At 46.3% G+C, this 56152-nt stretch carries 71 protein-coding genes and 1 other annotated feature (1 of these 72 cut by a window edge); of the genes, 3 read left to right on the plus strand and 68 right to left on the minus strand.

Annotated features, from left to right (window positions below; genetic code table 11):
- Positions 1-370: 370 nt before the first annotated feature.
- The gene (locus ACQ5BJ_RS25120; protein ID WP_005544487.1) at positions 371-595 is read right to left on the minus strand and encodes a hypothetical protein; all 225 of its coding nucleotides are present in this window, start codon (positions 593-595) and stop codon (positions 371-373) included.
- 201 nt (positions 596-796) lie between these two features.
- Entirely contained in the window at positions 797-1402 is a 606-nt protein-coding gene (locus ACQ5BJ_RS25125) for a stage II sporulation protein M (RefSeq protein WP_268621578.1), read from the minus strand.
- Positions 1403-1566: 164 nt separating this feature from the next.
- Between ACQ5BJ_RS25125 and pdaB the strand changes: the two genes are divergently transcribed.
- A complete protein-coding gene (pdaB, locus tag ACQ5BJ_RS25130; protein WP_163979329.1) occupies positions 1567-2373 on the plus strand; it encodes a polysaccharide deacetylase family sporulation protein PdaB in 807 nt (268 codons plus the stop codon).
- Positions 2374-2404: 31 nt separating this feature from the next.
- On the opposite strand, the gene ACQ5BJ_RS25135 is transcribed toward pdaB, so the two are convergent.
- Positions 2405-3007: a KinB-signaling pathway activation protein gene (locus ACQ5BJ_RS25135; protein ID WP_163979328.1), complete on the minus strand. Its 603-nt coding sequence runs from the start codon at positions 3005-3007 to the stop codon at positions 2405-2407.
- 130 nt (positions 3008-3137) lie between these two features.
- On the opposite strand from ACQ5BJ_RS25135, the gene gerD reads away from it, so the two are divergent.
- On the plus strand, positions 3138-3812 hold the full coding sequence (gene gerD / locus ACQ5BJ_RS25140; protein WP_005544494.1) for a spore germination lipoprotein GerD: 675 nt from the start codon (positions 3138-3140) through the stop codon (positions 3810-3812).
- Between the two features lie 74 nt (positions 3813-3886).
- On the opposite strand, the gene ACQ5BJ_RS25145 is transcribed toward gerD, so the two are convergent.
- The 64 genes from ACQ5BJ_RS25145 to ACQ5BJ_RS25460 form a co-directional block, all read right to left on the minus strand.
- Positions 3887-5032, minus strand: a complete 1146-nt coding sequence (locus tag ACQ5BJ_RS25145) for an Mrp/NBP35 family ATP-binding protein (protein ID WP_430112884.1) — start codon at positions 5030-5032, stop codon at positions 3887-3889.
- A gap of 70 nt (positions 5033-5102) precedes the next feature.
- Complete coding sequence (cwlD, locus tag ACQ5BJ_RS25150) at positions 5103-5861, minus strand: N-acetylmuramoyl-L-alanine amidase CwlD (RefSeq protein ID WP_430112933.1); 759 nt, start codon at positions 5859-5861, stop codon at positions 5103-5105.
- A 115-nt stretch (positions 5862-5976) separates the two neighbouring features.
- Entirely contained in the window at positions 5977-7155 is a 1179-nt protein-coding gene (gene sat, locus ACQ5BJ_RS25155; protein WP_430112886.1) for a sulfate adenylyltransferase, read from the minus strand.
- A gap of 122 nt (positions 7156-7277) precedes the next feature.
- Positions 7278-7970 (minus strand): phosphoadenylyl-sulfate reductase, encoded by a 693-nt coding sequence (locus ACQ5BJ_RS25160; protein ID WP_005544498.1) that lies wholly within the window; start codon positions 7968-7970, stop codon positions 7278-7280.
- Positions 7971-8249: 279 nt separating this feature from the next.
- A complete protein-coding gene (rpsI, locus tag ACQ5BJ_RS25165; protein WP_005544499.1) occupies positions 8250-8642 on the minus strand; it encodes a 30S ribosomal protein S9 in 393 nt (130 codons plus the stop codon).
- 22 nt (positions 8643-8664) lie between these two features.
- On the minus strand, positions 8665-9102 hold the full coding sequence (rplM, locus tag ACQ5BJ_RS25170) for a 50S ribosomal protein L13 (RefSeq protein WP_005544500.1): 438 nt from the start codon (positions 9100-9102) through the stop codon (positions 8665-8667).
- A 181-nt stretch (positions 9103-9283) separates the two neighbouring features.
- Positions 9284-10084, minus strand: coding sequence for a tRNA pseudouridine(38-40) synthase TruA (gene truA, locus ACQ5BJ_RS25175; protein ID WP_163979323.1), 801 nt, complete (start codon positions 10082-10084; stop codon positions 9284-9286).
- Between the two features lie 272 nt (positions 10085-10356).
- Positions 10357-10722, minus strand: coding sequence for a 50S ribosomal protein L17 (rplQ, locus tag ACQ5BJ_RS25180; protein WP_005544503.1), 366 nt, complete (start codon positions 10720-10722; stop codon positions 10357-10359).
- A 33-nt stretch (positions 10723-10755) separates the two neighbouring features.
- Complete coding sequence (locus ACQ5BJ_RS25185) at positions 10756-11700, minus strand: DNA-directed RNA polymerase subunit alpha (protein WP_005544505.1); 945 nt, start codon at positions 11698-11700, stop codon at positions 10756-10758.
- Positions 11701-11838: 138 nt separating this feature from the next.
- A complete protein-coding gene (gene rpsK / locus ACQ5BJ_RS25190) occupies positions 11839-12234 on the minus strand; it encodes a 30S ribosomal protein S11 (RefSeq protein ID WP_021252440.1) in 396 nt (131 codons plus the stop codon).
- A 19-nt stretch (positions 12235-12253) separates the two neighbouring features.
- The gene (gene rpsM / locus ACQ5BJ_RS25195) at positions 12254-12622 is read right to left on the minus strand and encodes a 30S ribosomal protein S13 (RefSeq protein WP_005544507.1); all 369 of its coding nucleotides are present in this window, start codon (positions 12620-12622) and stop codon (positions 12254-12256) included.
- A gap of 20 nt (positions 12623-12642) precedes the next feature.
- Complete coding sequence (rpmJ, locus tag ACQ5BJ_RS25200; protein WP_003333770.1) at positions 12643-12756, minus strand: 50S ribosomal protein L36; 114 nt, start codon at positions 12754-12756, stop codon at positions 12643-12645.
- Between the two features lie 101 nt (positions 12757-12857).
- A complete protein-coding gene (gene infA / locus ACQ5BJ_RS25205; RefSeq protein ID WP_005544522.1) occupies positions 12858-13073 on the minus strand; it encodes a translation initiation factor IF-1 in 216 nt (71 codons plus the stop codon).
- Between the two features lie 2 nt (positions 13074-13075).
- A complete protein-coding gene (locus ACQ5BJ_RS25210; protein ID WP_005544523.1) occupies positions 13076-13387 on the minus strand; it encodes a KOW domain-containing RNA-binding protein in 312 nt (103 codons plus the stop codon).
- Positions 13388-13396: 9 nt separating this feature from the next.
- A complete protein-coding gene (gene map, locus ACQ5BJ_RS25215) occupies positions 13397-14149 on the minus strand; it encodes a type I methionyl aminopeptidase (RefSeq protein ID WP_040735556.1) in 753 nt (250 codons plus the stop codon).
- Positions 14150-14152: 3 nt separating this feature from the next.
- Positions 14153-14797, minus strand: a complete 645-nt coding sequence (locus ACQ5BJ_RS25220) for an adenylate kinase (RefSeq protein WP_005544525.1) — start codon at positions 14795-14797, stop codon at positions 14153-14155.
- A gap of 142 nt (positions 14798-14939) precedes the next feature.
- Positions 14940-16238 (minus strand): preprotein translocase subunit SecY, encoded by a 1299-nt coding sequence (gene secY, locus ACQ5BJ_RS25225; protein WP_163979322.1) that lies wholly within the window; start codon positions 16236-16238, stop codon positions 14940-14942.
- Entirely contained in the window at positions 16238-16678 is a 441-nt protein-coding gene (gene rplO / locus ACQ5BJ_RS25230) for a 50S ribosomal protein L15 (RefSeq protein ID WP_005544528.1), read from the minus strand. Before rplO ends, secY begins: the two co-directional genes overlap by 1 nt.
- 94 nt (positions 16679-16772) lie before the next feature.
- On the minus strand, positions 16773-16958 hold the full coding sequence (gene rpmD / locus ACQ5BJ_RS25235; protein ID WP_005544529.1) for a 50S ribosomal protein L30: 186 nt from the start codon (positions 16956-16958) through the stop codon (positions 16773-16775).
- A gap of 13 nt (positions 16959-16971) precedes the next feature.
- Positions 16972-17469, minus strand: a complete 498-nt coding sequence (gene rpsE / locus ACQ5BJ_RS25240) for a 30S ribosomal protein S5 (protein WP_005544531.1) — start codon at positions 17467-17469, stop codon at positions 16972-16974.
- Between the two features lie 25 nt (positions 17470-17494).
- Positions 17495-17863 carry a 50S ribosomal protein L18 gene (gene rplR / locus ACQ5BJ_RS25245; protein WP_163979321.1) on the minus strand — a complete coding sequence of 123 codons (369 nt, stop codon included), beginning with the start codon at positions 17861-17863 and terminating at the stop codon, positions 17495-17497.
- A 64-nt stretch (positions 17864-17927) separates the two neighbouring features.
- Positions 17928-18470: a 50S ribosomal protein L6 gene (gene rplF / locus ACQ5BJ_RS25250; RefSeq protein ID WP_005544533.1), complete on the minus strand. Its 543-nt coding sequence runs from the start codon at positions 18468-18470 to the stop codon at positions 17928-17930.
- Positions 18471-18501: 31 nt separating this feature from the next.
- A complete protein-coding gene (gene rpsH, locus ACQ5BJ_RS25255; protein ID WP_005544534.1) occupies positions 18502-18900 on the minus strand; it encodes a 30S ribosomal protein S8 in 399 nt (132 codons plus the stop codon).
- Between the two features lie 32 nt (positions 18901-18932).
- Complete coding sequence (locus ACQ5BJ_RS25260; RefSeq protein WP_005544535.1) at positions 18933-19118, minus strand: type Z 30S ribosomal protein S14; 186 nt, start codon at positions 19116-19118, stop codon at positions 18933-18935.
- Between the two features lie 89 nt (positions 19119-19207).
- Positions 19208-19750 (minus strand): 50S ribosomal protein L5, encoded by a 543-nt coding sequence (gene rplE / locus ACQ5BJ_RS25265; protein WP_005544536.1) that lies wholly within the window; start codon positions 19748-19750, stop codon positions 19208-19210.
- A 27-nt stretch (positions 19751-19777) separates the two neighbouring features.
- Entirely contained in the window at positions 19778-20128 is a 351-nt protein-coding gene (rplX, locus tag ACQ5BJ_RS25270) for a 50S ribosomal protein L24 (RefSeq protein WP_005544537.1), read from the minus strand.
- Between the two features lie 39 nt (positions 20129-20167).
- Positions 20168-20536 carry a 50S ribosomal protein L14 gene (gene rplN, locus ACQ5BJ_RS25275; protein ID WP_005544538.1) on the minus strand — a complete coding sequence of 123 codons (369 nt, stop codon included), beginning with the start codon at positions 20534-20536 and terminating at the stop codon, positions 20168-20170.
- A gap of 35 nt (positions 20537-20571) precedes the next feature.
- Entirely contained in the window at positions 20572-20838 is a 267-nt protein-coding gene (gene rpsQ, locus ACQ5BJ_RS25280; protein ID WP_005544539.1) for a 30S ribosomal protein S17, read from the minus strand.
- Between the two features lie 63 nt (positions 20839-20901).
- Entirely contained in the window at positions 20902-21102 is a 201-nt protein-coding gene (gene rpmC / locus ACQ5BJ_RS25285) for a 50S ribosomal protein L29 (protein WP_005544540.1), read from the minus strand.
- Positions 21092-21526, minus strand: a complete 435-nt coding sequence (gene rplP, locus ACQ5BJ_RS25290) for a 50S ribosomal protein L16 (RefSeq protein WP_005544541.1) — start codon at positions 21524-21526, stop codon at positions 21092-21094. Before rplP ends, rpmC begins: the two co-directional genes overlap by 11 nt.
- A 2-nt stretch (positions 21527-21528) precedes the next feature.
- The gene (gene rpsC / locus ACQ5BJ_RS25295) at positions 21529-22194 is read right to left on the minus strand and encodes a 30S ribosomal protein S3 (protein WP_005544543.1); all 666 of its coding nucleotides are present in this window, start codon (positions 22192-22194) and stop codon (positions 21529-21531) included.
- Between the two features lie 13 nt (positions 22195-22207).
- Positions 22208-22540, minus strand: a complete 333-nt coding sequence (rplV, locus tag ACQ5BJ_RS25300) for a 50S ribosomal protein L22 (RefSeq protein WP_005544545.1) — start codon at positions 22538-22540, stop codon at positions 22208-22210.
- 36 nt (positions 22541-22576) lie between these two features.
- Positions 22577-22855: a 30S ribosomal protein S19 gene (rpsS, locus tag ACQ5BJ_RS25305; RefSeq protein ID WP_163979320.1), complete on the minus strand. Its 279-nt coding sequence runs from the start codon at positions 22853-22855 to the stop codon at positions 22577-22579.
- A gap of 70 nt (positions 22856-22925) precedes the next feature.
- Positions 22926-23756, minus strand: coding sequence for a 50S ribosomal protein L2 (gene rplB / locus ACQ5BJ_RS25310; protein WP_005544548.1), 831 nt, complete (start codon positions 23754-23756; stop codon positions 22926-22928).
- Positions 23757-23787: 31 nt separating this feature from the next.
- Entirely contained in the window at positions 23788-24078 is a 291-nt protein-coding gene (gene rplW / locus ACQ5BJ_RS25315; RefSeq protein ID WP_005544549.1) for a 50S ribosomal protein L23, read from the minus strand.
- Positions 24078-24701, minus strand: a complete 624-nt coding sequence (gene rplD / locus ACQ5BJ_RS25320; protein ID WP_005544550.1) for a 50S ribosomal protein L4 — start codon at positions 24699-24701, stop codon at positions 24078-24080. The genes rplW and rplD overlap by 1 nt, the downstream gene beginning before the upstream one ends.
- 25 nt (positions 24702-24726) lie before the next feature.
- The gene (gene rplC, locus ACQ5BJ_RS25325; RefSeq protein WP_005544551.1) at positions 24727-25350 is read right to left on the minus strand and encodes a 50S ribosomal protein L3; all 624 of its coding nucleotides are present in this window, start codon (positions 25348-25350) and stop codon (positions 24727-24729) included.
- 87 nt (positions 25351-25437) lie between these two features.
- Positions 25438-25746, minus strand: a complete 309-nt coding sequence (gene rpsJ, locus ACQ5BJ_RS25330) for a 30S ribosomal protein S10 (RefSeq protein WP_005544556.1) — start codon at positions 25744-25746, stop codon at positions 25438-25440.
- 323 nt (positions 25747-26069) lie between these two features.
- On the minus strand, positions 26070-27305 hold the full coding sequence (locus tag ACQ5BJ_RS25335) for a hypothetical protein (protein WP_430112902.1): 1236 nt from the start codon (positions 27303-27305) through the stop codon (positions 26070-26072).
- 1006 nt (positions 27306-28311) lie between these two features.
- On the minus strand, positions 28312-29505 hold the full coding sequence (tuf, locus tag ACQ5BJ_RS25340; protein ID WP_005544560.1) for an elongation factor Tu: 1194 nt from the start codon (positions 29503-29505) through the stop codon (positions 28312-28314).
- 105 nt (positions 29506-29610) lie between these two features.
- The gene (gene fusA, locus ACQ5BJ_RS25345) at positions 29611-31686 is read right to left on the minus strand and encodes an elongation factor G (protein ID WP_005544561.1); all 2076 of its coding nucleotides are present in this window, start codon (positions 31684-31686) and stop codon (positions 29611-29613) included.
- Positions 31687-31748: 62 nt separating this feature from the next.
- Complete coding sequence (gene rpsG, locus ACQ5BJ_RS25350) at positions 31749-32219, minus strand: 30S ribosomal protein S7 (protein ID WP_005544562.1); 471 nt, start codon at positions 32217-32219, stop codon at positions 31749-31751.
- Between the two features lie 32 nt (positions 32220-32251).
- A complete protein-coding gene (gene rpsL / locus ACQ5BJ_RS25355; RefSeq protein WP_005544563.1) occupies positions 32252-32671 on the minus strand; it encodes a 30S ribosomal protein S12 in 420 nt (139 codons plus the stop codon).
- Between the two features lie 136 nt (positions 32672-32807).
- Entirely contained in the window at positions 32808-33062 is a 255-nt protein-coding gene (locus ACQ5BJ_RS25360; RefSeq protein WP_005544564.1) for a ribosomal L7Ae/L30e/S12e/Gadd45 family protein, read from the minus strand.
- 185 nt (positions 33063-33247) lie between these two features.
- A complete protein-coding gene (gene rpoC, locus ACQ5BJ_RS25365) occupies positions 33248-36871 on the minus strand; it encodes a DNA-directed RNA polymerase subunit beta' (RefSeq protein ID WP_040735562.1) in 3624 nt (1207 codons plus the stop codon).
- Positions 36872-37022: 151 nt separating this feature from the next.
- Positions 37023-40565, minus strand: coding sequence for a DNA-directed RNA polymerase subunit beta (gene rpoB / locus ACQ5BJ_RS25370; protein WP_268594477.1), 3543 nt, complete (start codon positions 40563-40565; stop codon positions 37023-37025).
- Positions 40566-40931: 366 nt separating this feature from the next.
- The gene (locus ACQ5BJ_RS25375) at positions 40932-41546 is read right to left on the minus strand and encodes a class I SAM-dependent methyltransferase (protein WP_430112909.1); all 615 of its coding nucleotides are present in this window, start codon (positions 41544-41546) and stop codon (positions 40932-40934) included.
- A gap of 181 nt (positions 41547-41727) precedes the next feature.
- Positions 41728-42093: a 50S ribosomal protein L7/L12 gene (rplL, locus tag ACQ5BJ_RS25380; RefSeq protein ID WP_005544568.1), complete on the minus strand. Its 366-nt coding sequence runs from the start codon at positions 42091-42093 to the stop codon at positions 41728-41730.
- A 46-nt stretch (positions 42094-42139) separates the two neighbouring features.
- On the minus strand, positions 42140-42643 hold the full coding sequence (gene rplJ, locus ACQ5BJ_RS25385) for a 50S ribosomal protein L10 (protein WP_005544571.1): 504 nt from the start codon (positions 42641-42643) through the stop codon (positions 42140-42142).
- 60 nt (positions 42644-42703) lie between these two features.
- Positions 42704-42869: a sequence feature (ribosomal protein L10 leader region), on the minus strand.
- 108 nt (positions 42870-42977) lie between these two features.
- Positions 42978-43670: a 50S ribosomal protein L1 gene (gene rplA / locus ACQ5BJ_RS25390; RefSeq protein ID WP_005544572.1), complete on the minus strand. Its 693-nt coding sequence runs from the start codon at positions 43668-43670 to the stop codon at positions 42978-42980.
- A gap of 61 nt (positions 43671-43731) precedes the next feature.
- A complete protein-coding gene (gene rplK, locus ACQ5BJ_RS25395) occupies positions 43732-44157 on the minus strand; it encodes a 50S ribosomal protein L11 (protein WP_005544573.1) in 426 nt (141 codons plus the stop codon).
- A 76-nt stretch (positions 44158-44233) separates the two neighbouring features.
- Positions 44234-44767: a transcription termination/antitermination protein NusG gene (nusG, locus tag ACQ5BJ_RS25400; RefSeq protein WP_005544574.1), complete on the minus strand. Its 534-nt coding sequence runs from the start codon at positions 44765-44767 to the stop codon at positions 44234-44236.
- A gap of 23 nt (positions 44768-44790) precedes the next feature.
- Complete coding sequence (secE, locus tag ACQ5BJ_RS25405; RefSeq protein ID WP_040735664.1) at positions 44791-44982, minus strand: preprotein translocase subunit SecE; 192 nt, start codon at positions 44980-44982, stop codon at positions 44791-44793.
- Positions 44983-45020: 38 nt separating this feature from the next.
- Positions 45021-45170 (minus strand): 50S ribosomal protein L33, encoded by a 150-nt coding sequence (gene rpmG / locus ACQ5BJ_RS25410; RefSeq protein WP_019420680.1) that lies wholly within the window; start codon positions 45168-45170, stop codon positions 45021-45023.
- Between the two features lie 475 nt (positions 45171-45645).
- On the minus strand, positions 45646-46305 hold the full coding sequence (gene sigH, locus ACQ5BJ_RS25415; protein WP_005544576.1) for an RNA polymerase sporulation sigma factor SigH: 660 nt from the start codon (positions 46303-46305) through the stop codon (positions 45646-45648).
- A 207-nt stretch (positions 46306-46512) separates the two neighbouring features.
- Positions 46513-47052, minus strand: a complete 540-nt coding sequence (locus tag ACQ5BJ_RS25420) for an NYN domain-containing protein (RefSeq protein ID WP_005544577.1) — start codon at positions 47050-47052, stop codon at positions 46513-46515.
- Between the two features lie 11 nt (positions 47053-47063).
- On the minus strand, positions 47064-47804 hold the full coding sequence (rlmB, locus tag ACQ5BJ_RS25425) for a 23S rRNA (guanosine(2251)-2'-O)-methyltransferase RlmB (protein WP_005544578.1): 741 nt from the start codon (positions 47802-47804) through the stop codon (positions 47064-47066).
- 34 nt (positions 47805-47838) lie between these two features.
- Positions 47839-48321 (minus strand): Mini-ribonuclease 3, encoded by a 483-nt coding sequence (locus tag ACQ5BJ_RS25430; protein WP_430112915.1) that lies wholly within the window; start codon positions 48319-48321, stop codon positions 47839-47841.
- Between the two features lie 43 nt (positions 48322-48364).
- On the minus strand, positions 48365-49780 hold the full coding sequence (gene cysS, locus ACQ5BJ_RS25435) for a cysteine--tRNA ligase (RefSeq protein WP_289356544.1): 1416 nt from the start codon (positions 49778-49780) through the stop codon (positions 48365-48367).
- A 30-nt stretch (positions 49781-49810) separates the two neighbouring features.
- A complete protein-coding gene (gene cysE, locus ACQ5BJ_RS25440) occupies positions 49811-50584 on the minus strand; it encodes a serine O-acetyltransferase (RefSeq protein ID WP_412071057.1) in 774 nt (257 codons plus the stop codon).
- 604 nt (positions 50585-51188) lie between these two features.
- A complete protein-coding gene (gltX, locus tag ACQ5BJ_RS25445; RefSeq protein WP_216633905.1) occupies positions 51189-52637 on the minus strand; it encodes a glutamate--tRNA ligase in 1449 nt (482 codons plus the stop codon).
- Between the two features lie 43 nt (positions 52638-52680).
- A complete protein-coding gene (ispF, locus tag ACQ5BJ_RS25450; protein WP_005544587.1) occupies positions 52681-53163 on the minus strand; it encodes a 2-C-methyl-D-erythritol 2,4-cyclodiphosphate synthase in 483 nt (160 codons plus the stop codon).
- Between the two features lie 32 nt (positions 53164-53195).
- Positions 53196-53903 (minus strand): 2-C-methyl-D-erythritol 4-phosphate cytidylyltransferase, encoded by a 708-nt coding sequence (gene ispD / locus ACQ5BJ_RS25455; RefSeq protein WP_430112919.1) that lies wholly within the window; start codon positions 53901-53903, stop codon positions 53196-53198.
- Between the two features lie 42 nt (positions 53904-53945).
- Complete coding sequence (locus ACQ5BJ_RS25460; protein ID WP_005544592.1) at positions 53946-55031, minus strand: PIN/TRAM domain-containing protein; 1086 nt, start codon at positions 55029-55031, stop codon at positions 53946-53948.
- Between the two features lie 229 nt (positions 55032-55260).
- Here ACQ5BJ_RS25460 and ACQ5BJ_RS25465 point away from each other — a divergent pair, with 229 nt between their 5' ends.
- On the plus strand, positions 55261-55656 hold the full coding sequence (locus tag ACQ5BJ_RS25465; protein WP_005544593.1) for a hypothetical protein: 396 nt from the start codon (positions 55261-55263) through the stop codon (positions 55654-55656).
- A gap of 96 nt (positions 55657-55752) precedes the next feature.
- Here ACQ5BJ_RS25465 and pssA read toward each other — a convergent pair whose 3' ends face one another.
- Positions 55753-56152: the 3' portion of a CDP-diacylglycerol--serine O-phosphatidyltransferase gene (gene pssA / locus ACQ5BJ_RS25470; RefSeq protein WP_171417954.1), read on the minus strand. The gene runs 329 nt beyond the window's last position; 400 of the gene's 729 nt are visible here — the last part of the coding sequence; its start codon lies off the right edge, out of view; the stop codon is at positions 55753-55755.

A 56152-nucleotide genomic window follows, 5' to 3' on the forward strand; every position in this document is an offset into this window, starting at 1 on the left:
GCACGCCGCCAGCGTTCGTCCTGAGCCAGGATCAAACTCTCCGTTAAAGTTAAGTTTGAACTGCTCATATCTTTTGACGAGGTATTGCTACCTCATTCACAAACGTTGCTCGTTGTTCAGTTTTCAAAGAACAATCTCAGTCAGTAACCAATCTCTTAGTTACTTTCTTTTCCTCACCGCTTTGTCAGCGGCGACTTTTATATCTTATCATTTCGTTCAGTTGATGTCAACACTTTTTTTCAAATGTTTTTTTCAACCGTTCTTTATGATGTTATTCCCACTCGCTTCATGTCGAAGTCGTTCAGAAGGGAACGAAAAATAATTTATCATATATTCGTAAACACGTCAACACTTTTTTAAAACTTTTTTATTACATAGTAACATTGCGATGATTCCTTGCATACTTAGACAGTTCTTTAGGTGAAGCTATCCGTGCATACATGCGGAATACCGTGCGATATCGCTTGGATATGGCATCCCGAATTTCTACTTCTAAACGTTTATCGCTTAAGTCGAACAGCATCTCATCTAATTCTTTACGAAGCATATAACTTAACTCTTTACATTCTCTCTCATTGAACAGAAATCCTAGCATAACTGACCGCATCCTCCCTTGAGACAATACCCCATTGAACATAATGTCTTGCTTCCATAAAACGCTTTACAGCCATAAGGCGAGCTTCAGGCTGACAGCTTACACCCGCTTCTGTGATTTTACAGAAAGAATGGTGCCGCTTTACTGTTATGCTCATTTTTAAGACGTTTTATCACAGGGAGGTGCGTATTCTTCATCTAGTTAACTATGCATGAGCCAAAATGTGACTGTACTCTCAATAATAGCAGCTACTAGCAGCATTGCGGTTATCCATACAGCCCCTACTCCGGTATGCTTCACCCATTCTATAATTGTAGGCACTTCGGTTCGTTTCCGTTTGCTAAAGCATCGCTGCAAAATAAGCATTCCAAATCTCATACCGTAGGCTCCTGCGATAAGAATGGCCGGAATTTCAAGTATCCCGTGCGGCAGTAAGCCCTTGACGATTGTACTTGCTAAATCAATGCCTTGTGACTCCATCATCCGAAGCAGCAGCCCGATCACCATGCCATTGATAACAAGGAATGCTGCTGGAACAATTCCTAATACGATCCCAGCAAACATAATTAAAACGGCTTTAATCGCATTGTTATAGAAAATGAACACAAAGAACGACAACTCTTGATTTTCGGATTGCATCAACTGATCCCGAATGCCCTGAATCCCTTTGAGCTGCTCCATAATAAACCCTTCAAACCCGCTCCACTGGTTCCCTAGTATGTAACCTCCAGCAAAAAGCACGACAGCGGCTAGGAGATACAAGCGAATCTGCTTTAACGTATTCCACCATGATGGAAATCGAAGCATATGAACCCTCCTTTCAGACTGACCTGCAGACATAATTCTATATACTCAGCATACAGTGTAGTAAACAAGCATGACAAGCTGCAGCTTGTCGACGGGCAGCAATATATTGGATTACTTCCTGTTAAGAAGCCCCATTCCAACGGTACGAGAGGAGCAGCCCTGCTATGAATTACTTTTATGTATTTAGCGGCAAAAAAATAAAACGCGTATTCTTCCTCGCTATTGCGATGTTATTCGCCGCTGGTGTCGTTTACGTGGAGAGCGACAACATCACTGTATTTTCAGAAGGCAGCAGTCCTTCTGCGATTTACAGCGTTCCTACTGACAAAAAAATGCTCGCACTAACGTTCGATATCAGTTGGGGCGATAGCCGCATCGAGCCTATTTTACAGGTTTTGCAGGAGAAGGGTGTCAAGAAAGCAACGTTTTTTCTCTCCTCTCCTTGGAGCAAAACGCACAGTGATCTAGTGAAAAAGATCGTAAGCGCAGGCTATGAAATTGGAAGCCATGGTCACAAGCATGACAATTACAGCAGTATGAGTGATGAGGATATTCGCAAGCAAATACAAGCAGCCCATCATATTTTGACCGAAGTTACGGGGAAATCTCCGAATTTAATCCGCATGCCCAATGGGGATTTTGACAAACGTGTTCTCCAAATCGCGAATAGCCTAAATTATAAAGTTATTCAATGGGATACGGATTCATTGGATTGGAAAAATCCCGGGGTCGATACGATTGTAAACCGTGTTGTTAGCAAAGCACATCCTGGGGACATTATTCTCATGCACGCCAGTGATTCATGCAAGCAAACCCACCTCGCTCTGCCGACCATTCTGGATCAGCTGTCTGCCAAGGGATTTGAGTTCGTCACGGTCTCGGAACTAATACAACAAACAGAAATGAAGAGCAAAGCAATTCAAGATCAAGCGACCATGATGGAGCATTTGCAAAATGCAGTTGGCATGTAAGGAGATAAACAAGAAAGCTGACGGATTTCCGTCAGCTTTTTGCTGTGCCCAGCAGTCGATGCAGCATCAAAATTTGATATGCATTGCAGATTGCGAGCGGTATGTATACGAACCAAGTAGCCATATTTCCAATATTAAGTGCTGACAATGTTTCAACTGTGGTGATGGCAATCATAAAGAATAAGGTTGGAATGAGAGCTGTTGCATTTGTCGCTTTGACTTTCCAATAGGAAACAACGACAGCGAATACAAGGACGACTACGCCTAATAAGATATCCTCATATCCTCCTCTTGCTGCACCTTCTGGCCTGTCAACTAACAACATCCGTAAAAACATTAGATCCAGCAGAGCAATTACAGTCAATACGACCTGAACATACGGCCATCCTTTCTTAAACAGACCTATGGCAATATAATTCAATGTCAAGTATGCGAAAAAGCCCATCTGAGAATAGACGCTTATCATACATCCGCTCAAAATCAGTTGAAGCACATTAAGCATAATGTCCACTGGCCCTCTAAAATTGCCCATTTCCCCTTGAAATACTTGTAATGCGAGGCCAATGACGAGACTAATCGCCCCACCAATACATGTAGTCGTCCAAAATAAATAAGACCATTTTTTCAAATTCATGGTGCTCCACCTCCGCAATGTTCATTATTTTACCAATGTTCTCAGCAAAAAACTATCATTGTCAAACATAATTCATAATTTCCTCCACATACTACGCGTGAGGACATGGACAGAAGGGAGCGAAGCTGTTATGAAGGCACCACTGGGCAAGCTTGCGATTGTCAGTCTTATCGTAATCGTGCTGTTGACCTCTTGCGGCATGGAGCAGCCCACACAAAGCAGTAATCTCGATTATAAAGAAGTCAAAACGATGGTTGTCGATATTTTAAAGACTGAGGAAGCTCAAAAGGCGATCCAATCAGGGCCATCAGGCGGTGGCGGCGGCGGTATGCAAGCCCAATCGCTTACCATGCAGCAGCAGGAGCAATTACGTACAGCTGTTAAGGATACACTTGTATCACCTGAATATGAAAAAGTGCTGGATAAGGTGATGAAGGATCCGAAATTTGCCGGGGAATTCGCTAAGGCTGTCAGCAAAGAAAATAAACAGATCCTGAAAGCATTAATGAAGGATCCAGAATATCAGAAGGATTTTGGGGATATTGTAAAATCACCGGATATGATGAAATCCTATTTGGATATGGTGAAAACACCGGAGTATCGCAAACAGCTTCAAACTGTAATGAAAGACGCAATGAATAGCCCTTTATTTAAGCTTGAAGTTATGGACTTATTAGGAAAGGTCGTTAAGGAAGAGCTACAGCCGAAGGAAAAAGGTAAGGAAGGACAGAAAAAAGGCGGAGAAAAGCAAGGCGGCGGCGAGAGTGGAGGATCTGAAGAAGAGGGCGGAAGTAGCGAAGGCTAATAGTTACGCTATCCCCTTTTGAAATCAAAATGGAGAGGAGCTCCTGATTTGGGCCCTCTCCAATCTTGATCTTGTTATATCGAACCGGCTTGTATCTTTGCATCAACAGCCGTTGCCAGTTCATCGAACAGCTTCCCAATTGGGGAATCAGCCTTATATATAGAAGGTGCATAATCTGGCTCAGCAGGATGGTTGTCAGGAGCACCAAGCGGGAGCTGTGCAAGCAAATCAACATGAAGCTCATCTGCAAGCTTCGCACCGCCACCGCGTCCAAATACATACTGCTTCTCGCCACACGAGCCGCATTCCAAGTAGGACATATTTTCAACGATCCCAATAATGTCATGCTTCGTATGAACGGCCATCGTTCCTGCGCGCGCTGCAACGAAAGCAGCTGTCGCATGCGGTGTTGTAACGATGATTTCTTGGCTTTGCGGAATCATCTGATGGATATCGAGAGCGACATCCCCCGTACCCGGCGGCAAGTCGAGAAGCATGTAGTCTAGATCTCCCCATTGTACTTCTTGGAAGAAATTACGCAACATCTTGCCAAGCATCGGACCACGCCATACGACCGGACTATTGTCTTCCACAAAGAATCCCATGGACATTACCTTCACTCCAAAGCGCTCTTGCGGAATGATATAGTTGTCCACCACTACTGGGCGATCTTCTATTCCCATCATATCAGGTACACTAAACCCATAAATATCTGCATCAATAAGACCAACACGCTTACCGAGACGAGCAAGCGCAACCGCAAGATTCACGGTAACCGTTGATTTTCCAACCCCGCCCTTGCCGCTCGCAATTGCAATGAACTTGACTCCAGATTCCGGATCCAAGATAGGATGCTGCTCTAATCCCGTACCATGTCCGCGAGGAGCAGTGCCTCCTTGAGCGTTACGGCTCGCATTCGCTTGCTCCGGAGATTGCCCTTGCATCGCTATCCCTGCAGCATTACATTCAGCTTCAGAAGCAATCCGAGTACGCACATATACATTGTGCTGTCCAATTCTAGCCAAACGTTCCTTAATCTGTTCGGCCAGCGATTCGCGTGCGGCTGCATCTGCTGCCTGCGGCGCTACGATAGCCGTCAGCTTCACTTCATCTTGCTTAATCATCATATCGCGAATCCAATGAAGGCTTGTCATGTCTTGTCCGGACACCGGCTCTTGCAAGCCCTGCAGCGCTTGCAGCACTTCTTCTTTCGTCGTCATGATGGCACCTCGTCTCCTATGAAGTTCATATCGGTCACTATGTAACCGCTTCTATTATAGCATAAGGTCCTCATTTCCCAGTCTTTTCCCCTGCAATATATCGCAAAATTCCCTTGTAAATGGATGCAGCTAACTTACGCTGATATTCTTCATTAGCCAACATTCGCGATTCTTCCGGATTTGATAGGAATCCAGACTCCACCAATACAGAAGGGATTGAGATATGATCCATAAAGTAAAGCTTTCGATCCGTCGGTTTGGCTTCCCGATCGGTATTGCCCAAATTCGTTCGAATTTCAGCTTGAATCCACTTCGCTAAACGCTCATTATCGGGATGGCGATTCGTATAAAAGGCCTGTGCCCCACTCCAGCGCGAAGAAGGAACACTGTTCATATGGAGACTAATGACGACGTCCACTTTCTTTTCCTCGATATAGTCTACACGCTTCTTCAAGTCCTCAGCTTTCCTTCGAGAATAACCTTTCGTATTCTTATCTGCCAAATCATAGTCTCCTTCACGTGTCATGACAACAATAGCACCTGCTTGCTGCAAATAATCCCGTAACAAAAGCGCAATCGTTAAATTGATATCCTTTTCGAGCAGTCCTTCACGACCTACAGCTCCCCCATCCACGCCTCCATGCCCCGCATCGATTGCAATCACTTTGCCTGATAACGGAATCGACCAATACGTCCACGTTTTCGATACCGGCATCTCCATTGTCATTACCGTGATGACGGCAAGCACCAGGCATAGGCTTATCACCCATTGGCGGACATTACGCAACGGTATCCATAAGATTGACGTTTGTCTTCGTTTTTGTTTCATTTGTCCCCATCTCACATTTTTCACAAAAAAGTCCACCTCCGCTCCATAAAGACTCCTAATCATCTATATGGGACGAGGTGGACAAATATACGTTATCTGCCGAAGGTTCCTCTATTCAATTCGTACGAGCAGTTGTGGAATGTGCCATTCCTTCGATTAAGATACGGGCTACCTCCGGTCTCGAGAACTCTGGCGGAGGACATGTTCCCTCACGCAATAAGGCACGTACCTTCGTCCCCGACAAGGTCAAATGATGGGTCGCACTGTGAGGGCAGGTTTTGTTGGAGGCCATACCGCCACATGTCCTGCAATAGAAGCTATGCTCAAAGAACAAAGGCTGTATTCCTAGTTCTCCTGGTTCGAAGGAGCTGAATATATGCTGAGCATCATAGGTGCCGTAATAATCGCCTACTCCTGCATGATCGCGGCCAACAATGAAATGTGTACAGCCGTAGTTTTTCCGTACGATGGCATGGAATATGGCTTCTCTTGGCCCCGCATAACGCATTGCAGCTGGGAATACTCCAAGAAATACTCGATTCTCTGGATAATAATTCGCTAGTAATGCTTCATAACTGCGCATGCGCACATCAGCAGGGACATCATCAGATTTGGTTTCCCCAACGAGCGGATTTAAAAATAATGCATCTACAATTTCCATTGCACTCTTCTGAATATACTCGTGTGCACGATGAACCGGATTTCGCGTTTGGAAGCCTACAATCGTTCTCCAGCCTTTGTCCGCAAATAATCGACGAGTCTCCGCCGGATCAAAATAATATTGGGTAAACTGATCCGGCTGCTTTCGCTCCAATACGGACACCTTGCCTCCTACATATGTAGAAGGTCGCTTCAGAAGCTTCTCGACCCCAGGATGCGCCGTATCCATCGTTCTGTAGACTTGTTCTGCTTCATGCAGTAAGTCCGCCTGATAGATGCTTTCGATGTCAATAGTGCCATACAGTTTTCCATCCTCTTCCCCAACTAATGCTGCCGTTTCTCCAATCGAGAGTTCCTTTGCAACTTCATCAGTCACTGCCAACGTAATAGGCAAGCTCCATATGATGTCATTTGCCAGCCTCATCCAAGCTACTACACTCTTATAATCGTCCTCATTCATAAAGCCTTCTAGTGGAGAAAAAGCCCCTACCCCGATCATTTCTAAATCTGATAATGTCCGACCGTCTATTTGGATATGCGGCAAAGCTGCCGCCTCATTGCGTTTATGTTCCTTATCACCTTCCAGTACTAGTCGATTGACTAGTATCCCCCCGTGAGGTTCGATTGTTGGCATAGTGGTTTCCACCTCTCCTCTCGCAGCAACAATACTCCTATTATTCGATGAAAGATAAGTTCAGATTATGAACTCCACATTTACACTTGTGCAATGCCTTTTAACTTTTAATGGCTATAAAATTACTTATGAAGTCCGCATTCAACTTTCTCTGTGCCTGACCAACGACCAGAACGAGGGTCTTCACCAGCTTGAACAGTTCGTGTGCAATATGAGCAACCTATACTGGGATATCCATGATCGTGAAGCGGGTTATAAATGACACCATTAACACGGATATAATTCCATACATCTTCTGATGTCCATGCAGCTAGTGGATTGAATTTAATAAGGCCAAATTTAGAATCGTATTCAACTTTTCGTGCATTGGCTCTTGTTGGTGCTTGATCTCGGCGAATCCCTGTTATCCAAGCATCATATTTACTAAGAATACGTGTGAGTGGTTCTACCTTCCGCAAATTACAGCATTGATTGGGATCTCGGAGCCATAGTTCATCACCGAACTGTTCAGCTTGCTTCTGAGGGGAGAGTTGTGGGGTGACACGAACAAAATCCAAACCATATTGTTCAGAAATTCGATCTCTCGTGTCATAAGTCTCATTAAAATGGAAATCGGTATCTAAGTAAAATATATCGGTTGAAGGACTGATTCGCTGCAGCATATCTACCAATACAACGTCTTCGGCGCCAAAACTGCAGGCAAATGTAATATTCGGAAAGGTCTCTACCGCCCAGGCAACGACTTCTTCCGGCTTCGAGTGCTCGAATTGCTCAGCCATCTCGTGAATGAGGGCCTCTTTCTCCAACAAATTCATTTTCGCATCCTCCAAATACTCGCCTTATTATTCCTAGTATTTTGATATGTTTTATATAATAAATAATTATAGATCGTTTCCACGCTTTGTCAATTCGAAAATTAGAAATTAAAGAAACACGTACGATAACAGCCTATTCCAGGCGGATGTTTAAGGTGATTGTAAAGTTGGAGAGATTGATGCTTTGCGTTGAGGAGAAATGAATGACATTATTGGACAAACAAAAAAGCCCTTCTTGGCCATAGACCAAGAAAGGGCTGTATGTTCGGTAATCCAATCTTAACGTTTGGAGAACTGAGGTGCGCGACGAGCTGCTTTAAGACCGTATTTCTTACGTTCTTTCATACGAGGGTCGCGAGTCAAGAATCCTGCTTTTTTCAAAGCTGGACGAAGCTCAGGGTCAGCCTTGAGCAATGCACGGGAAATGCCGTGACGAATTGCGCCAGCTTGACCGGAGATGCCGCCACCATGAGCCAATACCAACACATCGTATTTGCCGAGTGTTTCTGTAAGGTTCAATGGTTGCTTCACGATAAGCTTCAAAGTTTCCAAACCAAAGTATTCATTAAGGTCACGTTTGTTGATCACGATGCGGCCTTCGCCTGGTACAAGGCGAACACGCGCTACGGAATGCTTACGACGACCTGTCCCATAGTATTGTACTTGTGCCATGAAACTGTCCTCCCTTTATTTATTATCCGCGAAGTTCGTAAACTTCAGGTTGTTGTGCTTGATGTGGATGCTCAGCGCCTGCATATGCTTTAACGCGAAGCTTCATTTTGTTACCCATGCGAGTCTTAGGCAACATCCCTTGAACAGCAAGTTCGATCATACGCTCTGGCTTGTTGTTCAACATTTCTTGAGCCGATGTCACTTTCAAACCGCCTGGATAGTGGGAGTGACGATAGTATTTCTTGTCAGTCAATTTCTTACCTGTCAACACGATTTTCTCAGCGTTGATGATAACAACGAAATCACCGCCGTCAACATGTGGCGTGAAAGTTGGTTTGTGTTTGCCGCGAATAAGTGCAGCTGCTTCGCTCGCCAAGCGGCCAAGTGTCTTACCTTCAGCGTCGATAATGAACCATTTGCGCTCAACGTCAGCTGGCTTCGCCATGTAAGTGGTACGCATGAAATATCCTCCTTAATAACATTCGTTCCTGTCTAGCTTGTGTATATTCATTCAATCGTTAATTTCCATTCAAGAACTGCAATCTGCAGTGTGATTTCTTTGGGGGGCTGTGGGAAAGCCTAAAGAAACACAAAAGTTATTTTACAACAGATTAGTGCATAATGCAAGGAATTCTTTCGAATCACTCGGATACGTTGTTTATGAGGTCAAGACGCTCTTCGCCGCCATATTCCACGCTCCACAGCATCAGTCCTTGAGGAACAGCCAAGGGACCTGCCACCTGGCGATTCTTCGCTTCAAGAATGCGTGGGATATCATGAGGTGCGAGCTTGCCTTGTCCCACCCGTATCATCGTACCTGCAATGATGCGAACCATATTGTATAAGAAGCCATTGCCTGTCACGACGATATGGATCCTCCCGCGGCCTTCTTCCCCCGTTACGCTTGGTTCATATTCGATGTGGGCATCATAAATGGTGCGAACATTGCTCACCTTCGTCGACTTCGGAGAAGTAAACGAGGTAAAGTCATGCTCCCCTATTATATGTGTAATGGCTTCTTGCATTGCACGGACATTTAGAGGCTTCGGATAAAAGAACTCGGTCAACCTCCGGAATACATCCGGTTTCCGCTCTGCAATGATGGAGTAACGGTATGTCTTCCGCTTCGACGAGTAACGAGAATGGAATGACAATGGCGCCTCCCACGTCTCACGGATGACAATGTCATCTGGCAAACGCGAATTGATCGCAATCGTCCACCGGTCAATCGGAATCGCCGATTCGGTCATGAAGTTGAATACTTGGCCGTAAGCATGCACTCCTGCATCTGTCCGACCTGAAGCATGAATGCTTATAGATTCATTCGTCAGCATTTTAATAGCTTGCTCAATCCGACCCTGTACCGTGTCTTCATTCGGCTGTATCTGAAAACCGCTGTAAGCTGTTCCATCGTAGCTTACAAGCATTCCTATGTTACGCATGAAGACTCCTTTCATTCACTGCTCTGCGTGGCAGGGCAGTCGCTGCCATCTCTATTTGCATAAAGATAGCCGCTGCATTGCGTAAGTTCTTGCATTCATTCACCACATGAGATATAGCATATAAGGTTCATAAGTGAATCATTGCAAGAGTCATGACTGGAGACCAACAGGAGTTGGCTCCAATCCGACACAGTTAAAAAGAAAAGCTCCTCATGGGAGCCTTCTTTCACATCGCTGTTACACGACGTATTGAACGTATTCTGTAACCGCAATTACGCGCGGTCAACCAGTTCCAAATAAACCATAGGCGCGGAGTCGCCACGGCGTGGTCCCAGTTTCATGATACGTGTGTAGCCACCTGGACGCTCTGCGTAACGTGGTGCAAGCTCCGAGAACAGCTTTTGGATTGCATCTTGTTCACCGTTCAACGTTTCGCGACGAACGAATGCTGCCACTTGACGGCGAGCATGCAAGTCACCGCGCTTCGCCAACGTGATCAACTTTTCAGCGATGGAACGAACTTCTTTCGCTTTCGCTTCAGTTGTTTGGATGCGCTCATATAAGAACAAGTCAGTAACCAAGTCGCGGAACAAAGCTTTACGCGCGCTAGAGTCACGACCCAACTTTTGGTATGCCATTGCTATTTCCCCTCCTTCTATGCCAAGTCCCGTTTAGTCTTCCATGCGTAAGCCCAATCCGAGTTCTTCGAGCTTCTCTTGAACTTCTTCCAAAGATTTGCGGCCCAAGTTGCGAACCTTCATCATATCTTCTTCCGTTTTCGTAATCAGCTCTTGAACCGTATTGATGCCGGCACGTTTCAAGCAGTTATAGGAACGAACGGAGAGATCCAGCTCTTCGATAGTCATCTCAAGAACTTTCTCTTTCTTATCTTCCTCTTTTTCAACCATGATTTCTGCGTCTTTCGCTTCATCAGTCAGACCAACGAAGAGCATCAGATGCTCTGTGAGGATCTTCGCGCCGAGGCTAACCGCTTCTTCTGGTCGAATGCTTCCGTCACTCCATACTTCAAGCATCAGCTTGTCGTAGTTGGTTACTTGACCAACACGAGTGTTCTCTACTGTGTAGTTCACACGCGAGATTGGTGTGTAGATCGAATCAACTGGAATGACGCCGATTGGCTGATCTTCCCGTTTGTTGCGATCTGCTTGTACGTAACCACGTCCACGATTCGCATAAATGCGCATATGGAGTCTCGAACCTTGTGATAATGTCGCAATGCGGAGATCCGGGTTCAAAATTTCCACATCACTATCCGCTCGAATATCGCCAGCCGTTACTACCCCTTCGCCTTCCGCATCGATTTCGAGAATTTTCTCTTCATCGGAGTGAATTTTCAGCGATAGGGCCTTCAAGTTCAAGATAATCTCAGTAACGTCTTCATAGACGCCTGGGACTGTCGAGAACTCGTGCAAGACACCGTCGATTTGAACGGACGTCACTGCTGCACCGGGCAACGAGGAGAGGAGAATACGGCGCAGGGAGTTACCCAGCGTCGTACCGTATCCACGCTCTAATGGTTCTACGACAAATTTGCCGTATGTGCCTTCCTCATTGACTTCCACGGTTTCAATCTTCGGCTTTTCGATCTCAATCACTATATAACCCTCCTTAAAACGTCGCTGGCGTTCATTAACGTCAAACACCTACGGTCGGTCGATTCATGCAGTATGCCTAAACAACCATTCTTCCCAACAGGCGCTAGCTTAATACTACACGCATCGGTGTTGCCGTCATTATACGCGACGACGTTTTGGTGGGCGGCAGCCGTTGTGCGGGATTGGCGTTACGTCTTTGATCATGCTAACTTCCAAACCTGCAGCTTGCAGAGAACGGATGGCAGCTTCACGACCTGCGCCTGGGCCTTTAACCATAACTTCTACCGTCTTCATGCCATGTTCCATAGCAGCTTTAGCTGCGGATTCAGCAGCCATTTGAGCCGCGAATGGCGTAGATTTACGGGAGCCTTTATAGCCCAAACCGCCGGAGCTAGCCCAAGAAATTGCGTTGCCGTGTGGATCCGTGATAGTCACGATCGTGTTGTTGAACGTGGAACGGATATGAGCCACACCAGTCTCAATATTTTTACGGTCACGACGTTTTGTACGTACGACTTTTTTTGGTTTTGCCATTGCTACTTATCCCCCCTTATTACTTCTTCTTGTTCGCTACAGTACGACGAGGGCCTTTACGTGTACGAGCATTTGTTTTCGTGCGTTGTCCACGAACAGGCAATCCACGGCGATGACGGATACCACGATAGCATCCGATTTCAACCAAACGCTTCAAGTTCAGAGAAATCTCACGACGAAGGTCACCTTCAACCTTAACCGTTTTGTCAATCAGCTCACGAATTTTGTTTACCTCATCTTCCGTCAAATCGCGAACGCGAGTATCAGGGTTAACGCCAGCCTCAGCAATTACCTTTTTAGAAGTTGTTTTACCAATACCAAAAATGTATGTCAAGGCGATCTCAACGCGTTTATCCCGTGGCAAGTCTACACCAGCTATACGAGCCATTTACGCTACACCCCCTTCTATTATCCTTGTTTTTGTTTGTGTTTCGGATTTTCACAGATTACCATAACGTTGCCTTTGCGACGAATGACTTTGCATTTCTCGCAAATGGGCTTAACAGAAGGTCTTACCTTCATGCTGAATACCTCCCAGTTTCTCAAGTAGCACGTCAAACCGTCTTCCTGACGTGTGAACGGCCTGCAAGTTCATGCAAGCGCGACTCGGAACGATCCGAGCACTACTTCCGATATGTGATGCGACCTTTACTCAAATCGTATGGCGACAGTTGAACGACCACTTTGTCCCCCGTCAGGATACGGATGAAATGCATCCGCAGCTTTCCGGAAACGTGGGCAAGAATTTGGTGACCATTCTCCAGCTCAACACGGAACGTTGCATTCGGCAACGGTTCAATTACAACACCTTCAACTTCAATTACATCTTCTTTGGCCAACGTCATTCTCCTTTCTCATCAGCATGTGCAGCGGCTTGTTGTTCAGCATGCTTCGCTATGACATAACGTAGCTTGCTGTTCGTTACCCGTCCGCTTTCGTGTAAACTATGGACAACTTCATGGCTAATTGCAGGTTGCAATTCGAGATGAAGCAAGTTTTTACGCTTTGGTTGATCAAACTTTCGTTTGTCTCCGTCCGCTATCTTGACGTAGCGCGACTCTTCAATGCCGACAATAACCGCATATTTGCTTTCATCACGACCTTGAAGAACCTTGACGAATTGGCCGAGACGCGGAGTCGAATATTCATTCATGCCTCTCACCTACTCAACCAGCTTCGTCAAAATTTCGCATCCGTCCGGCGTTACAGCTACCGTATGCTCGAAATGAGCACACCATGAACTGTCCACCGTCACGACCGTCCAGTTGTCTGCGAGCGTTTTGACGTGACGCCCACCGGCAATGACCATCGGCTCAATCGCGAGCGCCATGCCCGGCTTTAAGCGTGGTCCGCGGTCCGGAATGCCGTAGTTCGGAATTTGCGGCTCTTCATGAAGCTCCGCACCGATTCCGTGTCCGACATATTCCCGTACAACGGAAAAACCTGCATCCTCGATCACGCGTTGAATCGCGTGCGATATCGTGTACAACCGAACATCCGGCTTAACCAGCGCTAAGCCAGCATAAAGTGATTGTTCCGTTACGTCAAGCAACTGCTGAGCTGCATCCGTAATCTTACCAACACCGTATGTCCAGGCAGAGTCGCCATGATATCCGCGGTATTCCGCACCGATGTCGATGCTGATGATGTCGCCTTCGTTTAACTTGCGCTTTCCGGGAATGCCGTGAACCAGTTCTTCGTTCACTGATGCGCAAATGCTGCCGGAAAAACCGTTGTAGCCCTTGAAAGAAGGTGTTGCTTCTTGGCTGCGAATAAACGAATCCGCGATCGAATCAAGCTCGAGAGTGGTAATCCCCGGCTCAATCGATTTCGCTAAAAGACGATGCGTTTCCGCAACAATTCGCCCAGCTTCCCTCATGAAGCCTAATTCCACTTCGGACTTACAAATGATCATGGTTTAACCCCGCAGTAAAGATACGATTTCTGACGTGACCGTATCAATTTCCTTCTCCCCGTCAACCTGACGCAACAAGCCTTTGTCCTCATAGTATGCGAGCAAAGGTGCCGTTTTGTTGATGTACTCATCAAGACGTGTGCCAACTTTCTCTTCGGAATCATCCGAACGTTGGTACAGCTCGCCTTGGCACTTATCACAAACGCCCTCTTGTTTAGGCGGGTTATAGATGACATGGTACGTCGCGCCGCAAGACTTGCAAATGCGTCGTCCTGTAAGACGCGCCAGCAGTAAATCGCGGTCAACGCTCAGGTTGATGACGTGATCAAGACTGCGACTCAGTTCCACCAAGATGCTATCCAGCGCTTCAGCTTGCGCCAATGTGCGTGGGAAACCATCGAGAAGGAAACCTTTCTCGCAATCAGGTTGTGCAAGGCGCTCTCGCACGATGCCTACCGTCACGTCATCCGGAACGAGCAGACCCTGATCAATGTATTCTTTAGCCTTCAATCCGATAGGAGTGCCTTCACCAATTGCCTTGCGGAATGCGTCTCCTGTCGAGATATGAGGAACGCCGAATTGTTCAACGATACGCTCGGCCTGTGTTCCTTTTCCTGCCCCAGGAGGCCCCATGAATAGAATGTTCATCGAATGTCACTCCCTTTATGGTAAGCACAGGCTTAACTTCGTCGGAAGTGGGGTGCTTCGATGCCATTCGTTAAGCCTCTGCTCTACAAGAACAGCACAATAGGTGCCAATGAGCCTAAATGGTCTCATCAGAACCTATTGCCTATTTATTAATGAAACCTTTGTAATGGCGTTTGATCAATTGGCTTTCGATCTGCTTCATGGTGTCTAGCGCAACGCCGACAACGATGAGAATCGAAGTACCACCAATTTGAACAGATTGCGGCAATCCAGCTAGTGCCCCGAAGAACACTGGCAAGATGGATACGCCAGCAAGGAAGATAGCTCCAGCAAGTGTAATGCGAGACATTACACGCGTCAAGTACGTAGCTGTTGCTTTCCCCGGACGAATTCCTGGAATATAACCGCCATTCTTTTTCATTTGATCAGCCATTTGCTGTGGATTCAACTGTACAAATGTATAGAAGAACGTAAACCCGATAATCAAGAGAACGTATAAGAACATGCCAAGCGGCTTGTTCAATCCCATATGTTCAATGATCCAACGAGCCCACGGCTTATCCGCCCAGAATTGAGCAATTGTAGCCGGGAACATCAAAAGCGAAGATGCAAAGATGACCGGAATAACGCCTGCACCATTTACTTTAAGCGGAATGTGCGTGTTCTGTCCACCATACATTTTGTTACCCACAACACGTTTAGCGTATTGTACCGGGATTTTACGGTTCCCTTGCTGAATGTAGATAACACCGACCACAATCAGCACGATAACCAATACGATAACGATCATTTTGACGATGTTGAGGAACATTTGTCCGCTTGCATCGGCAAATTGACTACGATAAATCTCCCCGATATGAATCGGGATAGCTGCGACGATACCTGCGAAAATCAGAATCGAGATACCGTTGCCGATACCCTTTTCCGTGATTTGCTCACCGATCCACATCAAGAACGCCGTACCAGCAGTCAAGACAATCGCGATTAGGACATAATCCGCAAATGTCGCACCTGGAACCAGCTGCGCACCGTACATGCGATTAAACCCAATCGCCGTACCGAAAGCTTGAATCAATCCCAATATTACGGTACCGTAGCGCGTGATTTGGGAAAGCTTACGTTTGCCGACTTCTCCTTCTTTCGCCCATTGAGTAAACTTCGGAATGACGTCCATCGACAGAAGCTGTACGATGATCGATGCCGTAATGTACGGCATAATTCCTAGAGCAAAGATAGAGAATTTAAACAGCGCACCACCAGAGAATGTGTTCAGCATGCTGAACAAATCCGTGTTTTGGTTTGCTGTAGCAAAGACCGACGTATCGACGCCGGGAACCGTTATAAAGGACCCGACGCGATAAACGATCAGAACCATGAGCGTAAACAAAATCTTACGTCTCAAGTCCTCGACTCGCCATATATTCGATACGGTCTTGAACATTAGATCACCTCGGATTTACCGCCGGCAGCCTCGATCTTCTCTACCGCAGATTGAGAGAACTTATTAGCTTTGACCGTCAATTTAACGGACAGCTCGCCATTGCCCAATACTTTGATTCCGCTCATTGGGTTGTTCACGATGCCTTGTTCCATCAACAATTCCGGAGTTACTTCCGTACCAGCCTCAAAGCGGTTCAAATCCGTTACGTTAACTACCGCATACTCTTTACGAGTAGGATTTACAAAGCCGCGTTTTGGCAGACGACGGTAAAGTGGGTTTTGTCCACCTTCGAAGCCCGGACGAACACCACCGCCAGAACGGGAATTTTGACCTTTGTGACCACGGCCAGATGTTTTACCGTTTCCTGTCGCGATACCACGGCCTACACGATTACGTGTTTGGCGGGAACCAGGTGCCGGAGAAAGTTCATTCAACTTCATCGTTCGTCGCACCTCCTTTAATATTTATGACTCTAATCTTTTGTATTGTACCATGTAATCTATATCCGATTACAGAAGTCGTATGGTGTTACCCTTACGCTTCGATCTCTTTGACTTCAACCAAGTGTTTAACTTGGTTTACCATTCCGCGGATCGCAACGTTGTCGTTATGAACAACCGTCTGATTCAACTTGCGCAAACCCAAAGTGTTCACCGTTTGGCGATGAGTTTCCGGGCGACCGATCAGACTGCGAACGAGGGTAATTTGCAATTTCGCCATCTTCGTCCCCTCCTTAACCTAACAGTTCTTCAACGGATTTACCGCGCAATTTTGCTACTTGTTCAGCTGTCTTCAAACGAGACAAGCCTTCCAATGTAGCGTTAACCATGTTCATGGAGTTAGAGGAACCAAGCGATTTCGTCAAGATATCGCCTACACCAGCCAACTCAAGAACGGCACGTACTGGACCGCCTGCGATAACCCCAGTACCTTCGGATGCTGGCTTCAAGAGAACTTTACCAGCGCCGAACTGACCAATTACTTGGTGAGGGATTGTCGTGTTAACAAACGGAACATGAATCAGGTTTTTCTTAGCGTCTTCGATACCTTTGCGGATTGCGTCTGGTACTTCGGATGCTTTACCGATTCCAGCGCCAACCCAGCCCTTGCCATCGCCGACAACCACGAGAGCGCTAAAGCTAAAGCGACGTCCGCCTTTAACAACTTTAGCAACGCGGTTAATTTGAACAACTTTTTCAGAAAGTTCTAACGTGTTTGGATCAACTCGCAAGTCGTTTACCTCCTTCGATTAAAAATTAGAATTCAAGACCAGCTTCGCGTGCTGCGTCAGCCAAAGCTTGAATACGTCCATGGTACAAGTAACCACCGCGATCGAATACGATTGTCTCATATCCTTGCTCTTTCGCACGTTTTGCGATCAATTCGCCAACTTTGCGAGCGGATTCTACGTTACCACCATTTTTGATATCTCCACGAAGCTCTTTATCCATAGTCGAAGCGGAAGCGACTGTTACGCCTTTCACGTCATCGATAAGTTGAGCGTAAATATGTTTGGAAGAACGGAATACGTTCAAACGAGGACGTTCCGTTGTACCTTCGATTTTTTTACGGACACGCAGGTGTCTTTTCAAACGAGCTTTGTTCTTATCGCCTTTGGTAATCATCGGATTGTTTCACTCCCTTCAGTTTAACCATTAAGCTGCTAAGGTAAGTGAGCTAGGCAAGATCTTACTTCTTCTTGCCTGCTTTACCTTCTTTACGAATGATGCGTTCGCCTTCGTACTTGATACCTTTACCTTTGTAAGGTTCTGGCTCGCGTACTGCACGAATGTTCGCTGCATATGCACCAACGCGCTCTTTATCAATGCCTTTAACGATGATTTTCGTTTGAGCAGGCACTTCGAATTCAATACCAGCTTCCGGTGTAATTTCAACCGGATGGGAGTATCCTACGTTCAAGACAAGCTTGTCGCCGGATTTGTTAGCACGGTAACCTACACCGACCAACTCAAGGGTTTTGGAGAAACCTTCAGTTACTCCGCTAACCATGTTGTTGATTACGCTGCGTGTTGTACCGTGCAACGAACGATGAAGTTTATTTTCAGAAGGACGTTCTACGGAAATGACGTTCTCTTCTACAGACACTTTCATGTCTTTATGAAGTTCACGAGTCAAAGTTCCTTTCGGTCCTTTTACTGTAATAACGTGGTTTTCCAAAGTGACAGTTACGCCACCTGGTACCTCAATTGGTTTGCGACCAATACGGGACATGTTGTTGCACCTCCAATCTTATGCGAATGGTTTACCAAACGTAGCAGATTACCTCGCCGCCGGATTTGGACTGGCGAGCTTCTTTGTCAGTCATGACGCCCTTGGACGTCGAGATGATTGCGATACCGAGACCGCCCAGTACACGAGGAACCTCATTAGCTTTCGTGTACACGCGCAGTCCTGGTTTACTGATGCGCTTCAAGCCTGTGATAACACGCTCGTTGTTTGCACCGTACTTCAGGAACACGCGAATGATCCCTTGTTTGTTGTCATCGATATATTCAGCGTCACGGATAAAGCCTTCACGCTTCAAGATTTCTGCGATTTGCTTCTTCATAGTAGAAGCAGGCATTTCCACCGTTTCATGACGCACTGTATTAGCATTGCGAATGCGTGTAAGCATATCTGCAATCGGATCGGACATAACCATTAGTGTAAACCTCCTTCCCGCAACAGGGTTGATTACCAGCTTGCTTTTTTAACGCCAGGAATCTGGCCTTTGTATGCCAATTCGCGGAAACAAATCCGGCAAATTTTGAACTTACGTAATACGGAATGCGGACGTCCGCAGCGCTCACAGCGCGTATATGCCCGTACTTCAAACTTCGGTTTGCGTTGTTGCTTGATTTTCATCGAAGTTTTTGCCACGTGAGTTGACACCTCCTAGAGATTTGTGTCGATGGATTCAAAACTGATTGCTCAGTTTGTATCTCAAACGTAACCGACCTTTTTACGAATTACTTCGCGAAAGGCATGCCGAGTTGCGTCAACAATTCGCGGGACTCTTCGTCCGTCTTCGCCGTCGTAACGATGACGATATCCATACCACGAACCTTGTCAACTTTATCGTACTCGATTTCAGGGAAGATGATTTGCTCCTTCAAACCGAGTGTGTAGTTGCCGCGGCCGTCAAACGCTTTGTTCGAGATACCGCGGAAGTCGCGTACACGAGGAAGCGTGACATTGAACAATTTGTCCAAGAAGTGATACATGCGCTCGCCGCGCAATGTAACTTTCACACCAATCGGCATTCCCTCACGAAGCTTAAAGCCTGCGATAGACTTCTTCGCGCGAGTGATTACTGGCTTTTGACCAGCGATTTGTTGCAATTCAGCTACTGCAGTATCCAAAACTTTGGAGTTTTGAACAGCCTCACCCATACCGATGTTGATGACGACTTTCTCCACTTTTGGAGCTTGCATAACTGATGTATAGTTGAACTTCTGCACTAGCGCAGGAGTAATTTCGTTCAAATAACGTTCTTTCAAACGAGCTGCCATCTAGAATGGACCTCCTTTCCGAAGCGATTAGTCGATAATTTCGCCGGAGCGTTTAGCTACGCGCACTTTTTTACCGTTTTCCACTTTGTAACCGATGCGCGTTACTTTACCCGACTTTGGATCCACGTGCATAACGTTAGATGCATGAATTGCTGCTTCTTGCTCAACGATACCGCCTTGTGGGTTCTTAGCGTTAGGCTTCTGATGCTTCTTCACCATGTTTACGCCTTCCACAATAACGCGGTTTTCACGAGGGAATGCTGCAATAACACGGCCTTTTTTGCCTTTATCTTTACCCGTGATCACGATGACAGTGTCATCTTTTTTCACGTGCAATTTGTTGTTATGCGACTCGAGAATTTTTTTCAATCGTGGCATGTGTCACACCTCCTGAGTCTTGCCTGGCGGGCAAGTTGATTAGATAACTTCCGGTGCCAGGGAAACGATTTTCATGAAGTCTTTTTCGCGAAGTTCGCGAGCGACAGGTCCGAAAATACGAGTCCCACGTGGGCCCTTATCTTCTTTCACGATAACCGCTGCGTTTTCGTCAAATGCGATGTAAGAACCGTCTTTACGGCGAACAGCACGCTTCGTACGAACGATAACCGCTTTGACTACGTCACCCTTTTTGACAACGCCGCCTGGTGTTGCTTGTTTGACAGAGCATACGATCAAGTCACCGATGTGAGCTGATTTACGGCCAGTACCGCCCAACACGCGAATACACATCAGTTCTTTCGCACCAGAGTTGTCTGCTACATTTAAACGTGAAAATGCTTGAATCATTCGAATGTCCTCCTTTCGGTGAAACTATCCGTTCATTAAACGATAACTGCTTTCTCAACGATTTCAACGAGTCTCCAGCGCTTGTCTTTCGACAACGGACGCGTCTCCATGATTTTCACAGTATCGCCAATTTTGGCTTCGTTATTTTCGTCATGCGCTTTGAACTTCTTCGTGTATTTGATGCGTTTGTGATACAAATCATGCTTCTTGTATGTCTCAACCGCTACTACGATTGTTTTGTCCATTTTGTCGCTGACAACTTTACCAATTTGCACTTTACGAGCGTTACGTACTTCACTCATTAGTGTTCTGCCTCCTTCCTGGATACAGGATGTCTATTTTTCCGAAACTGACATCTTGGTGAATTAGCTAGTAATACCAAGTTCTCTTTCACGCAGAATCGTATGTGCACGAGCAATCGCTTTACGCACGTCACGAATGCGAGTTGGGTTGTCAAGCTGTCCGGTAGCCAATTGGAAACGGAGGTTGAAAAGTTCTTCCTTGAATCCGGCAATCTTTTGTTCAATTTCAGCAGTGGTCAAGTTGCGGAATTCACTAGCTTTCATTTGCTTCACCACCCATTTCTTCACGTTTCACAAACTTAGTCTTGACAGGCAGTTTGTGAGCAGCAAGGCGCATAGCTTCGCGAGCTACCTCTTCAGGTACACCGGAAAGTTCGAACATTACTTTACCAGGCTTAACTACAGCAACCCACTTCTCAACGTTACCTTTACCGCTACCCATACGAACCTCAAGCGGCTTAGCCGTAATTGGTTTGTCTGGGAAAATTTTAATCCATACTTTACCGCCACGTTTGATGTAACGAGTCATCGCAATACGAGCAGCCTCGATTTGACGGTTCGTAATCCATGTAGGCTCCAATGCTTGCAACCCGTATTCACCGAAGTGAACTGTCGTGCCACCTTTAGCTTGACCCTTCATGCGTCCTTTTTGCTGCTTCCGGTGCTTTACACGTTTAGGTACCAACATGATTAGTTGCCTCCTTCCTCAACAGCCTTTTTCTTAGCCGTAGGAAGTACCTCTCCACGATAGATCCATACTTTTACGCCGATACGGCCGTAAGTTGTATGAGCTTCAGCTGTGCCGTAGTCGATGTCGGCGCGAAGCGTATGAAGTGGCACTGTCCCTTCGCTGTATCCTTCTGTACGAGCGATTTCAGCACCGCCCAAACGACCGCTTACTGCAGTCTTGATCCCTTTCGCACCAGCGCGCATGGAACGTTGAATTGATTGTTTCAAAGCGCGGCGGAAAGAAACGCGGCGTTCCAGTTGTTGTGCAATGCTCTCTGCAACGAGAGTTGCGTCCAAATCTGGAGTTTTGATTTCCGAGATGTTGATGTGTACTTTTTTGCCGTTAGCAATTTTCGTTACTTCACGACGAAGTGCTTCAACTTCGGAACCGCCTTTACCGATTACCATACCCGGTTTCGCAGTGTGGATTGTAACGTTCACGCGGTTAGCTGCACGTTCAATCTCAATGCGGGATACGGCGGATTCTTTCAATTTATTTTTAAGGAATTCACGAATCTTCACGTCTTCGATGAGCAATGTACCGAAATCTTTCTCGGCATACCACTTGGATTCCCAATCGCGGATAACGCCCACTCGAAGTCCGACTGGATTTACCTTTTGACCCACACGTTGTCCCTCCTTATTTTTCAGATACTACAAGCGTGATGTGGCTTGTTCTTTTGTTAATTCGGCTCGCACGTCCCATAGCGCGTGGACGGAAACGTTTCATCGTTGGACCTTGGTTCACGAAGACTTCCGAAATAACGAGATTATTAACGTCCATTTGATGGTTGTGTTCTGCATTGGCAATTGCAGAGTTCAACAATTTTTCAACCACTGGCGAAGCTGACTTCGGCGTGTGGCGCAAAATTGCGATTGCTTCGCCCACTTGTTTGCCGCGGATCAAGTCAATAACGAGCTTAACTTTGCGCGGGGCGATGCGAATGTTATTCGCATGTGCTTTTGCTTGCATGGAAGTACCTCCCCTCGAATGCTCTCTAATCAATAATTAGCGTTTGCCTGTTTTTCTGTCATCGTCATGACCTTTGTACGTACGCGTTGGCGCGAATTCGCCAAGCTTATGGCCGACCATATCTTCCGTTACGTACACTGGCACATGTTTACGTCCGTCATATACCCCGAACGTGTGACCGATGAATTGAGGGAAAATTGTAGAACGACGGGACCAAGTCTTGATAACAACTTTTTTGCTTGTATCGTTCAATTCTTCAACTTTCTTCATCAGGTGACCATCAACAAATGGTCCTTTTTTCAAACTGCGACCCATGTATGAATCCTCCCTTCGACAGAACTGATTCGCTTGCGATTACGCTGCTGCGCAATGAAACGGAAACATATTATTTCGTGCGACGACGAACGATATATTTATCGGAATGTTTGCCTTTTTTACGCGTTTTGTAACCAAGTGTCGGTTTGCCCCATGGAGACATAGGAGACTTACGACCGATTGGAGCTTTACCTTCACCACCACCGTGAGGGTGATCAACCGGGTTCATTACCACACCACGAACGACTGGACGTTTGCCCAACCAGCGGTTACGGCCTGCTTTACCGATTTTGATAAGCTCATGGTCTCCGTTACCTACGGAACCGATTGTAGCACGGCACACTTTCAACAATTTACGAACTTCGCCAGAAGACAAGCGTACTGTTACGTACTTTTCTTCTTTACCAAGCAATTGAGCTTCCGTACCAGCGGCGCGAACCAACTGACCACCCTTACCTGGTTGCAATTCGATATTGTGGATAACTGTACCTACTGGAATGTTTTCCAATGGCAATGCGTTACCGATTTTGATGTCTGCGCCGGAACCGGATTCGATTACGTCGCCTACTTTCAACCCTTTAGGAGCGATGATATAACGCTTTTCACCATCAGCATAGTTGATCAATGCGATATTGGAAGTACGGTTTGGATCGTACTCGATTGTAGCAACGCGGCCTGGAATGCCATCCTTGTTACGTTTGAAATCGATGATACGGTATTTACGCTTGTGTCCACCACCGTGGTGACGAACCGTAATTTTACCTTGGTTGTTGCGGCCCGCAGTTTTGCTCAAAGGAGCCAACAACGATTTCTCCGGTACATTCGTTGTAATTTCTTCGAACGTGGACACGCTCATATTACGACGAGCCGGGGATGTCGGTTTGTACTTTTTGATAGGCACTTGTTTTCCCTCCTTACTTTAGAAATCTATATTAAACCGTCTCGAAGAACTCGAGTGGCTTGCTGTCTTTTGCCAAAGTGACGAACGCTTTTTTCCATTCGGAAGTGTAGCCGGAGTGACGGCCATAGCGTTTTGGCTTAGCAGGCATACGAAGCGTGTTCACGTTCGCAACCTTCACTTTGAAGATTTGTTCTACAGCCAATTTGATTTCAGTCTTGTTAGCACGCATATCAACTTCGAATACGTATTTCAAGTCATTCATCATGTCTGCTGTACGCTCAGTAATAACCGGACGCTTAATGATATCGCGAGGGTCTTTCATTATGCGAACACCTCCTCTACCTTCTGAACCGCATCCTTCGTAATGATGAGCTTCTCATGGCGAAGAACATCATATACGTTGACACCGTCAGCTGCAACAAGCTTTACAGAAGGAATGTTGCGAGCGGAAAGTGCTACGTTGTCGTTGTACTCAGGAAGCACGACAAGCGCTTTGCGATCCACTTTCAGGTTGTTCAATACTGCCGCGAATTCCTTCGTTTTTGGCGTGTTCAAAGCAAGGCTATCGATTACGATAATTTGCTCTGCCAACACTTTCGAAGACAATGCGGATTTAATCGCCAAACGACGAACTTTCTTAGGAAGCTTGTAAGCATAGCTACGTGGTGTCGGTCCAAATACTGTACCGCCGCCAACCCATTGTGGCGAACGAATGGAACCTTGACGCGCACGACCTGTGCCTTTTTGTTTCCATGGTTTACGACCGCCGCCGCTAACTTCGGAACGGTTCTTAACTTTGTGAGTACCTTGACGCATAGATGCAAGCTGCATCACGACTGCATCATGAAGTACATGTTTGTTTGGTTCAATGCCGAATACGCTGTCGGACAATTCGATCTCGCCAACTTGCGCACCGCTCATGTTGTAAACTGCTACTTTAGGCATTATGTGCTCCTCCTTTCCTCACCAATTACTTTTTAATTGCAGATTTAATGTTAACGAAGCTGTTTTTAGGGCCTGGAATAGAACCTTTAACGAGGATAACATTGCGTTCTGCATCCACTTTAACAACTTCAAGGTTTTGAATTGTTACTGTGTCAGTACCCATGTGACCTGGAAGGCGTTTGCCTTTTGGTACGCGGTTCGCTTGAATGGAACCCATGGAACCTGGACCACGATGGTAACGGGAACCGTGAGACATAGGGCCCGTGCTTTGTCCCCAACGCTTAATTACGCCGGCAAAGCCTTTACCTTTCGAAATACCTGTAACGTCAACGTATTCTCCCTCAGCGAACAAATCAGCCTTCAATTCTTGGCCAACTTCATATTGAGAAAGATCCACACCACGAAGTTCTTTAACGTAGCGCTTAGGTGTTGCGTTAGCTTTTTTCGCGTGACCGATTTCTGGTTTCGTAGCACGCTTTTCTTTCTTATCAGCGTAGCCGATTTGGATTGCTTCGTAGCCATCGTTCTCAACGTCTTTCTTTTGCAGAACGACGCAAGGACCAGCTTCGATAACAGTTACCGGCAGTACATTACCTTCAGCGGTAAATACTTGAGTCATGCCGAGCTTTTTACCTAAGATACCTTTCATGTTGACACCTCTTTTCTTTCCTTAGTCCGTTCATAGTGAAGTAGAAACGGCTTTGCTATCCACATGTGGATAACCGTTTCAACTAACTTACAATTTGATTTCGATATCTACACCGGACGGCAAGTCCAAGCGCATCAGCGCGTCCACCGTTTGCGGCGTTGGATTCACGATGTCGATAAGGCGCTTATGAGTGCGCATTTCGAACTGCTCGCGGGAATCCTTATACTTGTGCACCGCACGAAGAATCGTAATGATTTGCTTCTCCGTTGGCAACGGGATTGGACCGGATACTCCAGCACCGGAACGTTTTGCCGTTTCAACGATTTTCTCAGCGGATTGGTCAAGAATTCTGTGATCGTATGCTTTCAAGCGAATACGAATTTTTTGCTTTGCCATTTTAGTCCCTCCTTTTATCGCCCAATTTTGCATCGGACATACTCCGTGAAAATTTTCCTAACACATCGCCATGGCAAAGGGGCCGGGTGTGTCGGTAACCTCTCACTTCATCGCAACGTCGACGAACAACATTCACTATTATATATAAATGTCCTGACTATTGCAAGTTTTTTTCGTAACTCTTTTCAGACGATTGCTTGCGGGCAGCCAGGACATAACATAACTCAATTCTATTAGGCACTTGTTAGAGTCTATCACAGTTTATATAAATATTGAAAGATGAAGGTTCTGGATGCTGTTCCAGCCTCCGTAAGCTGTCCGATTTACTTTGCTCTCCATACGGTACCGTCGGAGAACTTAACCGATGTTACCTTCACACTTGCCTTGACCATATTGTCATGGAAATGCATCTTCCAGGTGTATACTCCTCTACTTCCCATTCCTATCACCTCGGAAAGATTTTGTGCAATTCCCTTTAATGATGATTCCTTTGTTATGGTATTACGGACGACTCGATTGTAACTGTCATATCCCGTCACAATAACTTCGAATGCGACTACTCGCTTCTCCGATAAATTTATGATGTCAACATTTACTTCAGGAGTACCTATAGAGTCATAACTTACTTCTGTATCTAGCACTTTTAGTGGTTGGTTATTATTTCTCTTCAACTCTTGCTTCAAATACGCTTTGACTTCTTTTTCGAATATCTTATACTCCTGATCTAATTGGTACTTTGCGTCTTCAAGTCTTGTCTTACTTTTGTAAAAATCGATTTCCTCTATAGCTCTTAAGTTTGCTACTTTTTCCCCCTCGACGGTAACCACATTAAATAAAACCGTTCCTAAGTATCCCATCACTATTCGTTTTGCATTATCCTCTTGCTTGTTACCTTTTACTGCAGCGACAGTTTCAACATTACGTAGGGTTTCAAACTTCTCTTGTATTTGACCATCTTGCAAGTAGAAATGCTTAATTTGAATTTGACTCATCGTTTGTCCAGTGCGATTATAAACTTTATCGTCTGTGACCCAAATATTCAATTCATTGTTATAGGTTGAAGAATTGAGCTTCAATTGTATCGTTTTACTTTTTGCTTCCCATGTCATATCACCAAACATTTTTAGATCGCTTAAACGAATTACGTTTGTATTATCAATTTGATATGCTGTCAGCTTAAGGTTCCCCACGTAGATTTCTTTGTCTGTATAATGAACCGTAATTTCCTTTTTTGAAGGAGCTGTATTTCCTTGTTTTACTCCTTTTATTTCCTTATTAAGGTTACGAGAAATACGTATAGGATCCGTTTTTCCACCAACTGCTACATCGAATCCGTATTCGATTAGCTGTTTAACCGGTATCCAGAAAGAATTACGAAATGTATAGCCTGATATCGAAATCCCGTTAATTTTTCCTTTCATTTGCTCAGATGAGATCTTCCCTATAGCAGCACTTTCTTGTAAATAATTCGATTTTGCTGATGCTATACCCGACATCGAGGTCAGTAGTAATACACTTACAAGCATCAATACAACCGCCTGACTCATCCACTTTCTCATTTGTCTCCCCCTGTTATAAATAAAGTAAATACGAAAGCAAGCATAACACGCAAAACATCCATAACATAGAAAAAGACTAGTCATTAAACCAGTCTTTTCCACTGTATGCTGGATTTCTATCGACAAAGAAATCAACGTGACTATAAATGCTTCATTTAGGATTCAATTGCTCAGCTGAAAATGCAACCTCTACTTTCACCTCATGTATATAGCTGATCATCCTTAAAAGGTGAATCATCATCTTGAATAAGCTCCAATGCGATGTACTATGCTTTACATGCTCCACGATTTGCTGAAATGCACCTTCTTATTAGCGGCCAACTTGTTCCCTCTTTAGCTACAATGGCCAACTTGCGCCATGCTCACCTGCTCGGTCGTTCTAGTCGATCCCGTTCTTCATATGTTTGTACAAGCTGGTGCTCAAGACATTTCATCGGTATGCTGTTCCAATGTCAGTTGCAAACATTCTATTGGACAGTGTTTTAGAATCAGCTGTTTTAATTGATCCATACTTAGAATGATTGTTAACTTGTTAAAACTTCTCTGTCATACCTTTCATCTGTGGCAATAAATATAGCCTAAGCTGACATAGCAAGGTAAGTTTGTCCCACGTCAAACCGAGGACATCGATGTATGGGATGAGTTGTGGATAAAAGAATCATAGCTTGTTCTAATGGTTGGCTTTCTGTAGATATTATAACTTCTTTATCCACAGTACGTTCCTTGGTTTACTTGGCACCCCATTCCCAGCAGCTTGTTGCTCCTTCTTATTGCTTCCCTCCTGTGTCTCACTACTTCCACAAATATTCTATTTTCTCTAGCTCTACGTACCTATACCTTTTGAATTTTATTACATATTATAGCGCTATAATGGAATATTCGTGTAAAGCATTCTGGTCAGCACTTCTTAAAAGAATGATGAACATTAGCTGTTCTTTATATAAAGCAAAAGCCCCTTATCACAAGGATAAGGGGCTTTTATTACCGACTATTGTCGGTACTATCATTATTTGATGATAGTTGCAACCGCACCAGCACCTACTGTACGGCCACCTTCGCGGATCGCGAAGCGAGTACCTTCTTCAATCGCGATTGGAGCGATCAATTGTACAGTAACTGTGATGTTGTCACCAGGCATAACCATTTCAGTACCTTCTGGCAAGTTGATGATACCAGTTACGTCCGTTGTACGGAAGTAGAACTGTGGACGGTAGCCTGTGAAGAATGGCTTATGACGGCCACCTTCTTCTTTAGTCAAAACGTAAACTTGAGCAGTGAACTCAGTGTGTGGTTTAACCGAACCTGGCTTAACCAATACTTGGCCACGCTCGATGTTGTTGCGGTCTACACCACGAAGCAACGCACCGATGTTGTCACCAGCTTGAGCGGAATCCAAAAGTTTACGGAACATTTCAACGCCTGTTACTACGGACTTACGAGTCTCTTCTTGGATACCAACGATTTCGATCTCGTCGCCGACTTTAACAGTACCACGCTCTACGCGGCCAGTAGCAACTGTACCACGACCAGTGATGGAGAATACGTCCTCGACTGGCATCAAGAATGGCTTGTCAGTGTCACGTTCTGGAGTTGGGATGTACTCGTCGATTTGTGCGAACAATTCAACGATTTTGTCAGCCCATTCTCCGTCTGGGTTTTGAAGAGCTTCACGAGCGGAACCGCGGATAACTGGAGTGTCATCGCCAGGGAATTCGTATTCGCTAAGCAAATCGCGAATTTCCATTTCAACCAATTCCAACAACTCTTCGTCTTCAACCATGTCGCATTTGTTCATGAATACGACGATGTAAGGTACGCCTACTTGGCGAGACAACAAGATGTGCTCACGTGTTTGTGGCATTGGGCCGTCAGCTGCGGATACTACGAGAATCGCGCCATCCATTTGAGCAGCACCAGTGATCATGTTTTTAACATAGTCGGCGTGACCTGGGCAGTCAACGTGTGCATAGTGACGGTTAGCGGACTCATACTCTACGTGGGACGTGGAGATTGTGATACCGCGCTCGCGCTCTTCTGGAGCTTTATCGATTTGATCGAATGCTACAGCTGCACCGCTACCATATTTTTTAGACAGAACTGTTGTGATAGCAGCTGTCAAAGTTGTTTTACCATGGTCAACGTGACCAATTGTACCGATATTAACGTGCGGTTTCGTACGTTCAAACTTAGCCTTTGCCATTTGAACTAGTCCTCCTTCAATGAGTGGAATAGATATATGTTATAAGCAGCTGAGACACACAACAAGTCATGTGCTCAGCCGATTGCAAATGAATCAGAAGCGAAATTATTCGCCTTTGTTCTTCGCGATAATCTCTTCGGAGATATTCTTAGGAACTTCTTCATAGTGAGAGAGTTCCATGGAGAACACACCGCGTCCTTGAGTACCGGAACGCAAAGTTGTGGAGTAACCAAACATCTCGGAGAGAGGTACCTTAGCACGGATAATTTGTGCACCAGCACGAGCATCCATACCTTCGATACGACCACGACGGGAGTTCAACATACCCATAACATCGCCCATGTACTCTTCTGGCACTGTAACTTCTACTTTCATGATTGGCTCAAGCAATACTGGCTTACACTTGTCCTTAGCAGCTTTAAGCGCCATGGAACCAGCGATCTTAAACGCCATTTCACTGGAGTCAACATCATGGTAGGAACCGTCGAAGATAGTAGCCTTGATATCAACAAGCGGGAAGCCTGCCAAGACACCGTTCTTCATCGATTCTTCAATACCAGCTTGAACCGCAGGCACGTATTCACGAGGGACTACGCCACCAACGATTTTGTTCTCGAACTGGAATCCTGTTCCTGGCTCGAGAGGTTCGAAGTCGATCCATACGTGACCGTATTGACCACGACCACCGGACTGACGTACGAATTTACCTTCAACTTTAGCTGGTTGACGGAATGTCTCACGATAAGCAACCTGTGGGCTACCTACGTTCGTATCAACCTTGAACTCACGACGCATACGGTCGATGATGATATCAAGGTGAAGCTCACCCATACCAGACAAGATCGTTTGACCTGTCTCTTCATCAGTGTAAGCACGAAGTGTTGGGTCTTCTTCTGTCAACTTCGCCAAAGCAGTACCCATTTTATCTTGGTCTGCTTTAGTCTTCGGCTCAACTGCGATACTGATAACCGGATCTGGGAAATTCATGGATTCCAAGATGATCGGAGATTTTTCATCGCAGAGCGTGTCGCCTGTACCTGTATCTTTCAAACCAACGGCAGCAGCGATATCACCAGCATAAACTGTAGCGATTTCCTCACGGCTGTTCGCATGCATTTGAAGGATACGGCCAATACGTTCACGTTTGCCTTTTGTCGCGTTCAAGACGTAAGAACCGGAGTTCAATACACCAGAGTAAACGCGGAAGAACGTCAACTTACCAACATAAGGGTCAGTCATGATCTTGAACGCAAGTGCCGAGAACGGCTCTTCATCCGAAGAATGACGAACTTCTTCTTCACCATCTTCAAGATGACCTTTAATGTCAGGTACATCAAGTGGGGATGGCAAGTAGTCAACGACAGCATCAATCATGAGCTGTACGCCTTTGTTGCGGTAGGAAGAACCACATACTACTGGGAAGATTTGAACGCTACATACCCCTTTGCGAAGAGCTGCTTTCAGTTCAGGAACTGTAATTTCTTCGCCTTCAAGGTATTTCATCATCAGATCTTCGTCAAGTTCTGCGATTTTCTCTATCATTTCCATACGAAGTTCAGCGACTTTGTCTTTGAACTCAGCAGGAACTTCTGTTTCATCAACTTCTTTACCCAAGTCATCTTTGAAGATGTAAGCTTTCTCTTCCATCAAGTCAATGATGCCTGTAAAGTCGTTTTCTGCACCGATAGGAAGCTGAATAGCAACAGCATTCGCTTGCAAACGATCCTTCATGGACTCGATAACGTTGAGGTAATCAGCGCCGATGATATCCATTTTGTTAACGTATGCGATACGAGGTACGCTGTACTTGTCAGCTTGACGCCATACCGTTTCAGATTGCGGTTCTACGCCTTCTTTAGCGGAGAACACGCCTACTGCTCCATCCAATACGCGAAGGGAACGCTCAACCTCTACCGTAAAGTCAACGTGCCCCGGAGTGTCGATGATATTTACACGATGGCCCTTCCATTGCGCTGTAGTCGCAGCGGAAGTGATCGTAATACCACGCTCTTGCTCTTGTTCCATCCAGTCCATCGTAGCGGCGCCTTCATGCACCTCTCCGATTTTGTGAGTACGGCCTGTGTAGAACAAGATACGTTCCGTAGTTGTTGTTTTACCGGCATCGATGTGAGCCATGATTCCGATGTTACGCGTATTTGCTAAGGAGAACTCTCTTGCCATGGAATGGTCTCCCTTCAAATTGGGTTTGGTTACTCGAATATCGAGACCAAAACAGCTTTATCCTACCAACGGTAGTGAGCAAACGCTTTGTTCGCTTCAGCCATTTTGTGCGTATCTTCGCGTTTCTTAACTGCTGCACCAGTGTTGTTGGAAGCATCGATAATCTCTGCTGCCAAACGCTCTTCCATCGTTTTCTCACCGCGGTTGCGGGAGTAGTTAACCAACCAGCGCAATCCCAAGGATGTGCGGCGCTCAGGTTTAACTTCGATAGGCACTTGATAGTTAGAACCACCTACACGGCGAGCCTTAACTTCAAGGACTGGCATGATGTTTTTCAGTGCTGCTTCAAATACTTCCATAGGATCGTTGCCTGTACGCTCACGAATGATTTCGAAAGAATTGTACAAGATCGATTGAGCAACACCACGTTTACCGTCGAGCATGATGCGGTTGATCAAGCGAGTAACAAGCTTGCTGTTATACACCGGATCCGGCAACACGTCGCGCTTAGGAACTGGACCTTTGCGTGGCATGTGAATCCCCCTTTCTGAGTAGCATTAACTTCTTATTTCTTTGCTTTAGGACGCTTCGTACCGTATTTGGAACGAGCTTGCATACGATTGTTTACACCTGCAGTATCCAAAGCACCGCGAACGATGTGGTAACGAACACCCGGAAGGTCTTTTACACGACCACCGCGAACGAGAACAACACTGTGCTCTTGCAAGTTATGGCCGATACCACCGATGTACGCTGTAACTTCTACACGGTTCGTCAAGCGAACACGAGCATATTTACGAAGCGCGGAGTTCGGTTTCTTCGGAGTCATTGTACCTACACGAGTGCAGACACCGCGTTTTTGAGGCGCGCTCAAATCCGTTTCTTCACGTTTCAACGCGTTGAAACCTTTTTGCAAAGCTGGGGATTTGGATTTAGTAACTTTATCTTTGCGGCCCTTACGTACCAATTGGTTAATTGTTGGCATGTTGGCACCCCCTTCCCATATTATCGACACCTTCACAAATCATTCATCTAAGTCCACAGATCCAGGTGGTTCATAAATGAACAAATGAAATGTCTTTGCCCCAGAATTTCTTCTGTTACAAAAACAATCGGCTTCCTTATTCTTCTTCAACGACAGCTGCGACGGCTGCACCTACTTCAATGCCGCATGCCTTGCCAAGATCGCGCATCGTGCTGACATATGTCAATTTGATACCCTTCTTCTCACATAAGCTTACGACTTTCGATGTAACGCGTTCATCAGCGTCTTCGGCAATGTACACCTCGATGGCCTTATCAAGCTCAACCATCTTCAATGTTTGCTTCGTCCCAATACGAATTGTTGCATCCTGTAAACCTTTTTCATTAGACATGAAGCATGTTCCTCCAAAAGCACAGGTCTTTGTCTTGGGCACACTACGACATAATATCACTTCGTTTACCCAGTGTCAAGCAATTTCGTAACTTCTTTTTCAAAACAATATATTTGTTACAAAAATGGAGGTTGGCGCCGTACTAGACAGCGCCAACCAACTCATTTGAAACTCATTATTTGAGCTTACTCAGCTGCGCCAACACTTGCTGCATCTAGGGATTCTTCCGTTACTTCCTCGTCAAGCGGATTAATCACTTTAACGCTGCGATAACGGTTCATACCTGTACCTGCAGGGATCAGCTTACCGATAATAACGTTCTCTTTCAAGCCGAGCAATTGGTCGACTTTACCTTTGATCGCTGCATCAGTAAGAACGCGAGTTGTCTCCTGGAAGGATGCTGCAGACAAGAAGGAGTCTGTCTCCAAGGATGCCTTCGTGATACCGAGCAAGATCGGTTTCGCAACAGCAGGTTCCTTGCCAGAGAGGATCGCCTCTTTGTTCGCTGCTTCATATTCATGCATGTCAACGAATGATCCTGGAAGCAATGTCGTTTCACCCGCATCGATGATACGGATTTTGCGAAGCATTTGCTTGATCATAACTTCGACGTGCTTATCGTTAATTTCTACCCCTTGGTTCCGGTATACGCGTTGAACTTCTTGCAAGATGTAGTTCTGAACGCCACGGATACCTTTAATGCGGAGCATTTCTTTAGGGTCGATGGAACCGTCTGTAATCTCATCGCCGGCTTCGATTGCCATGCCTTCGCTTACGCGGACACGAGAACCGTATGTGACGGAGTACACTTTGGACTCTGCCTCACCTTGGATTTCGATTTCACGACGATCTTTCGCTTCGCGAATTTCCTTAACCACACCGTCGATCTCGGAAATGATCGCTTGCCCTTTCGGATTGCGCGCCTCGAACAACTCTTGGATACGCGGCAAACCTTGTGTAATATCGTCACCCGCGACACCACCGGTATGGAACGTACGCATGGTGAGCTGTGTACCTGGTTCACCGATGGACTGCGCCGCGATGATACCAACAGATTCACCAATTTCAACGTGCTTACCAGTCGCCAGGTTGCGACCATAACAAATTTTACATACACCGTGACGAGCACGGCAGCTGAGCACGGAACGGATCATCATCTTCTGTACGCCAGCATTGACGATCAACTCTGCCTTATCCGTATCGATCAGTTCGTTGCGGTTAACAAGGATTTCCCCTGTCTCCGGATGGCGAACGGTTTCACCGGAATAGCGACCTTCGATACGATCGTACAAGCCTTCGATAACTTCTTTACCGTCGGAGATGTTGGCTACTAAGAAGCCTTTATCCGTACCGCAATCTTCTTCACGAACGATAACGTCTTGTGCAACGTCAACGAGACGACGAGTCAAGTAACCCGAGTCCGCCGTACGAAGAGCCGTATCCGCGAGACCTTTACGCGCACCGTGAGTGGAAATAAAGTATTCCAGGACCGTCAGGCCCTCACGGAAGTTCGATTTAATTGGCAACTCAATGATTCGACCGGACGGGTTGGCCATGAGACCACGCATACCACCCAGCTGAGTAATCTGCGATTTGTTACCCCGTGCTTTGGAGTCAACCATGAGCATGATGGAGTTATAGCGTTCCATCGATTTCATCAAAATATCGGTAATCCGATCTTTCGTGTTCGACCAGATTTCGATGACACGGTCATAACGTTCTTCGTTCGTAATCAGACCGCGACGATATTGGTTCGTAATCACGCGTACTTTCTCTTCGGATTCCTTCAAGATATCCACTTTCTCTTGCGGTACGATAACGTCGGATACCGCGATCGAGATACCAGCCTTCGTGGAATACGTGAAACCGATTTGCTTGATACGATCCAAGATAACAGAAGTCTTCGTCGTATGGAAAATATCAAAGCAGCGGGCGATAATTTGACCAAGATAGTCTTTACCTACCCCACCTGTTTGCGGAATATTTTCAATCAACTCTCTAATATTCGCGCCTTTTTCATATACGAAATAGTGTTCCGGTGTTCCCTCGAACAAGTTGCGCTTCGTCGGCTCGTTGATGTACGGGAAGTCCGCCGGGAAGATTTCGTTGAAAATGATACGTCCAACCGTTGTAATGAGGAACGCATCTTGTTGTTTTTCAGTAAAGTCAGATTTACCCAATGCACGTACTGGAATCGCAACGCGTGCGTGCAAGGATGCCGAACCGCGTTGATAAGCAGATACAGCCTCGTTAACGGAGCCAAAGATCATGCCTGTTCCTTTAGCTTCCTTGTTGTCCATCGTCAAGTAGAAGGATCCAAGAACCATATCCTGAGATGGGGTTACAACTGGCTTACCGTCTTTCGGGTTCAAGATGTTGCCGGAAGCGAGCATAAGAAGACGAGCTTCTGCTTGTGCTTCTGCAGACAACGGAACGTGAACCGCCATTTGGTCACCGTCGAAGTCAGCGTTATAGGCTGTACATACGAGTGGGTGAAGACGGATTGCTTTCCCTTCTACCAAAATCGGTTCAAATGCTTGGATACCGAGACGGTGAAGTGTTGGTGCACGGTTAAGCAATACTGGATGCTCGCGAATCACTTCTTCGAGAACGTCCCATACTTCCGGGCTAATGCGCTCTACTTTACGTTTCGCGCTCTTAATGTTGTGTGCCAAACCTTTATTCACGAGTTCTTTCATGACAAAAGGTTTGAACAGCTCAAGCGCCATTTCCTTCGGCAAACCACATTGGTACATCTTCAAGTAAGGACCTACGACGATAACGGAACGACCAGAGTAGTCAACCCGTTTACCGAGCAAGTTCTGACGGAAACGACCTTGCTTACCTTTGAGCATATGGCTGAGCGATTTCAATGGACGGTTACCAGGGCCTGTAACTGGACGACCACGGCGACCGTTATCAATCAAGGCGTCTACTGCTTCTTGCAGCATACGCTTCTCGTTCTGCACGATAATGTCCGGGGCACCCAAGTCAAGCAAACGCTTCAAGCGGTTGTTCCGGTTGATTACACGGCGATACAGGTCATTCAAGTCAGACGTCGCGAAGCGACCGCCATCGAGCTGTACCATTGGACGAAGCTCTGGAGGAATAACCGGAAGAACATCGAGAATCATCCAATCTGGCTGGTTGCCAGAGTTGCGGAATGCTTCGATTACTTCCAAACGCTTGATCGCACGGTTGCGGCGTTGGCCCTGTGCCGTACGAAGTTCTTCCTTCAGCACTTCAAGTTCTTTCTCAACATCCAAGTCTTGCAAAAGCTTCTTAACCGCTTCTGCACCCATTCCTGCTTGGAATGCGTGACCATACTTCTCACGGTAGCTGCGATATTCCTTCTCAGAAAGCAATTGCTTCTTCTCAAGAGGCGTATCGCCAGGCTCTGTTACAACATAAGATGCGAAGTAAATGATCTCTTCCAAGGAACGCGGAGACATGTCCAGCGCCAAGCCCATGCGGCTTGGAATGCCCTTGAAATACCAAATGTGCGACACAGGAGCAGCCAATTCAATATGACCCATCCGTTCGCGGCGCACCTTCTGACGTGTTACTTCAACGCCGCATCGATCACAGACAACGCCTTTGTAGCGTACACGCTTGTATTTACCGCAATGACACTCCCAGTCTTTCGTCGGTCCGAAAATCTTCTCGCAGAACAAACCTTCTTTCTCCGGTTTGAGCGTACGATAGTTAATCGTTTCCGGCTTCTTGACTTCGCCACGAGACCAAGAACGAATCTTTTCGGGAGAGGCAAGCCCGATTTTCATAAATTCAAAATTGTTGACGTCCATCAAGGAGCGACCCTCCTTAATCTGTACTTGAGTGTACCGCTCTGTTAGTACACAGGAGCGGAATTCTGTGTTCGAACCATATATGGGTTGGCGGTGGCCGTATAGCAAATGCTAACGGCCACCGTCCGATCCAACGTTATACGACTTCGGCAGCTTACTCGATGACGTACTCGTCATCCATGCCGAGATTCAACTTATCCTGCGGAATATCGTCATCTTCATCGAATTCGCGCATTTCAATTTCTTCTTCGTTCTCTGTCAAGATTTTGACATCCATACCCAAGCTTTGAAGCTCTTTGATAAGGACTTTGAACGACTCAGGAACACCTGGCTCAGGAACATTTTCGCCCTTCACAATCGATTCGTACGTCTTCACGCGGCCGACAACATCATCAGACTTGACGGTAAGAATCTCTTGCAGAGTATAAGCTGCACCGTAAGCTTCGAGTGCCCATACCTCCATCTCACCGAAGCGCTGACCGCCGAACTGTGCTTTACCACCGAGCGGCTGCTGCGTAACGAGCGAGTATGGTCCAGTTGAACGTGCGTGAATTTTATCGTCAACCATGTGTGCGAGTTTGATCATGTACATGACACCAACGGTAACTTCACGCTCGAACGGCTCACCTGTACGACCATCGTACAAGATCGTTTTACCGTTGCGCTGCATGCCAGCTTCTTCCATTGTATCAAATACGTCATACTCGGTAGCACCGTCGAATACCGGCGTTGCCATATGCATGCCAAGGTAACGAGCAGCCATACCCAAGTGAACCTCGAGTACCTGACCGATGTTCATACGCGATGGAACCCCCAATGGGTTCAAGACGACTTGAACTGGTGTACCGTCTGGAAGGAACGGCATATCTTCTTCAGGCAAGATACGTGCGATGACACCCTTGTTACCATGGCGTCCCGCCATCTTATCACCCTCGGAAATTTTACGTTTTTGGGCAATATAAACACGAACGAGTTGATTCACACCTGGAGGGAGTTCATCCCCGTTCTCACGTGTAAATACTTTGACATCAACGACGATACCGTCAGTACCGTGAGGAACGCGCAAGGAAGTATCACGAACTTCGCGTGCCTTCTCGCCGAAGATAGCATGCAAGAGGCGTTCTTCTGCTGTCAGTTCAGTAACCCCTTTAGGTGTTACTTTACCAACGAGAATGTCACCGTCTTTAATTTCCGCACCGACGCGGATAATACCGCGCTCATCCAAGTTCTTGAGCGCTTCTTCACCGACGTTCGGAATATCGCGGGTAATTTCTTCTGGTCCGAGCTTCGTATCACGAGCTTCGGACTCGTATTCTTCAATGTGAATGGACGTATAAACGTCTTCTTTCACCATTTTCTCGGATAGCAAAATCGCATCCTCGTAGTTGTAACCTTCCCACGTCATGAACGCGACAACAACGTTGCGTCCAAGGGCCAATTCGCCGACCTCTGTGGAAGGGCCGTCCGCCAAGATGTCGCCTTTTTTCACGATATCGCCTTTCTTGGCAAGTGGACGCTGGTTAATGCATGTTCCTTGGTTGGAACGCATAAACTTCTGCAATTTATATTTGACGAGGTCACCTTTAACCTCTTTACCATCAATCACTTCAATTTTGCGAACTTGAACTTCATTCGCTGTAACACGCTCGACGACACCGTCTACTTTGGAGACGATACATACGCCGGAGTCTTTCGCAGACTTGTATTCCATTCCTGTACCAACAAACGGAGCTTCTGGCACGAGCAAAGGCACCGCTTGCCGCTGCATGTTTGATCCCATGAGCGCACGGTTGGAGTCATCATTCTCCAAGAACGGAATAAGCGCTGTTGCAACCGATACAACCTGCTTCGGCGATACGTCCATATAGTCAATACGATCCGTAGGCATTGTCAAAATGTTATCAGATTGCTTATTGTAACGAACGATAGCTGTTTCGTCACGGAATGTACCATCTTCATTCAGCGGCGCATTCGCCTGTGCGACTACGTAGTTATCTTCTTCGTCAGCAGTCATATAATCGATATGATCTGTAACTTTACCTGTCTTCGGATCGATCCAACGGTATGGTGCTTCGATAAAGCCATACTCGTTCACTCTAGCGAATGTAGACAAGGAGTTGATCAAACCGATGTTCGGGCCCTCTGGAGTCTCGATTGGACACATACGGCCATAGTGGGATGGATGGACGTCACGAACTTCAAAGCCCGCGCGCTCACGCGTCAAACCACCAGGTCCGAGTGCAGACAGACGACGCTTGTGCGTAAGTTCCGCAAGTGGGTTCGTCTGATCCATGAACTGAGACAACTGGGAGCTACCGAAGAACTCCTTAATGGATGCAATAACAGGTCTGATATTAATCAACGCCTGCGGTGTAATCACGTTCGCGTCTTGGATAGACATGCGTTCGCGCACAACACGCTCCATACGAGACAAACCGATGCGGAATTGGTTCTGCAGCAATTCACCTACAGAGCGCAGACGACGGTTGCCCAAGTGGTCGATATCATCTGTGCTGCCAATTCCATGCAACAAGTTAATAAAGTAGTTAATCGAAGAGATAATATCCGCTGGAGTAATGTTCTTCACGGATTTATCAATGTTACGATTAGCAATAATTTTAATAACTTTGCCGTCTTCGATTGGAGAGAATACGTCGATAACCTGTACTGGGATATCTTCAGACTCCATTACTCCGCCTGCCACATGATAGGTCTTGAAGCCAACATTGCTTTCAAGACGAGGCAAAATTTCGTCTAAGAGACGACGGTCAACGACTTGACCAGCTTCCGCAATAATTTCACCTGTTTCCGTATCAACAAGCGTTTCTGCCAAACGTTGATTGAACAAGCGATTCTTAATGTGAAGCTTCTTATTAATCTTGTAACGACCTACATTCGCTAGATCATAGCGCTTCGGATCAAAGAAACGTGCGATCAGCAAGCTTCTTGCATTCTCCAATGTAGGAGGTTCGCCTGGACGAAGACGCTCATAGATTTCAATCAGAGCCTTCTCTGTTGAATCCGTATTATCTTTATCCAGCGTATTACGGATATACTCATCATGGCCAAGCAAATCTAAGATTTGCTCATCTGTACCAAATCCGAGTGCTCTCAGCAATACCGTAACCGGAATTTTACGAGTACGGTCGATACGAACATAGATAATGTCCTTCGCATCCATCTCAAGTTCCAGCCATGCACCACGATTCGGAATAACTGTCGCCGTGTAAGTTTTCTTCCCGTTCTTGTCAACTTTAGTACTGAAATAGACACTCGGAGAGCGAACTAACTGGCTGACAATTACACGTTCAGCACCATTAATAACGAACGTGCCCGTTTCCGTCATGAGCGGGAAATCACCCATAAACACTTCCTGCTCTTTGACCTCTCCGGTCTCTTTGTTAAGAAGGCGCACTTTTACACGGAGCGGCGCCGCAAAAGTTACATCGCGTTCTTTCGAATCATCGACTGTATATTTGGGTTCACCCAAGCTGTAATCGATAAATTCCAAAACCAAATTACCTGTGAAATCCTGAATCGGTGAAATATCTTGGAACATTTCACGCAATCCCTCGTCCAAAAACCATTGATACGATTTCTGTTGGATTTCAATCAAGTTCGGAACTTCGAGTACCTCTTTGATGCGCGCATAACTGCGCCGAGTGCGTCGTCCATATTGAACAAGATGTCCTGCCAACTTTAACTCACCCCTCATGTCTACTCACAAAAATGGATTGCGAATCCTTTTCGATATCCTTTATAATAAAGTCCACGAAAGAGACTCTAAAAACGAATAATATAGTACAAAATGTCAGAAAAAAGAAAAACGCACGTTCACGGCAAAACGCAAATGCGATGGACGCCGTTTCCCCCGTGTCGCCGTTTCCTGTTGTCGATTACAACTTCATATCCGATAGACTTGCCCAAAATGTAAACATTATACGTCATTTCGCAAAAATGTATGCATCCTTTCAAAAAAAGGCTTGACAATTTGGTCATGTAAAGACATGAAGCCTATCCTAATACTGACATTTTATAATAATACCATATTGGGTACTTGGAGTCAACTTGGAAATGATTTCTTCGCTTGATAGATCCGATACCCTTTGTCCTTCACTACTAATTCTACGTTTTCTTCTCCAAACAACTGTTGCAGCTTCGCTTCAGCTGATGGCGCCCCCTGTTTCTTCTGAATCACGATCCAGAGAGCTCCTCCATCCACTAGATGCTGATAGGATTGTTCGAATATCCGATGAACAACTTCTTTGCCTGCACGAATTGGTGGATTCGTAAGAATTACAGAATACTGTTCATTGCCAAGCGCATTAAGACCATCACTCTCTTGAATCGTGACGTTATGGATTCCATTAAGAAGAGCATTCTCTCTCGCCAAATCCAAGGCCCGTTCATTCACATCTACCATGGTGACTTGCCCACGCTTAGCCAGCTTTGCCGCAGTCAATCCAATTGGGCCATATCCACAGCCCACATCAAGAACAGCAGCATCTTCAGGGATGTCCATGTAATCAATCAGCACACGACTGCCGTAATCGACACCACCCTTGGAAAACACACCTGCATCTGATACAAATGCTAGCTGCATACCACGCAAAGCTGTAGTCCATTTTTTTCGATCATGCTCTACTTCTGGACGCTTGCTGTAATAATGGCCTGTCATCTCGATCCCTTCCTGTCATGGTGAAAATAAAAAGTGCTGTCGTTCATTGGCTAAGATGCGCGTCGAGTTCCCTTTTTACACTTCGTATTCGATTACATCCATGCTAAATCGGTAAGTCGTATCTTAGACAACGAACCCCTTGAAAACAGGTTCAAGGGGTTCGCACTTTCGCAAGCAGAGATTACTTCACTTCTACAGATGCGCCAGCTTCTTCGAGCTTCGCTTTTACTGCTTCTGCTTCTTCTTTGCTTACTTTTTCTTTCAATGGTTTCGGGCAGTTGTCTACCAAGTCTTTTGCTTCTTTCAAGCCAAGACCAGTGATTTCGCGAACAACTTTGATAACGTTGATTTTGCCTGCGCCTGGTGCAGTCAAGATTACGTCAAATTCAGATTGTTCAGCTGCGCCAGCGTCACCAGCTGCGCCACCTACTACAGCTACAGGAGCTGCTGCAGTTACGCCGAATTCTTCTTCGATTGCTTTAACAAGGTCGTTCAATTCCAATACGGACATGCCTTTGATGGCTTCCAAGATTTGCTCTTTGCTCATTTGTTAAACCTCCATATTTAATAAAATGTATGTTACGCGATTAAGCTTACGCTTCCGCTTCGTTCTTCTCTGCAACGGCTTTGACAGCCAATGCGAAGTTGCGCATTGGTGCTTGGAGCACGCTGAGCAACATGGACAACAAACCTTCGCGGGAAGGCAATGCTGCCAAAGCTTTGATTTGATCTACGTCAACGACGCGACCTTCAACGACGCCACCCTTAATTTCAAGGGCTTCGTTTTTCTTCGCGAAATCGTTCAAGATTTTCGCAGGTGCTACTGCGTCTTCACGACTGAACGCGATAGCCGTCGGACCAGACAATACTTCATCAAGTTCAGACAACTCAGCTTCTGCTGTCGCACGGCGTACCAATGTATTTTTCAATACTTGGAATTCGATGCCTGCTTCACGCAGTTGCTTACGAAGTTCAGTAACTTGTGCTACTGACAATCCACGGTAGTCAGCAACAACCGTTGTAGCGCTGCCGCGCAATTTCTCAGCGATATCTTGTACGGCTTGCTGTTTCGCTTCGATTACTTTTGCGTTTGCCACTCGATCCACCTCCTACAAGGTTCTACTTACACCGTATCCTGTCCGATATCTTCTACCTACTTCAGCATAAGAAAAGCCTCTGTAGTTCACTACAGAGGCATCACGATAGCACTTGGTGCGCAGACGTATCAACGACACGCCCCAAGCACTCAGTCTATTTCGAACACCTCGGTAGGAGATTAAGCCTTTCGGCACCTACTGTCTACGGTACGATTATTCAAAAGTTAATTGCATGTGTTAGCAACTCTATTAGCATAGCATGGATAGGCGAACGATGTCAACCATCCACAAAACTTGCCAATATTCTGCTAGATTTTCCATACAGGAATGAATCTTAGCGGAAAGATGCTGTGTTCACACGTGCTGCAGGACCCATCGTGGAAGAAACCGCGATGTTTTTCAAGTACACGCCTTTAGCCGCTGCTGGCTTCGCACGGTTCAATGCATCGATCAACGCTTTGAAGTTGTCATGCAACTTGTCCGCATCGAAAGAAGCTTTACCGATTGGAGCGTGGATTTGACCTGCTTTATCCAGACGGTATTCGATTTTACCAGCTTTGATCTCTTGGATCGCTTTAGTAACGTCGAATGTAACCGTACCGGCTTTAGGGTTAGGCATGAGACCTTTACCACCGAGGATACGTCCCAATTTACCTACTTCGCTCATCATGTCTGGCGTAGCTACGCAGACATCGAAGTCGAACCAGCCTTGTTGAATTTTGTTGATCATATCTTGATCGCCTACAAAATCAGCACCAGCTGCTTCTGCTTCTTTCGCTTTTTCGCCTTTTGCAAAGACGAGAACGCGTTTTGTTTTACCTGTACCGTGTGGAAGTACAACTACCCCACGAACAGCTTGGTCTTGTTTACGAGGGTCTACACCCAAGCGAACAGCCACTTCAACTGTTTCGTCGAATTTTGCTGTAGCCGATTTTTTCACCAATTCAATGGCTTCCATCGACTCATAAGCTGCATCTCTATCGATGAGCTTCGCAGCTTCGATATATTTCTTGCCACGTTTTGCCATTTTAATTTCCTCCTTTGTGGTTTTAGCGGATTAACCTCCCACATGCGCCAAGAAGAACGTATTAGTCTTCTACGACAAAGCCCATGCTGCGAGCTGTACCTTCAACCATACGCATAGCCGATTCAACGGATGCTGCGTTCAGGTCAGGCATTTTTTGCTCAGCGATTTGACGTACAACGTCGCGTTTCACTGTTGCAACTTTTTTCTTGTTCGGTTCACCGGAACCTTTTTCAACCTTAGCCGCTACTTTCAACAATACTGCAGCCGGTGGAGTCTTCGTGATGAACGTAAAGGAACGATCTTCGAATACAGAGATCTCAACAGGAATAATCAAACCTGCTTGGTCAGCTGTTTTCGCATTGAATTCCTTACAGAACGCCATGATGTTGACACCCGCTTGACCCAATGCTGGGCCTACCGGAGGCGCTGGATTCGCCTTACCCGCTGGAATTTGCAATTTAACGACTTTAATGACCTTTTTCGCCATTTCAAACACCTCCTTGCGCTAGTTATGTGAGAGTAAGGTTGCCCTATCTCACAAAAGAAACCATTAGAAAGATGTATTAAATCTTCTCCACTTGGTGGTAATCCAACTCAAGAGGGGTTTCTCTTCCAAACATGTTGACATGAACCTTAAGCTTCTGCTTGTCTGTAACGATCTCTTCGACCGTACCGACGAAGTTTGCAAAAGGCCCTACCTTGATGCGAACCGATTCCTTCAAGTCGTACTCGACTTTTGGTCTCGGATCTTCCATCCCCATTGTCTTCAAGATCTGTTCGACCTCTTCTGGCAACAGTGGAATAGGCTTCGAACCAGAGCCGGTAGATCCGACGAATCCGGTAACCCCTGGCGTGTTGCGAACAACATACCAAGACTCATCCGTCTGAATCATTTCAACCAAAACATACCCCGGGTAAACTTTACGCATGACAACTTTCTTTTTGCCATCCTTGTTTACCATTTCTTCTTCCATCGGAACAAGAACGCGGAATATTTTGTCTTCCATGCCCATGGATTCAACGCGCTTTTCCAAATTGGCTTTTACTTTGTTCTCATAACCTGAGTAGGTATGAACAACGTACCATCTTTTTTCCATAACTAAGCCACCTTGGGACTTTATTAAATAATCGCTTCGACTATCGCGGAAATACCGATATCAAGGACCCAGAAATAAAGCGTCATAAAGATAACCGTGGCTAATACGACGATCGTGTAGCTTGTCAGTTCTTTACGATTGGGCCAGCGAACCTTTTTTAATTCACCCCAGCTGTCGGCAAAGAAGGAAAACATCGAACCGAAACTTTGTTTCAGTTTCCCGAAGAAAGCCACGGACTACACCTCCATCAGACTTATCTCGTTTCGCGATGAGAAGTATGCTCGTTGCAGAACTTGCAGAATTTCTTCAACTCAATGCGGTCTGGGTGATTACGTTTGTTCTTTGTTGTCGTATAGTTGCGTTGTTTGCAGTTCGTGCAAGCCATCGTAACGATTACCCGCATGTAGTACACCTCCTGAAGACACCTTAATGATAAGAAGCGTCGAATTTCCCCAAGCAGAAACGGATTGACCATCCTTCTACAGGGGGACAAGTCGTCTCTTGTGCGCTGAATAATCCACTCTCAGTCTCATAACCAATCATTTCTTATTCAGTAAATACGTACGCATATTTAGGGCTACCTAAAACACTTTATCACAAGGGTCAAATGATGTCAATGATAAGATGTTGACGCCGTGGGGGGGGGCGATGCCTTTCACTCTACCATATTCGACAGCCGCTTGACAAAGGAAAAGATCACTAATGCTCTTATTCGATATCAGTATGGTGGAATAAACAACAATCTAAACCCTATTCGTTACAAAACCTTTCATTTTCTACTGTTTATCTGCCCTCTTGAACGCATATTCATCTATCTTCTAAAAAAGAGCTTATCCCCCACACTTGGTTGATAAGCTCTCATACCTGTATTTGACTTATTAACATTCGCTATCCCCGCCATCCCGTAACTCCAAATATCGCTCCAACTTGCGCTTGACTCGCTGTAGCGCATTGTCTATCGATTTGACGTGGCGATCCAGATCGACGGCAATTTCCTGATAGGAACGCCCATCCAAGTAAAGCATCAGCACTTTCCGCTCCAAATCGCTCAATATTTCAGACATCTTGTCCTCAAGCCCGACGAATTCTTCCTGATTGATGATTAGCTCTTCAGGATCAGATACCCGAGATCCACCGATCACATCCAGCAAGGTACGATCCGAATCCTCATCATATATCGGCTTGTCCAAGGACACATAAGAATTCAGTGGTATGTGCTTCTGGCGAGTTGCCGTCTTGATTGCCGTAATAATCTGTCTCGTAATGCACAATTCAGCGAACGCCTTGAAAGAGGCCAGCTTGTCTCCCTTAAAATCACGAATCGCCTTGTATAATCCGATCATGCCTTCTTGAACAATATCCTCACGGTCAGCGCCGATTAGAAAATATGAGCGTGCTTTCGCTCGAACGAAATTGCGGTACTTGTTAATTAAGTATTCGAGCGCTTCGCTATCTCCCTCCCGAACCGCGTCGACTAACTGTTCATCCGACGAACGTTCGTATGAGGAGATGCTTAATACTTTGAGGTCAACACTCACTAGCAATCCCTCCGGCCTGCAACGCAATCCATCCGTTACATCACAAATGATAGATTCAGTATATATGAATCTATCTATCAACGTCAACCAAAGGAAGCCTTATCCTGTGCGGAATTTGAGCATTATTCCAAAATAATACTATGCATTTGGCTGCATACGCCACTTATAACGATGAATATGGCATTCATTGCTCTTGTGAGCTTCTGCTCAATCCTCTTCTCCTCGGCGCAGCCGTTCGAGCTTAAGCAGTTGATCCAGCTTCAGCTTCCCTTCAATAGGATTGCGTTTAATTGGCTGTATCGCCTGTTCACGGATCTTCGTTTCGACCTCGCGCCGGGCTTGCATAATAATAAGTCTAAGTTCACGAGCTGAAATACGGAGCGCGCCCTGTGCAAAAGCTACATTCTGCTCCGTCATGTCAGAAGTCGCAACGTAGATTTGCCGACGACGGTGACCGAGTTCTCTTGCGAGACGCTCAATACACTCATCCGCTGTTTCCTTTTCCTTCGTGAATTGTACCGTTACTTTGCCCTGTGCATATTTGGCACCTAAGCCTGGAACACGATAAGCATCGAATACGACAATTGCTCTCCGGCCTGAATATGCCTGATAGTCCGCAAGCATATTCAGCAGCCGTTCTCTTGCTTCATCTAAATCTTTATCTTTCACCTCTCTTAGCTCCGGCCACGCCCCAATCATGTTGTAGCCGTCTACGAGAAGCACATCTCGCCAGTCCTGACGCTCCATACCGAGCAGCCTCAGCCGCGACGCCGGCGCACGACCTCATACATGAAGATGCCTGCAGCTACCGACGCATTAAGCGAGTTAATTTGCCCTGCCATTGGAAGCTTGTACAGCATATCGCAATTTTCCCGAACAAGTCTGCCCATTCCTTTATTCTCGTTGCCGATGACAAGTGCGATAGGAAGATTGAATACATCTGCTTCATAGATGTCTTGAGTTGCCGATACATCTGTACCTACAATCCATACGCCGCGTTCCTTCAACTGCTGCATCGTCTGTACCAAGTTAGTCACCTTTGCTACAGGTACATATTCAACCGCTCCCGCTGATGTTTTGGATACCGTAGCAGTCAGCCCTGCTGAACGGCGTTTCGGAATAACAACCCCATGTGCTCCTGTGCAATCTGCGGTACGAAGAATAGAGCCCAAGTTGTGTGGATCTTCAATTTCATCTAACAGGATCAAGAACGGTATCTCGCCCTTTGCCTCAGCCTGAGCCAAGATATCATCTACTTCTACATAATGATATGCAGCAACCTGTGCTACAACTCCTTGATGCTGAACACCCTCAACCATTTGATCAAGCTTTCGCTTATCGACCGTTTGGATGACTACGCCAGCTTTCTTGGCTTCTGCGATAATCGGGCCTGTTAAATGTTTTTGTGCGTTTTCCGCGATCCATACTTTATTAATCGTTCTTCCAGATTTTAGCGCCTCGGTAACCGAGTGCTTCCCAGCAATGTATTCTTCCTGCATGCGTATGCGCGCCTCCCGTCTTGATGTTTCCTTCTTACTTTGGCTGCTGTTCCTTCTCGTGTGCTTGAACAATCATATTAACGAATTGCTGCATCCGTTCAAAGTTTTCATTCAAGTATAAATAACCGAATAGCGATTCAAGCGCTGTTGCTTGTCTATACTCACTTACATTCGCGCTCTTCGGCACGCTGGACTTCGTATTGCGTCCTTGTCGAACAACATCTGCCTCTTCATCGGTCAAATGCGGTGCCAGCAGTGCAAGGGCACGTGCCTGCGCTTTGGCAGATACATACCCAGTCGCCTCTCTATGCAAATGATTCGGTCGATGATTCGGCTGTGATATAAGGTATTGTCTAATGGCAATTTCGAAGATGGCATCGCCGATATAGGCGAGCACAATCGGATGCAACTGTTTTGGCTGCTTCATAGGGGCAAAAGGGAACAGCCATGTCCCCTCAGCCCCTAATTCCTTCCCATCCCTCATTGCTAATTGATGTTCCTGTTGATTATCATTCATTGATTATGCTCAAGCTCCTTCGTCAACCGTAATGCCGCTGCCACTATTTCCGACGCCAGCGTACACCCTGAGGCGTATCTTCCAGAACGATCCCCTGCTCGGTCAACAAATCGCGGATTTCGTCAGCTCTCGCCCAGTTTTTCGCTTTGCGAGCATCGTTACGCTCTTGGATGAGTCGTTCAATTTCCTCATCCAGCAATTCTTCGTCCTTGTCCAGCACCAATCCAAGCACACCGTTCATCGCTTCAAAAGCGTCAAGCAGTGCTTCCAGATCCCCTGCTGCTAACGCATCAGATTGCTGCAAATACGAGTTCGCCTCACTTGCCCATTCGAATACAGCTGTAATGGCATCCGCTGTATTGAAGTCATCCTGCATCTTGGCGTCAAAGGTCTCTAGAATGGAAACAACCTTCGCTTGAATCGCTTCATTTGGATCCTCCTGCATGGAACGATCTGCTTTCAATGATGCCAACGCATGACGCACATTCGCAACTGCATTCTCAATGCGGCTAACGCTCTTCTCTGCTTGCTCCATCGCTTCAGCACTGAAGTTCAGCGGATTGCGATAATGGGTCGACAGCATGAAGTAACGCAATGCGCCTGGATTGTATTGCTTACGCAATTGTTGAACAGTCACCCCGTTGCCAAGCGACTTCGACATTTTTTCATTATCAATATTAATATATCCGTTATGCATCCACACGTTGGCAAGCGGCTTGCCCGTAACCGATTCGGATTGCGCAGCTTCGCATTCATGATGCGGGAACTGCAGATCCTGACCGCCGCCATGGATGTCGATCGTTTCACCCAAGTACTTGCGCGACATAGCCGAACATTCAATATGCCAACCTGGACGGCCTTCTCCCCATGGGCTGGCCCACGATATTTCACCCGGCTTGGCTGCCTTCCACAATACGAAGTCAGCCGCGTCCTCTTTGCGCTCATCTACTTCTATGCGAATGCCCAATTGCAGCTCATCTACATTTTGACGAGAAATCTGTCCATACTTTGCGAATTCTCTCGTACGGAAATACACATCGCCACCCGATTCATAAGCCTTGCCGCTCTCCACGAGTTCCGAAATAAAGGCGATGATTTCTTCCATATTATCCGTTACACGAGGGTTATTCGATGCACGGCGAATGCCGAGACCATCATTATCCTCATAGAACGCCTGAATGAAGCGATCCGCAACCTCCGGCACTGTCGATCCCAGTTCAGCCGCTTTGCGGATCAACTTGTCATCTACATCCGTGAAGTTCACGATGTAGTTCACTTCATAATCCAGTGTTTCTAAATAACGGCGCACTACATCAAAAAATATCGCGGGCCGCGCGTTTCCAATGTGAATATAATCATACACGGTTGGTCCGCATACATACATTGTAACGCGATCCGGATCTATCGGCTGAAATGGCTCTTTCGTGCGTGTCAGCGTATTATAAATGTGCAAAGTCATTCAAGTTACTCCTCCTTGATGTTCGAGCGTCTATTTGTTCACTTTCTCAAGTTCTTTTTTTGGTGATTCAGATGATTTTGATGATTCGGCAGACTCTTCATCAGCAGACTCATCTATCTGCTGACTTGCTTGGCTGGCAAGCGATCCATTGTCCGATTCTGTTCGCTGCTTCAATTGATGAAGCTCAGCCTTCACTGCATCCAACTCATGCTGCATGTTGCGAAGCATATCAATAACAGGGTCAGGAAGTTGGGCATGGTTCAAGCGATCAATCCGTACTCCATCCTGCTTCACTACCCGTCCCGGTATGCCTACAACGGTACAGTTCGGCGGAACCTCTCGAAGCACAACGGAATTGGCTCCAATGCTTGAATTATCTCCGATGGTGAAGGAGCCTAACACCTTAGACCCGGAAGCGATGACGACGTTGTTCCCAATCGTCGGATGCCGCTTCCCTTTCTCCTTCCCAGTCCCCCCTAACGTTACACCTTGGTAAATAACCACATCATCGCCTATCTCACAAGTTTCTCCAATAACAACCCCCATACCGTGGTCAATGAACAGTCTCTGACCAATACGAGCACCAGGATGTATTTCGATCCCTGTCATGAATCGGCTAATTTGAGAAATAATACGCGCTGTTGTATACCAGCGCCAGCGGTAGAACTGGTGTGCGATGAGATGTGCCCATATCGCATGCAGGCCTGAATAGGTAAAGATAACTTCAAATCGGCTACGTGCTGCCGGGTCGTTATCGAACACCGCTTGCACATCGGATTTCATTCTGCGAATGATACGCCACATGCTCTATCCCCCCCGGAACTTAGCGAATTGAGTTAGGGTTCTCTCTCTTGTGCACCATGTGGATGCATGAATTCAAGGCAATAAAAAACGTCTCTGCAGCATGATGCTGCAGAGACGCGATGCGCGGTTCCACTCTGCTTAGACAACATCATGCCTCTATCGCCGTTCCGCACCAACGGATACAAGCTCATTACATAGCAGACACCTGTTATCTCTCTTGAACATCCATAACGCGGATGATTCGCCATCCCCTACCCATGCATCACATGCATGCTCAAGGACGGAGCTTCCGGGTGCATCGCATAAGCTTAAAATGGAACGACTTGCAGCCTGTTAGGCGAGATGGACTTTTCAACTCCACCATTCCCCTATCACGATCGTTCTCTCTGTTCATTTTTGTAAGGCTTATACTCTCCCGTTCAACGCTATTGTTCGTATTCTCATTCATACAGCTCTTTGCATGACTTTTGTTCAGAACGAATTTATGAAAAGGATTCTATCGTAAGTATATTCGAAGCATGTGCTGCATGACAATAACCAAACCTTGAAAGTTGCACAACTTCGAATCTGAACCATCAATGGCATCCTCGTTTCCGGTGAATCTCTATGCGTTCAAGCGAGCAAGAACCTTTTCTTTGCCTAACAGAACGATCGTTTCGTTTAAATCTCGGCCGTGCATTTGACCAGATACAGCAACACGAACCGGCATAAACAAGCCTTTGCCCTTAGCGCCCGTTTCCTTCTGTACTTCCTTCAGCGATGCCTTGATCGTATCCGCATCCCAAGTCGCAGCAACTTCCAGCTTCGCACGAAGTGCGGACAATACAGTTGGAACCTGTTCTTCAGCCAGTACAGACTTTGCTTCTTCATCGATGACAAGCTCTTCACGGAAGAACATCTCTGACAATTCCACAATATCGGAAGCACAGTTCATTTGCTCCTGATACAGCTTCACAAGCGCAGCCGCCCATGCTTGCTGCTCTTCATTCAACTGGTCCGGCAAGCGTCCTGCACGTTGAAGATGAGGAATCGCTAATGCCGCAATGCGGTCGGGATCAGCTTTCTTCATATACGTATTATTAATATGCGTCAGCTTATTCGTATCAAATACAGCAGGACTCTTGGACAAGCGTGTCTCGTCGAAGATCGAGATCAGCTCTTCCAAAGAGAATATCTCTTCTTCACCTTTAGGGGACCAGCCAAGCAGCGCAATGAAGTTGACCATTGCTTCTGGCAAGTAACCGAGCTGCTCATACTGCTCGATAAATTGAATAATGGATTCGTCCCGCTTGCTCAGTTTCTTATGGTTCTCGTTAACGATCAGCGTCATATGACCGAAGATAGGAGCTTCCCATCCGAACGCTTCAAAAATCATAAGCTGGCGAAGGGTATTGGTAACATGGTCTTCCCCGCGCAGGATGTGGGACATCCGCATCAAATGGTCATCGATAACCACTGCGAAATTGTAAGTCGGAATGCCATCCTTTTTCACGATTACCCAGTCGCCTGTTGTATCCGATTCAAACGTAATTTCACCTTTAACCATGTCGTTAAATGTATACGATCGTCCTTGCGGTACACGGAAGCGAATGCTCGGCTTACGCCCTTCTGCTTCCAAACGAGCATGGTCTTCTGCAGACAAGCTGCAGCACTTGCCGGAATACTTCGGCGTTTCGCCGCGCTCAACCTGTGCTTCTCGCTCCGCTGCAAGCTCATCTTCCGTACAATAGCAGCGATACGCAAGACCACGCTCAAGCAACTCATTCACATATTTATTGTAGATATCCAAACGCTCCGTCTGGCGATAAGGCCCATATTCGCCGCCTACATCAACGCTTTCATCCCAATTCATGCCGAGCCACTTCATATACGTAAATTGGTTCTCTTCTCCGCCTTCCACATTGCGCTTCACGTCCGTATCCTCGATTCGAACGATGAATTTCCCCCCATGGTGGCGTGCGAACAAATAATTAAACAATGCCGTACGCGTATTGCCAATATGTAAGTGTCCTGTTGGGCTTGGTGCGTAACGAACTCGAATATCGTTATTCATGATTGCTTCACTCCCGTACTTTGTCTTTCCATTAATCATTTCATCATACCATATTGTGAAATAAGCAGACAACAGCCTGTGCGGCAATTCCTTCGCCACGCCCTGCAAAGCCTAGCTGCTCTGTTGTTGTAGCCTTTACATTCACCTGCGATTCTTCCGCCCCGAGCGCCCTAGCAATATTCGCTACCATAGCCGGGATATGCGGCAGCATCTTCGGCTTCTGTGCAATGATTGTGCAGTCAATGTTGCCTAGACGATACCCCCGCTCAACAGCCAGTGCCCATACATGTTCTAACAGCTTCATGCTGTCTGCATCTTTGAATGCTGGATCCGTATCTGGAAAATGCTTGCCTATATCCCCTAGTCCAAGCGCACCCAAAATAGCATCACTGACCGTGTGCAAAAGCACATCAGCATCTGAATGCCCAAGCAATCCCTTCTCGTACGGAATACGAACACCGCCGATAATACACGGGCGTCCTTCTACCAACTGATGAACATCGAATCCTTGACCCACTCTAATCATCCGAATGCCTCCCTCTCCTTCTGCCTCTAGATTCAAGTTCTTGAAGCCTTATGGCGAGACAGCCACCATTCAGCCCACTCCAGATCATCTGGCGTCGTCAGCTTAATGTTCGTATAGCTTCCCTCTACCACATGAACAGCAATTCCCATCCGCTCAACGAGCATTGCATCGTCTGTTCCAACGAATTGCTCCTGCTCAGCAAGCTCATGTGCAGCCATTACATCCTCCAGCCTGAAAGCCTGAGGTGTCTGAATGGCCCATAATCTGCTGCGATCAGGCGTTGCCGTAATGATACCGGAATTGTCCACCTGCTTAATGGTATCCTTGACCGGAACGGCCAATACGGCCGCTCTGTGCTGCCGGGCCGCATCATAACATGCGCTTACTTTGCCCGGCTCTACAAAGGGCCGTACACCATCATGGATACATACATACTCAATGCCGCGCGATTTCAGAGCCTGGAGGCCAGCATATACTGAATGCTGTCTCTCCTTGCCCCCTGCGACGATGTCTTGTACCTTATGCAATCCGTATTGTTTCACCCATGCTTCGCACCGCGTATAATCCTGTGCCGAAGTTACCCATGCGATTGACTCGCATTCCTCCATGGCTTGGAACCGCTCTACTGTATGGATGATTACTGGCTTGTCCTTTAATTTCAAATACTGCTTACTCTCTTCCGTACCCATGCGCGTGCCTTTTCCGGCAGCGACGATGACCACGCCAAACCCTCTGTCCATCCTTGCTAACCCCCATGATGGTAGTATCCCCATCATACCTGTTTATTGGGCTTTTTCCAACAGTTTTGGCTTAGCAAATATCATTCGACCAGCAGAGGTCTGCAGCACACTTGTCACGAGAACCTCCATTGTCATACCGATATAGTCTCGGCCGCCTTCAACGACGATCATTGTACCGTCATCCAAATAGGCTACGCCTTGTCCGTGCTCTTTACCATCCTTAATAACTTGAACAACAATTTCTTCTCCCGGCAGGACGACTGGCTTCACTGCATTTGCAAGATCATTAATATTGAGCACAGACACGCCTTGCAGTTCGCATACCTTATTCAAGTTGAAATCATTCGTTACAACCTTGCCCTTCAGCAGCTTCGCAAGCTTGACCAGCTTGCTGTCTACCTCGGAGATCTCTTCAAAATCCCCTTCATATATGAGCACCTTTACTTCCAGTTCCTTTTGAATCTTATTCAAAATGTCTAAACCTCTACGTCCACGATTGCGCTTGAGCAAATCCGAAGAATCCGCGATATGCTGAAGCTCCTCCAGAACGAATTCTGGAATGACAATGGTTCCTTCAATGAACCCCGTCTTGCATATATCTGCAATGCGGCCATCAATGATGACGCTTGTGTCTAAAATTTTATGTTCTTCCATGCCCCTTGTCTTCTCCTCTCCCCGCTCTGGTAGCCGGAATGAAGAAAACCACTTCACGATTTCTTCCCGCTTCATAAGTGCCGCTTGCATGCCTGCTGCTGACAATAAAACAACCAAACAGACTGAAATCATACGTCCTACTATCCCGAACGGCTCGAACACCGGTGCAAGCAAGGCACCGAAGGACAATCCGAGTAATGCCCCTGAAGCTCCTGACAGCAGCATTCCTGCTGACATACTTACCATACGTTCCTCTACCATGCTCCATACCCGTGCCAATGGCGTAAAAAGTGCACGACCCATCACAATAAAGCAAAATGCCCCGCCAAGCGCCCATAACAATCCGTTAGAAGTTATTCCAGGGTTGGATAATGACGAAAACTCCATCGACTGCATATTCCAATATCGATGGAACTCAATCCCACTCCATGCTCCGATCAATCCTGCCACCGCATAAAATAATCGTCTGAACACGAAGTCCACCTCCTTGTCTAAATTGGATATCTTTACAATTATGGCCCAACCCCTCCGCTCCTAACCGTCCACTCGCACAATTTTAAATTTGAGGCGAAGTTGAAATGTGGGAATTCCCAGAAGTATAATAGGGGAGTAATTACTGTTTGCGGAGCACTAAATTAACGTGAGTCTCTTGAGTGGTATGGCTCGGGCTACCCACGATTCCATGAATAGAGGTGGATAAGAAATGAGTACTTCCAGTTTGCAATCTTTGCAGGATCAAGTCGGCGATTTATTGTTAAGACACCGAAGCTTGCTGGACATTCTTTCGAAATACGGACAGTCCGATGCCTCGGTAAACCGCGCGATTACAAAAGCGATTACGGAATGTGGATGCTTGGAGCTGCACGCGAAACGACAGCCTTATCATGACGACATGGATGTAGATCAAGCGAAGCGAATTCTCGAATCCCATGTCCAAGGACATTTATGCGAGAACTGCAAGGATGTGGTGAAGAGTGAACTCGGTAAGCATCTTTTCTATATGTCTGCACTCTGCAACCTGCTTGATATTGAGTTAGAGGATGTTGTTAAACAAGAATCGAGTAAATGCCAGACTCTGGGGATATTCAACTTATCCTGATAAAAGAGTAAATGGAAATCATAGGAAACCATACAAAAAAAGCACCTGCTGGCAAATAGCTCGCCTGCAAGTGCTTTTCTTTTTTATTCCGTAAGCTTAGGAATGCTTCGATTGGTACCACTCTTCTGCCTCAAGCTGCTTTTTGCGGCGTCGATTCAGCATTCTAACGTTTTTTTTTAATCCGAGCAGTGCATACAGCACCAGCGGTACAAAAATCAATTTTGGTGTTTGCTCCGGCTGCCATACCGCAATTGCTACCGCCCCTGCAATGACAAACGGTGTAATCCAAATGGCTTTCTTCGGAATACCTACCTTCTTAAAGTTCGGATATTTTACCGTACTAACCATTAAGTAGGATAACAATATCATCGCAATGATAAGATAAGCTTCCGGAATGCTCTCATGGAATAAAGCAAGTGTACAAGCTACACCGCCAGCTGCTGGGATTGGCAAGCCAATGAAGTACCCTGGAATACCATCCTTAACGTTAAAGCGC

This window comes from Paenibacillus sp. B1-35 (genome assembly GCF_050474385.1).
GTDB classification, from domain to species: Bacteria; Bacillota; Bacilli; order Paenibacillales; family Paenibacillaceae; genus Paenibacillus_B; species Paenibacillus_B alvei.

Excerpts from the sequence above, each read along its gene's own strand:
- ACQ5BJ_RS25125 (WP_268621578.1), bottom strand. The coding sequence starts at position 1,402 with ATGCTTCGATTTCCATCATGGTGGAATACGTTAAAGCAGATTCGCTTG.
- rpsL (WP_005544563.1), bottom strand. The coding sequence starts at position 32,671 with ATGCCAACAATTAACCAATTGGTACGTAAGGGCCGCAAAGATAAAGTT.
- rplE (WP_005544536.1), bottom strand. The coding sequence starts at position 19,750 with ATGGCAGCTCGTTTGAAAGAACGTTATTTGAACGAAATTACTCCTGCG.
- map (WP_040735556.1), bottom strand. The coding sequence starts at position 14,149 with ATGATCATTTGTAAGTCCGAAGTGGAATTAGGCTTCATGAGGGAAGCT.
- rplK (WP_005544573.1), bottom strand. The coding sequence starts at position 44,157 with ATGGCGAAAAAGGTCATTAAAGTCGTTAAATTGCAAATTCCAGCGGGT.
- rplR (WP_163979321.1), bottom strand. The coding sequence starts at position 17,863 with ATGATTACCAAAGGCGATAAGAACAAAGCTCGTTTGAAAAGACACCTG.
- ispF (WP_005544587.1), bottom strand. The coding sequence starts at position 53,163 with ATGATTAGAGTGGGTCAAGGATTCGATGTTCATCAGTTGGTAGAAGGA.
- ACQ5BJ_RS25220 (WP_005544525.1), bottom strand. The coding sequence starts at position 14,797 with ATGAACATTCTATTCATGGGGCCTCCTGGGGCAGGAAAAGGAACACAG.
- rlmB (WP_005544578.1), bottom strand. The coding sequence starts at position 47,804 with ATGCAGGAAGAATACATTGCTGGGAAGCACTCGGTTACCGAGGCGCTA.
- rplF (WP_005544533.1), bottom strand. The coding sequence starts at position 18,470 with ATGTCCCGTATTGGTCGCAAACCAATTGAGGTACCAGGTGGCGTAACT.
- rpsM (WP_005544507.1), bottom strand. The coding sequence starts at position 12,622 with ATGGCTCGTATAGCTGGTGTAGACTTGCCACGGGATAAACGCGTTGAG.
- cysE (WP_412071057.1), bottom strand. The coding sequence starts at position 50,584 with ATGTGGCGTATCATTCGCAGAATGAAATCCGATGTGCAAGCGGTGTTC.
- rplD (WP_005544550.1), bottom strand. The coding sequence starts at position 24,701 with ATGCCTAAAGTAGCAGTTTACAACATGAGCGGTGCGCAAGTTGGCGAG.
- rplL (WP_005544568.1), bottom strand. The coding sequence starts at position 42,093 with ATGAGCAAAGAGCAAATCTTGGAAGCCATCAAAGGCATGTCCGTATTG.
- ACQ5BJ_RS25145 (WP_430112884.1), bottom strand. The coding sequence starts at position 5,032 with ATGACGACGAAAGAAGAAGTGCTGCAAGCGCTGCAGGGCTTGCAAGAG.
- ACQ5BJ_RS25135 (WP_163979328.1), bottom strand. The coding sequence starts at position 3,007 with ATGAATTTGAAAAAATGGTCTTATTTATTTTGGACGACTACATGTATT.
- ACQ5BJ_RS25375 (WP_430112909.1), bottom strand. The coding sequence starts at position 41,546 with ATGACAGGCCATTATTACAGCAAGCGTCCAGAAGTAGAGCATGATCGA.
- tuf (WP_005544560.1), bottom strand. The coding sequence starts at position 29,505 with ATGGCAAAGGCTAAGTTTGAACGTACGAAACCGCACGTTAATATCGGT.
- rplP (WP_005544541.1), bottom strand. The coding sequence starts at position 21,526 with ATGTTGGTACCTAAACGTGTAAAGCACCGGAAGCAGCAAAAAGGACGC.
- rplV (WP_005544545.1), bottom strand. The coding sequence starts at position 22,540 with ATGCAAGCAAAAGCACATGCGAATAACATTCGCATCGCCCCGCGCAAA.
- rpsI (WP_005544499.1), bottom strand. The coding sequence starts at position 8,642 with ATGGCACAAGTACAATACTATGGGACAGGTCGTCGTAAGCATTCCGTA.
- rpmJ (WP_003333770.1), bottom strand. The coding sequence starts at position 12,756 with ATGAAGGTAAGACCTTCTGTTAAGCCCATTTGCGAGAAATGCAAAGTC.
- ACQ5BJ_RS25430 (WP_430112915.1), bottom strand. The coding sequence starts at position 48,321 with ATGAATGATAATCAACAGGAACATCAATTAGCAATGAGGGATGGGAAG.
- rpsH (WP_005544534.1), bottom strand. The coding sequence starts at position 18,900 with ATGGTTATGTCCGATCCGATTGCAGATATGCTTACACGCATTCGCAAT.
- nusG (WP_005544574.1), bottom strand. The coding sequence starts at position 44,767 with ATGGAAAAAAGATGGTACGTTGTTCATACCTACTCAGGTTATGAGAAC.
- rplO (WP_005544528.1), bottom strand. The coding sequence starts at position 16,678 with ATGAAGTTGAATGAACTTTCTCCGGCACCTGGTTCCCGCCAAACACGT.
- rplC (WP_005544551.1), bottom strand. The coding sequence starts at position 25,350 with ATGAAAGGTATCTTAGGTAAAAAGCTCGGCATGACTCAAGTATTTACC.
- rpsQ (WP_005544539.1), bottom strand. The coding sequence starts at position 20,838 with ATGAGTGAAGTACGTAACGCTCGTAAAGTGCAAATTGGTAAAGTTGTC.
- truA (WP_163979323.1), bottom strand. The coding sequence starts at position 10,084 with ATGCGTAACATAGGAATGCTTGTAAGCTACGATGGAACAGCTTACAGC.
- ACQ5BJ_RS25210 (WP_005544523.1), bottom strand. The coding sequence starts at position 13,387 with ATGAATGAATATTCGACTCCGCGTCTCGGCCAATTCGTCAAGGTTCTT.
- rplX (WP_005544537.1), bottom strand. The coding sequence starts at position 20,128 with ATGCCACGATTGAAAAAAATTCTCGAGTCGCATAACAACAAATTGCAC.
- ACQ5BJ_RS25335 (WP_430112902.1), bottom strand. The coding sequence starts at position 27,305 with ATGAGAAAGTGGATGAGTCAGGCGGTTGTATTGATGCTTGTAAGTGTA.
- fusA (WP_005544561.1), bottom strand. The coding sequence starts at position 31,686 with ATGGCAAGAGAGTTCTCCTTAGCAAATACGCGTAACATCGGAATCATG.
- rpsJ (WP_005544556.1), bottom strand. The coding sequence starts at position 25,746 with ATGGCAAAGCAAAAAATTCGTATTCGCTTGAAAGCATACGATCACAGA.
- rpsK (WP_021252440.1), bottom strand. The coding sequence starts at position 12,234 with ATGGCAAAACCAAAAAAAGTCGTACGTACAAAACGTCGTGACCGTAAA.
- rpsG (WP_005544562.1), bottom strand. The coding sequence starts at position 32,219 with ATGCCACGCAAAGGTCCAGTTCCTAAGCGCGACGTGTTGCCGGATCCG.
- ACQ5BJ_RS25120 (WP_005544487.1), bottom strand. The coding sequence starts at position 595 with ATGCTAGGATTTCTGTTCAATGAGAGAGAATGTAAAGAGTTAAGTTAT.
- secY (WP_163979322.1), bottom strand. The coding sequence starts at position 16,238 with ATGTTCAAGACCGTATCGAATATATGGCGAGTCGAGGACTTGAGACGT.
- gerD (WP_005544494.1), top strand. The coding sequence starts at position 3,138 with ATGAAGGCACCACTGGGCAAGCTTGCGATTGTCAGTCTTATCGTAATC.
- ACQ5BJ_RS25465 (WP_005544593.1), top strand. The coding sequence starts at position 55,261 with ATGAGTACTTCCAGTTTGCAATCTTTGCAGGATCAAGTCGGCGATTTA.
- rplQ (WP_005544503.1), bottom strand. The coding sequence starts at position 10,722 with ATGGCATACCAAAAGTTGGGTCGTGACTCTAGCGCGCGTAAAGCTTTG.
- ispD (WP_430112919.1), bottom strand. The coding sequence starts at position 53,903 with ATGGACAGAGGGTTTGGCGTGGTCATCGTCGCTGCCGGAAAAGGCACG.
- rplM (WP_005544500.1), bottom strand. The coding sequence starts at position 9,102 with ATGCGTACCACTTACATGGCGAAGCCAGCTGACGTTGAGCGCAAATGG.
- sat (WP_430112886.1), bottom strand. The coding sequence starts at position 7,155 with ATGCCAACAATCGAACCTCACGGGGGGATACTAGTCAATCGACTAGTA.
- rpmG (WP_019420680.1), bottom strand. The coding sequence starts at position 45,170 with ATGCGGGTAATCGTTACGATGGCTTGCACGAACTGCAAACAACGCAAC.
- rplW (WP_005544549.1), bottom strand. The coding sequence starts at position 24,078 with ATGAAAGACCCTCGCGATATCATTAAGCGTCCGGTTATTACTGAGCGT.
- ACQ5BJ_RS25160 (WP_005544498.1), bottom strand. The coding sequence starts at position 7,970 with ATGAATTTGTTGGAGAAAGAGGCCCTCATTCACGAGATGGCTGAGCAA.
- pdaB (WP_163979329.1), top strand. The coding sequence starts at position 1,567 with ATGAATTACTTTTATGTATTTAGCGGCAAAAAAATAAAACGCGTATTC.
- cwlD (WP_430112933.1), bottom strand. The coding sequence starts at position 5,861 with ATGAAACAAAAACGAAGACAAACGTCAATCTTATGGATACCGTTGCGT.
- cysS (WP_289356544.1), bottom strand. The coding sequence starts at position 49,780 with ATGACTTTGCACATTTATAATACGCTGACACGCACGAAAGAGCCATTT.
- rpsS (WP_163979320.1), bottom strand. The coding sequence starts at position 22,855 with ATGGGTCGCAGTTTGAAAAAAGGACCATTTGTTGATGGTCACCTGATG.
- ACQ5BJ_RS25420 (WP_005544577.1), bottom strand. The coding sequence starts at position 47,052 with ATGGAGCGTCAGGACTGGCGAGATGTGCTTCTCGTAGACGGCTACAAC.
- gltX (WP_216633905.1), bottom strand. The coding sequence starts at position 52,637 with ATGAATAACGATATTCGAGTTCGTTACGCACCAAGCCCAACAGGACAC.
- ACQ5BJ_RS25360 (WP_005544564.1), bottom strand. The coding sequence starts at position 33,062 with ATGTCTAATGAAAAAGGTTTACAGGATGCAACAATTCGTATTGGGACG.
- rpmC (WP_005544540.1), bottom strand. The coding sequence starts at position 21,102 with ATGAAAGCTAGTGAATTCCGCAACTTGACCACTGCTGAAATTGAACAA.
- rpmD (WP_005544529.1), bottom strand. The coding sequence starts at position 16,958 with ATGGCGAAATTGCAAATTACCCTCGTTCGCAGTCTGATCGGTCGCCCG.
- rplN (WP_005544538.1), bottom strand. The coding sequence starts at position 20,536 with ATGATTCAAGCATTTTCACGTTTAAATGTAGCAGACAACTCTGGTGCG.
- rplA (WP_005544572.1), bottom strand. The coding sequence starts at position 43,670 with ATGGCAAAACGTGGCAAGAAATATATCGAAGCTGCGAAGCTCATCGAT.